Genomic DNA, 57671 nt, shown 5'->3' on the forward strand with positions numbered 1-57671 from the left:
TCAAACTCTCCAAAAAACCATCTCGCGATGACTCTTTCGAGTTTGTCGCGCTCTTATCTTCTCTAGTCGCCCGCAATTTCAAACTCTTGCTATCGACTTCAGGCTCCACGCTGTTTGGTTTTCAAGGAACATCCGCCGGCCCAATGCCGCCCCGCGCGGCTTGACCTCGTTTGCAGCCGGCAAGTATTTAATATACCACTGAACACATCCGGAGGCAAGCAGGGGACTCACAATAAAACTCGACCTATCTCTCCTATTCGCGATGACGCCGTCCTCTCTCCGGGATTGCGCCATAAAGCTCGATTAATCTCGATAGTTCTCTCTTTGTTACGTACTTGTGTCAGGCCGTCGCTCAATAGCAGGTCTCCTCGCCTTTTCCCTGTACAGCCTCGCATCGGCAAACCCTAGGAGCCCATCGGCATCCGATGCATCATCCGGGAATGTGGCCACCCCAACAGAGAGTGTCACGCCTGTCCCGGACAGTGCGCCTGACTCAGCTGAAAACCGCAATCGTGCGGCCAGCCCCGTTGCTTCCTCCTTTGTGGCTAAGGGCAGAAGTATTACGAACTCATCGCCACCGAACCTCACGACAGTATCGGACTGCCTCACGCCCGCCGCAAGCGAATTGGCGACTGCCGTGAGGGCCCTGTCTCCCTCTAGGTGCCCGCAGGAGTCGTTGTAGCCCTTGAAATCATCAACATCCATGAATATCACGGATAGGCGCTGCCCACGCTTCTCTGCCAGCGCAAGCTGGTTGCTCAACTCTTCGCGCAAACGGTTCCTATTGAATGCTCCAGTGAGAGGGTCCTTCACCGCCAGGTCCTTGGCGGAGCGATATCTCATCACCTGGGCCATTACCTCCGCAAGCGCCAAACCCGCCATGCCGATGGGGCTGAGTTCCCCAGCGCTCCCGCCCGCGCGGTAGCACCAAACATCGTGAATGACGACTGCTAGTATGAGAGGCGCCACGGCCAAGAGGTAAGCTGCTCGCTCACGCTTTCGAACGGCTGCAAGAACCACTACGTACACAAGGTAGACCGTTGCTGCTATCAGCGTAGCCTGGAAACCTGCTAGCGCCCGGGAGTAGACGCGGGCAGGAGTCACAGCCACCAGCATTGAGAACCCCACGCCGATGGTCTCAATCGCCACCACCAGCGGCCGCCATGTGTCAGCGCCGTACAAGTTCTCGACAAACATGCCTGAGAAGGTAACCGCCAGGCACATGGTCCAGTATTCCATCTTAAGCTGTACTTCCCAGTTGAAGCCAGGGGCGAAGCTCGTGAGGGCCACATCTCGTCCCAAGAGGGCTCTGATCGCCATGAGTAGGCTGAACAGCCCAAAATACAGGGCCGCCTTATCCTCGCGGTTGAATGCGTACGTCCAAATATACATCACTGCAGTTGCGAGGATGCAGCCGAAGATGAACATAGAGCGTGCCAGCCCACTCTCCCTCATCCGAACTACGTCCTGCACAGTCCCGATGTACATCCGCTGCCATGCGCCTCCGCGCCTATGATGGAAATTCGACACCTGCATCACAATGTCGATCACGCTATCATCAGCGAAAAGCTGCGCCACAGTGGGAAGGTATTGGGGCGATGACTCGGCTCTGCTGGCTCCCACAGTGCCGTTCTCGGCGATCAGGGCGCCGTTGGCCCACATCTTGTAAGCAGTCGATGCATATGGGATCAGAATGCCGACCCGCTCACGACCGTCTGCCACGGTGATCCGAAGCCGATAGGTTGCATATCCATCACCAGGAAGCAATCCCTGATTGTCCTCCAGTTTGATGCGATTCCACGGCGCGGGCAGGCTGGCGAAACAGTCAATAGCGTCAGCTCCTGCCGCCGACTCGCGCATCTTCCCGTCGCTGGCAGCGGCGAAACCAGAAGGTTCAATCAACTGCTTCCAGTGAAACTCCCACTCCCCATCCAGTGAGGCGACGCCATTTGTGTCGAAGTCCCAGCCTGATAGGTCCAGACAGCCACTCATCGCGGTCGGCCATTGCAGCCCTCTCGTCGCAGCAGAGTCTATGTTCGCGCTCCATCGGATAGTCGCCCATGCGATCAACATGGCGCCGCACAGGATCACCGCCTCAACCGGTCTGACTCCAGAGAGAATGCTCTTCCGCCTAGCTGCCAGCAATGCCACCCCCCGGTCACAGTCCCAACTGGGTGATCAGATCCATAGCAGCCCAGCTCGGCAGCTTGACCGGACACCAGTGGGTTCATGCGTGTCTCGTGGTAGTTCAACTATTGTCTCGGATGTCCTTCACAGGGGCCCAAATTGACACGGCCCATCTCGTCATGTGATGATGTCTGTAACATCATCACGAACTCGGCCTCCGCGGTGTGATGTGAGTGAGCTTCTATGCTGCTAGAGAAGCTAGGGCAGGCTCCACCCGGAGAGCACACCCAATTGGGGGGCGCGTGGAATGGAAATGCCCACAGATGGGCGCAGGATCGCAGCAGCGATGAGCGGAGGCGTCGACTCTGCTGTTGCCGCTGGGTTGCTTGTGTCGCAAGGTTGCAGTGTCATAGGGGTGACCATGCGGCTGTGGCATGCTCCAATGGTGGAGGATTGTGAGAATCTGTGCTGTTCCGCTGAGTCGGTTGATGCAGCGCGACGGGCTGCTCGAGTTCTCGGCATCGACCACATTGTCCTCAACGTGGCCGACGTCTTCCGGGATATCGTTGTAGCCGATTTCATTTCGGAGTACGCCGCCGGACGCACGCCGAATCCGTGCGTGGTGTGCAATGCACGCATTAAGTTCGGGGAATTGCACAGGCGCCTGATGATGTTAGGCGTCGACTTGGTGGCGACCGGGCATTACGCCCGCCGAACGGCAGATCCGATTTCCGGTAGATGGCTGCTTTCCAGAGCCGCCGACCGCGCCAAGGATCAGACCTATGTGCTCTACAGGCTCACCCAAGATCAGCTTGCGAGGTCTCTGTTCCCTCTCGGCGGAATGACCAAGCCCGAGGTGCGTGCAATCGCAAGGTCGATGGGACTGGATGTAGCGGAGCGCCACGACAGCCAGGAGATCTGCTTCGTTCCTCCGGGGATGTACCGGGACTTCCTGGCAGCCCAGGATTCGGCGCTCACAACGCCCGGGCCTATCATGGATCCGGACGGTCGCGTGATCGGCGAGCATACAGGTGTCGCCATGTACACAGTCGGCCAGCGTAAGGGCCTCGGCGCCCTGACCACACACCGAGGCCCACTGTATGTGCTCGAGATACGCCCAGATGAGAACGGGATCGTCGTGGGCCCTGAAGAACTGCTATACCGACGGTCGTTCGATGCCTGCGACGTTGCCTTCATTCCGTTTGATAGCCTTGAGGACGAAATCGATGTGACCGCGCAGGTCAGGTACAAGTCGCCCGCCGCCCCTGCGAGGATCTCCCCCCTGGGCAGGCAGTCGGTCCACGTTGAGTTCAGCACTGCACAGCGTGCCGTCACACCGGGCCAGTCAGTGGTGTTCTACTCAGGTGACCTCGTAGTAGGCGGGGGCGTCATACGCGGCAGAGCCAACAGATCCCGCTAGTCGTGCGCCCCGGGATGGCTCGCATCCCACAGCTCGCCGGACACCTTGGCCCAGTGCTGTGTGTAGCGCTCCTGCAAGTCCTCAGCCAACGCCTGTGGCGCACATCCCCCATCGCCAAGCTGAGTCGAATGCGCACCGGACTGGTTCAGTATCTCCACGAGCTTCTCAGGGTTGTCGATGAGCGGACACGGCCTCAGCATGTTGTCATTGAACGGCTGCAGGCTCTGATAGGACTTCATCAGTGGCGATGTGAGAACTTCCTTTAGACTTTTCTCATTGATGTTGTCCATGGCATAGTGGATGAACGCACAGGGCTCCACGTCGCCCGCGGCATTGATATGAAGATATCGCCTGCCGCCTGCGATGCACCCACCTGAGTACTCGCCATCATTCCAGAAGTCCACTAGGAAGATGGGTTTAGTCTCACGGAATCGCCGCACTGCGTGGTACATCATAGCGCGCTGTTCCGGTGTGGCCATCAGATCGAGATCCGGCCCTGCGCCAACAGGCACGTAAGTGAACAGCCATCCGAAGGAACACCCTTTTTGAACCATGTCATCAATGAAAGCATCGCTTCCGACGATCTCGGCATTCGACCGCAAGTAGCACGCAGAGAATCCGAACACGCACCCGGCCTCACGCATCATCTTCATGGCATGCGTGATCTTATCGAATACCCCAGGGCCTCTCCTTGCGTCGGTTTGCTCTGCTAGGCCCTCCACCGAAATCGCGGGGACTATGTTCCCGACCCTCACCATGTCGGCGACGAATTTCTCATCAATGAGAGTCCCATTGGTAAACGGGTGAAAAACCTGGTTCGGATGGGCTTCCGCGAGCCTCACTAGCTTGTCCTTTGCCACAGTGGGCTCTCCGCCGGACACCACTATGACGTAAATCCCAAGTTCCTCTGCTTCCCGGCAGACCCTGTCCATCACTTTGTAGTCAAGTTCGCGAGCACGCTGATAATCCCCAGCCCAACAGCCAGTGCATTTCAGGTTGCACTTCTCGGTGGGGTCCATGAGTATCGCCCACGGAACCGACGCTCCAAGCTTATCAGAGATCTCGCGCTGTTTCGGAACTCCCAGTAGCGATGCATTCACGAAGAAATTGACGACTACCTTCTTCAATATGTTCGGGCTAGTCTCTGTGAGCACGCGGACAGCCAGCGCCCGCCAGTTGCTTTCGGGGTCCTGAACCACCTTGGCCACGGCGCGCACCTGCTGCTTGTGGTTTTCCTGTCGCGCAAGTTTCTCGGCGAGCGCCAGCACTTTGGGCATGTTCTCAACAGGATTGCGGCTCAGGTAGCCTACTGCCTGGTTCACGATTGGCTTGATTAAATCAGTACTCGAAATCACGACAATCGCCTCCGTTCTAGGTCTACTGCATAGTACCACTCCTTAATGACACCGTTCTCCCCACGCATACGCCTCCATCAACCAACACTCGAAAGCCTTCGACGTTTTTCTTAATTGTATCATTCATTACATTTCAGCGCCAGAGCCGTTTTGCAGCGACAATGCTAAACCCCTGCCGTTGATATTGTCGCTATCCATCGGAACTCCGTAAGGCGCCCGCCCGACGCGTACGGAAAACAAAACGGGGCGCCGCCGTGCGCCCCGCCATTCCGATATTCGACCAACACTACACTCGTGATCCCAAGCCGATCGGCGCCTGCGGACAGGGGTAAGCCGGCCCGGGCGAGACTACTGGAGCACCCGGCCCCATCACGGGCACATACGGCATCGTACACCCTGGCATCGGTGTTGGCGCTGGCACTTGCGCTGGCGCCTCCCCGGAGTAGAGAGCCCTCGCGATCTCGTGCACTAGGTAGTAGATCTCATCGATCTTGTGCGCCTCGTCCTCCTCGTTCTTCAGCAGTCGGTGGAGGATCCGATACGACTCCTTTGCCATGTGCTTCTCTTCCCATTCATCATCGCCCCGCCAGGCCTCTCGGCCGCGCCAAGCCTGCCCGTACCCCCAGTATTCGGCGGGCCAACCCCATGGCCTCCCGTTCACTGCTCACACCTCTTCCTTCGTCTTCGCTACGCATGTGCGGCCAATAGTGGCCATCCACGCCATACTATGATGACGAGCAGGACAAGGTTCATCTCACAGCAGCACAAGGGCCTAGAGACTGGCAGTCGGCGCCAATGAACAAGATCATTCTCTTCCAGCCATGATCGATTGGATGCTCCCCACGGCAAGCCTGCGAGAGATGAGATGACCCAGGACGACAATCACGGCAAACAGCCCGTACCCCAGGGAAGCAGCGACTGCAGAGCTCATTCCGGCGAATAGACGGATCCTGGTGTAGTAGTGGGGGAACGCGAAAATCGCTCCTATGGCTGCAGTCCCGAGCTGCCCGATTCCCACAAGGATGAGAGCTTTCCCGGCGTCTCCCCGCTTCTGTGCGCCTGCAGAGCCGCTCACTCTGATCGCGAAGTTGGGCCTTAACGCATCCAACATCACCTGGAATGCCGCCAGCAATGAGACAGCGGCGTACGCCACGGGCAATGAGATATACAGCGGATACTGGGGAACCGATCTCACGAAGGCCGCACCGATCATGAGGATCGATACGATGAAGGCCGATGGGACGGCGCCCGCCATCAGCTTCGCACTGTAGTAAAGCCCTGGTCGGACAGGCGCGGACTTCAGAAGCCACAGCCCCTCCCCGTCCATGCTAATGCCCATGCTTGCAACCTGGCCGGTGGACACCGCCGCTAGCATTATGGTCATGAACAGGATCAGATCCCGGAACATGATCTCGGCCTCGGGGCCGGACTGGCGCGCGCCGAACGACATGTTGTACATCAGAAATGCTGCAGCGACGAGCGACACGAGCACGCCATACCACATGGTCGGAAGCCGCAGGTTCACAGTGATGTCTTTCGCCACAACACCCCAGACCTGCCCTGGATATCTTCCAATTAGTGTTGACGGCATGCTTGCCCCATTCGCAAGCGATTCACGGCGCCTCCCACTCTTGGCGCTATCCACCTCACGGCTGGACGACCAACCTCCGAGGAATGCGGTCGTGGCGAGGCGCGCAGCCATCGCGAACGAGCCCAAAGAGACTGCTGCAAGAGGCAGTATCGATTCCCACACAGAGAAGCGGAATCCAGGAGTGCCTAGGAGAGCGGTCTTGACCACCCACACGTGGGGCATCCACGCGATCTTGTCCAGCCCCCACTTCCCTGCCGACTGAGCCATGGCGACGAAGTCGATCCCGTTCGACCGGCTCATGTAGGCGCTGAAAACCTGCGACACCAGCACGAAGGCAAAGCCCATCACTAATGATCCAACAAGGATGAGTTGCTTCATCTTCTGAGAAGGTATGTATCTCATTATGAGCATCACTATCATCGCGACGACCGCGGTGAATAGCACTGCAGCCATGACCATGGAAAGAAGAGACGCGAAGTAGAACAGCGCCGGCGCTCCCATCCCGGCGCCGTACCCAGCCCAGATCGGGTAAACGAACGGGATGATCGCCATGAGGTTCGTGACAAGCGCGATCACCAGCTTGGCGCTTACTACTGATCCCACTGGAACCGGGGCCGCGAGCAGGAATTTCAGGTCGCCAGCTTCATACAGCGCACTGTGAACAACGGAAACGCCAGTCATGAACAGCATGATGAAGACTGTCATCGACATTGCTGCCAGGAGGTTCACTCCGATCACACGAGCGAGATCCGGGTAACCAGTAAGCCCTCTTGAGATGGCCGAGCTCAGCTTGTGAGAACCGACTCCAAGGCCGACCATTACGGCCAGGATCACCGCATATCCGAAGATAGCCTTGATGAGCCTGTTGGAACGTTTCTTGCGCGCGTCTCCGTGAACCGTTGCATTCCAGATCTGCCGCAGCTCTGCGCCTAGTATTATGAGGGTTCTGTTCATGCTCACTCCTCCAGATAGCGGGAGACTTCCGCGTAGTCGGATCCGCCAGTGAGCTCGATAAAGAGGTCCTCCAGTGTGGACGCCTCGGGGCGCTCAACACCGGAACTCTTAGCGGCTGCCTGCCTCAGATCATCCATCGTGCCCACTGCCAGCAGCCTGCCCTTTTGGATGATGCCCACCCTATCACACATGCGTTCGGCTATCTCGAGGACATGGGTGGACATGAATACGGTCACACCCTGCCCCGCCAGCTCCTTCAGGATATCTTTGACCATCCTTGCGCTCCTAGGGTCGAGGCCCACCGTGGGCTCGTCCATAAAAAGCGCCTTCGGATCGTGAAGCAGCGCACTGGCTATTACTACCTTCTGCTTCATTCCATGAGAGAACCCGCCCGTCTGCTCGAAAGCCCTGTCGGCAAGCCCGAACATCTCCAGCATGTTGCGGGCTTTTCTCTCCGCACGCTTTCGCTCCATCCCGTACAGGTTTCCCACGAACATGAGGAACTCCCACGCAGTCAGCTTCTCGTAAACGTTGGGCTGATCTGGAACGTACCCGATGAGCGCCTTCGCCTTGATGGGGTCTTTCTGCACATCGATTCCGTCGATCTCAACCCGTCCAGATGTAGGCGTCATTATCCCGATCATCATGCTTATCGTAGTGGTCTTGCCTGCACCGTTAGGTCCGAGAAATCCGAATATCTCGCCGGACCGCACCTGCAAGTCGAGGTTGTCAACTGCCGCCGTGTCTCCAAATCGCTTGCTAAGTCCAACAGCGGAAATCATAGGGCTTCCCTCCAGTTCATCACGCAGTCCAGCGGAGCAGTACTTTTCACAGACATGCCTATTGCTAAGCATAACGCGATTGAGTGGCGAGCGTCAACTCAACAACTCAACGACGTTGTACTCAGGGAAACGACAGTACAATACTTCAGATACTGTGGTAATATTGGGCGGAGGAACATGTTTCTCATATCACACCACGCCCATCGGGCTACATCGGCGATTCAGCGCGCCGAGAGGAGGCAGCACATGCAGATTGTGAGCGACCGTGGGATGGATGCATCAACCACACAGCTTGAGGGGCTCGATGTGCATCTGGCCCCACTCACCTTCACCCTTGATGGCAAGTCATACCGAAGCGGAGTGGATATCTCATCTGAGGACTTCTACACACTCCTTGACGAGAGCAAGAGCTACCCCATTACATCCCAGCCGTCTCCCGGCGATTTCGCTGATATCTACCGGGGCGTGGCAGCCGTTGACCCCGAAATCCTGTCAATCCACATATCATCCGGCCTCAGCGGAACCATAAACGCCGCCCGCATGGGCGCGGCCATGGTCCCAGAGGCGAACGTGACTTTCTACGACACCAAGACACTCTCCGGAGCTGAGGGGTGGCACGTGGAGGCGGCGGCGAAGGCCGCGAAGGCAGGCTGGGCTAAGGACGCGATCCTGAGGATGCTCGAGCAGGTTACGTCGCTCACCGAAACGCTTTACACTATAGCCACCCTGAAGTACCTGATACACGGAGGGCGCATAAGCCATCTGAAGGGCCTGCTCGCATCGGTGCTCAACGTCAAACCCATCATAGGCGTTGAGAAGGCGCGAGGGACCTACGTGAATGTGGGGCAAGCCCGGACTCTTGACCGAGCCATCTCAATGCTCGCGGATATGGTGGCGCAGAGGCTGCCAGCCGGGTCGGGCATACGCGTACAGGTCATGCACGGCAACAATCTCTCAGGCGCTGAGAACCTCTGCGCGCGACTTCAGTCCATGTTCAGCTGCACCTGGCTGCCTACAATGTCGATAGCGCCTGTGCTAGGCGCGCACACCGGCAGTGGACTTGTAGGAGTCGTGTTTGCTCCGGACGCGGCATTTCCACAGATTCCATAGGCAGGGGTTTTGCAGTGACGGTCTGCGCGACAAGCGGCCGGGAGGTGGCTCGGGGCCATGAGGGACTACTACGCGATCCTGGGCGTGCCCCCAAATGCTTCGGAAGCGGAGATCAAGGCAGCCTTCCACCAGCTCGTAAAGGTGTGGCACCCTGATGTGCGCCGTCGCCCCGACGCGCACGAGCGATTCATCGAGATCGGCGAGGCCTACGAGATACTGGTGGACCCCGTTAGGCGCAGCGAGTACGATAGAGTGCGCGCAGCGACAGGCCCCGCTTGGACCGCCCGAACCTCTCGCGGCCGAGAGTACGCCTCAAGCGAAACCGTGAACGAGGCCAGGAGGAGAGCGGAGCAGTACTACAACACGTCCATTGATGATCTACTCGACGAATTACTGAAGGCTGTGACCCACGCGGCTGTGGTAGTTGGCCGCGCTACCTGGTTCGGCGAGGACGACCGCTGCCCGATGCCATTCGGCGCCAGGCTCTGGATGGGGTTCAAGGGCATTCTTCTGATCACTATGGTAGTCCTCGCCCTCACTGGGATCCTAGCGCCAGTCTCGATCCCGTTCGGCATTCTGATCTTCAGGTCGCTCAGTCACAAAGGCCGCTTCGTCGGGCTGGAAACCTTCTCTGCCTGCGTCTTTCAGGCCCTGGGGATCATCCTTGCACTCCTTCTCGCTATTCTCGCCCTGCTCTACGCCATGGCCTGACCCCGTGCCTTGACCCCCGGTTCAGCGCGGGGATGATGAGTACTGCGACAATGCCAGCTGTAATGCTGGTGGCCGCGAATGGCGCGGCAGGCCCGTGCCTGCCGGCTAGCACTCCGCCTACCACTCCCGAAACCAGAAATCCAATGCCGCAGAAGTTCTCACAGAGCCCCAGCGCCCATCCGCGGTGCGCCGGGGAGACGCAATCCACCCCGAGCGCCATTGCCACTGGAGCACACGCCCCTGAGCACATTCCCATCATGGCAACTCCTGCGAACATGGCTGCTCCTGCACCCCCGTGCACCACTAGTGCAGATCCCACTGCGCCAAGGGCAAGTGCAGGCGCCATCACCACGCTCCTCCCTACTCTCTCCGATGCGGCGCCCGCAGGCCATGAGACGATAGTGCGCCCAGCCCAGAACAACGCCACGAGAAGTCCAACGGCCTCCACTCCCATGCCGCGCGCTTCCGCGAGAAGTGGAAGATAAGTCCACATCAACGCCACCATGAGGCAGAAAGTGGTGCAGACCGTCAGGGCAACCGCGAACCCTGGCATCGAACCAGGCAGAATCCGGGATGCCAGCCAACCTCGGCGTACCTGGGCGCCTCCCATATTCTGGGGTCCAGTCCCCTGCGGCCACCCGTGCGAACCCGCTCGTCGGACCCGAGTGCTGCTCCTCTCCGTGCGCCGGAACGGACTAGTGGTCAACTTCCCTGTCGCCACCCCCGTCACTGACACGAGCCCGGCGGCAAGGCACGCAGCAAATGACGCCCGGTATCCGAATCGACCGGATATCCACCCGCTGGCCGCGCCTGCAAGGAAGGATGCCACGGGATAGGCCGTATAGATAATGCCCATGGAATGGCCTGCGGCGCCGACTGCCGCAGTAGATGCGGTCTCCATGGCAGGCCAGAACGAAGCGATGACTAACGAATCGAAGGCCTTGCCCAGCGCCACCGCGCCCAGGGCGCCAGAGAACAGATAGGTAAGGCCGGAGAGCGCGACTGCCGAAGCGGCGATGAGAAACATCCACTCCGCCCCATAAACATCGGACAGCCGACCCATCTGCACAGAGAACACGGCGTGCATGATTGATGCGGCGGCGGATATCATCCCGACCTGCCTGAAGGACGCCCCGACCGACTGGGCGTGAAGAGCGAAGACCGGCCCGGATAGCCCCGAACCGAGGCACACGAAGAAGGTCAGAATGGCGTACCCAGCCATCACCCTGTTCGCATCTAGACTTCTCGGCACGGACACTCCGACATGCTGCCCCAGCTCAAACCCCGCCTTTGCTATATATCCCGCGAAGCAATCCACCAAATCACGGCTGCTATCATCTTACCATCCATTAGGTCTCCGTAGAAGGCGTCGGTCCACATCGGCAAATACCCAATTGGCAAGCAGAATTATGCAGGAACACGGCGACCGACGGCGAAATGACAATCACCGATTTTGAGTAAGGAGGATCAGGTACATGAGGAAGCTCGGTCTTGTGCTGGCCACGTTGGCCCTATTGGCCCTGGCATTTCCACTCACCGCGATTCCAGCTGAGGAGCCCATCAAGATTGGCGTATGCGAACCAATGACTGGCTCGATGGCTGCAGGCGGCCAGATGACATGGGAAGGCATCGTCCTCGCACAGGAGATGCTCCCAACCATCCTAGGACGGCCTGTTAAGCTGATCCTCGCGGACAACAAGAGTGACAAAGTCGAATCCGCAAACGCCGTTGCCAAACTCGTTGAGCAGGACAAGGTCGTTGCGATCATAGGCTCGTACGGCTCCTCGAACACGATGGCCGGCGGAGAGGTTGCTGAGAAGGCCGGAGTCCCGATGATCTCCGACTCCGCGACCAACCCCATGGTGACTCAGGGTAAGAAGTTCATCTTCAGGGCCTGCTTCATCGATCCATTCCAGGGAGAAGTGATGGCCAAGTATGCGTTCAACAATCTGAAACTCACCAAGGTGGCCATCCTCAAGGACGTAGCGCAGGACTACTCTGTAGGCCTAGCCGCCTACTTCAAGAAGACCTTCACGGCGCTAACCGGAAACCCCAAGGCCGTCGTAGCCGAGGTAGCGTACCAAACCGGCGATCAGGACTTCAGCGCCCAGCTTACCCAGGTGATAAGCGCAAAGGCTGAGGCTCTATTCGTCCCGGGGTACTTCGGCGACATGGCTCTCGTGGCTAAGCAGCTCCGCGCCCTCGGGAGCAACATCCACCTGATGGGCGGAGACGCCATCGACGCTCCTGAGCTCGTGTCCATCGGCGGAAAGGCTGCAGAGGGCATCGTGTTCAGCACCTTCTACTCCGCAGATGCCCCTGGTTCAGCGGCTGCCAAGAAGTTCGTCGATGCGTTCAAGGCCAAGTACGGCAAGACCCCCAACGCCAATGGCGCTCTGGGCTTCGACACCTTCAACATCCTAGTGGACGCCATCCGCCGTGCCGGCTCAGCCAACTCTAAGGCCATCAGAGATGCGCTTGCCACCACCAAGAACTTCGATGCCGTGACCGGCCTCACTACAATAGATGAGTCTGGCGACGCGGTGAAGGATGCCGTCATCCTCAGGGTGGAGAACGGCAAGTTCAAGTACGTGGCGACAGTAAAGCCATAGTCTCATGATCTGACTACGCGACGCAGCGCGCAGGACAGCCTGCTCAACCGGCTGTCCTGCTTCATTACCCACACATGCCGTTTCCGCGTTGGTGTGCATCGCCTGCTGGGAGGTGTGCTCTTGACCTGGGCAATTTTCGTTCAGAACCTTGTCAACGGTCTGTCGCTGGGGAGTCTATACGCGCTGGTGGCCATCGGATACACCATGGTCTACGGTATCCTACGCCTGATAAACTTCGCCCATAGCGACATCTTCATGCTGGGCGCATATGCCCTGTTCTACTTGAAACTCATATTTGTGCTGCCGTGGTGGGCCGCGTTTCTGCTCGCCATAGTGATCACAGCGACGTTCGGGATCATGGTGGAGCGTGCAGCCTACAGGCCACTTCGAAGCGCGCCTCGAATATCCGCTCTGATCTCGGCCATAGGAGTCTCATTCTTCATAGAGAACCTCGGCATCGTGGTTTTCGGCGGACGTCCGAAACCATTCCAGGTTCCACCCTTCTTCGGCGACAGCTACGCCGTGGGCTCGGTGTACCTTCAGAACATCTCGTGGGTGGTCCCTGTTATGTCTATCGCCCTGCTAATGGGCCTCATGGCAATGGTATACCGCACGAGGGCAGGCCTCGCTATGCGGGCGATCTCCCATGACATGGAGACCTCTGGCCTCATGGCGATAGACGTGAACAAGACCGTATCTTTGACCTTCGGTGTTGGCTCCGCCCTGGCCGCAGCGGGGGGGATCATGTGGGCCCTGAAATACCCTCAGATCAACCCGCTTATGGGCACGATCCCCGGCCTGAAGGCCTTCATCGCGGCGGTCCTCGGAGGAATCGGAAGCATTCCCGGCGCCATGGCCGGCGGATTTCTCCTCGGAATGCTTGAGATCATGCTCGTAGCGTTCCTGCCTGCGCTATCAGGCTTCCGCGATGCCTTCGCCTTCATAATACTGATCGTCATCCTTCTGGCCAAACCCACCGGACTCATGGGCCAGGAGTTCAGGGAGAAGGTGTAGCCCATGGGAAATGGATCGATACCCGCAACGTCGCCAGGAAGAGACGGCAGCAATTCCATTCTCGTTGACCCGAGCGAGCAAAACGGGCAGCGCAATAGGACGAAACTGGTTCTGACCCTTGCAGGCCTGGTCGTCATCTTTGCCCTGCTCTACTGGCTCAATGGCGCGCTATCAGGCTACCAGCTGCGCATTCTCAGCCTCGCTGGCATCAATGCCATCCTGGCGGTGAGCCTCAACCTGATCTTCGGATTCACAGGCCTGTTCTCGCTGGGCCACGCCGGATTCATGGCAGTGGGCGCCTATGTGTGCGCTCTTCTGACCCTGCCGACAGCCACCAAGGAATCGATATTCCTCCTAACTCCGCTTGTTTGGCCATTCAACGCAATCTGCCTGCCGCCTCTGATATCTGTGATCGGCGGCGGCGTTGCGGCCGCGCTTCTCGCCTCCCTGATCGGGCTTCCAGTCCTTCGGCTCCGAGGAGACTATCTCGGCATAGCCACCCTGGGATTCGCCGAGATCATACGGGTGGTCGGGAATAACATACCATCAATAACCAACGGGGCCTTGGGGCTTAAGGGGATCCCGAACTTCGCGAAGAGCCTATGGTGGACATGGGGCTGGGCGATCGTCACCATATGGGTCGTATCCAGGCTCGTGAATTCGATGTATGGAAAGAGCCTGCTCGCAGTTAAGGAGGATGAGGTGGCGGCCGAGATCATGGGCGTGAACCTAACCTACCACAAGACGGTGGCATATGTCGTCGGCTCGTTCTTCGCTGGAATCGGCGGCGCGCTGTTGGGCAGCCTCATCACCACGATCGACCCGAAGACCTTCAACTTCATGCTCACTTTCAACATCCTCATCATCGTCGTCGCGGGCGGGCTCGGGAGCATAACCGGATCCGTCATTGCCTCTGTTCTGTACACGGTGCTTCTTGAGGCCCTGCGTCCAATCGAGGCCAGTTGGCGCCTTGGCCCGTTGGCAGTGCCTGAGATCCCAGGGCTCCGGATGGTAGTCTTCTCACTGGTCCTGCTGGTGATCATCCTCTTCTACCAGAAGGGGCTGTTCGGAGGCAGGGAGTTCTCCTGGGATCCGATCATCCGTCTATTCGAGCGGCGCAGAGGCGGAGGCGCCTCACGCGACAAATCCGCAAACTAGGGCGAGAAGAAGCAGAAGGAGACTGGATCGACCATGTCAGAATTGGCAATAGATCATGTGACGATGCAGTTCGGGGGTTTGACCGCAGTTCACGACTTCTCGCTTGCACTTGACGCGAAGGAGTTGGTCGGCCTCATAGGCCCGAACGGCGCAGGGAAAACCACCGTGTTCAACATGGTCACGGGGGTGTATGCGCCAACCTCAGGACGGGTGCTGCTTGCAGACCGCGACATCACCGGGTGGCGGCCCGACCGGGTGTGCAAGGCGGGCATCGCAAGAACGTTCCAGAACATCCGCCTAATGAAGTCGTTGAGTGTCATCGACAACGTCCTCATCGGCCACAGGGCAAAGCTGCGGTCATCGCTTGCCAGCGCTATCCTGAGGACTCCCGGGTACCAGCGCGAGGAGAGTGCGCTCTACAGGGAGTCGTTCGAGCTTCTCCGCTCACTCGGACTTGCAGGGTACCGGGATGCTGCCGCTGGAAGCCTCCCCTACGGAGAGCAGCGGCGCGTGGAGATCGCCCGCGCGCTGGCCACCAAGCCGCGGGTTCTCCTTCTCGATGAGCCGGCAGCGGGGATGAATCCCCAGGAGAGCCAGGACTTGTGCATTTTCATACAGGACATCCGGAGTAGATTCTCTCTGACTATCCTCCTGATCGAACATGACATGAGCGTCGTAATGGAGATATGCGAACGGATGGCAGTGCTCGACCATGGTGAGACCATAGCCATGGGCAACCCCATGGAGATCCAGACCAACCCACGTGTAATCGAAGCATACTTGGGGGTCGGATATCAACATGCTGGAAGTATCTAATCTCAATGTGTACTACGGCGGGATTCACGCCGTAAAGGACGTGTCGCTGACAGTAGAAGACGGGCAGATTGTGACGCTCGTGGGTGCGAATGGCGCCGGCAAGAGCAGCACACTGCGGGCCGTGGCTGGAATAGTGAAATCGAAGACTGGTACGATCAGGTTCATGGGCCACGACATCACGAGAACGCCCACCCACCAGATCATCAAATCCGGGCTTACTATGTCGCCAGAGGGCAGAAAGATCTTCCCCAACCTCACAGTCGGGGAGAACCTGGCTCTTGGGAGCTATGGACGGAATGACCGAGAAGGCATAGCGAAGGATCTCGAACGCGTGTTCAGGCTGTTCCCCAGGCTCAAAGAGCGACAGACCCAGCGAGGCGGCACTCTGTCAGGCGGAGAGCAGCAGATGCTGGCGGTTGGACGCGCGCTGATGTCGCACCCGAAACTCCTTATGCTGGATGAGCCATCACTCGGACTCGCGCCCGTTCTCACTGATGAGATTTTCCAGGTGATCGCAACGCTCCACGCAGAAGGCACAACGATCCTCCTGATCGAGCAGAATGCTTTCGGGGCGCTCAACATAGCTGATGTTGGCTATGTGCTGGAAAACGGGAAGATCGCACTGTCCGGGCCGGGAAAACAACTGCTTGAGAACGAGTTGATCCAGACCGCCTACCTAGGCAAGCGAAAGGCGGCAAACGCCACATGCTGAACATCAGTCACATTGATCCCGAGCTCTCCGCCGCAATCGACGGGGAGCTCTCCCGTCAGGACAACACGATGCCTCATCGCATCGGAGAACCTCGTTCCGCCCGCGATCCTCGCTGTGCAGGGGTCGATTCTAACGAACAAGTATGCTGAAGGATACCCGGGCAAGAGGCGCCATGGCGGGTGCGAGTTCATGGACACCGTAGAGTCCCTGGCCATCGAGCGAGCGAAGGCCCTCTTCGGGGCGGATCACGTGAATGCTCAGCCACACTCGACGCCGAGTTGAACACAGACGCACATCCCCTGCCCAGAGTGATCATGCCCACGGCGCTGCTTGCAGTTCGCCGCGGGCATTGGATTCTGTGACCTCCCAAAGAAGGGATTTCCCATGAGATGACCAATAGATACCTATCTGTTCCCGTGGAAGGAGGATGTGTGCGTTGCGTGGTCACCAGTCAAGCGTTCCGCGGAGGGCCCTAATCCTCGCCGCTGTCCTTGTCACTGCAATCCTGCAATCGGGGTGCAGTTCAGGCCCTATCATCTCATCCTATTCGGTGTCCGGGCGCGTTACAGACTCCCAGGGCGACGCCGGCCTCAACGGCGTCGTCCTTAGCTTCAGCGGCGGCTTCGGCACTGCCACCACCGATGCAAGTGGGTACTGGACGAAGTCCGGGCTCTCGGGCTCGGTCACCATCACCCCCTCCAAGCAGGGCTGGACCTTTGCGCCGCCCACAAGGTCAGTGTCTGGCGCTGCCAGCGATGTGGACTTCCAGGGCACTGAGATTCCAGTCACATATTCGGTGTCCGGGCGCGTTACAGACTCCCAGGGCGACGTCGGCGAGGTCAATGTCCTCATCTTCCTAGGCGGCGGATTCGGAACAGTGAAGACCAACGCTGCCGGATATTGGAGCTCAGGGCCAATATTGGGCAATGTGACCGCGACGCCAGCCAAATCGGGTCTGGTGTTCACTCCCCAGACCACAATAGTGAGTCAGGCTGCGAGCAACGTGAATTTCACATCTCAGCCGGCGCCGACAACGTACAGCGTGTCGGGTCGAGTTACCCAGAGCCAGGGCGGTGCAGGACTAATCGGAGTATCGTTCACCTTCACCGGTGGGTTCGGCAGGACGCAGACCGACTCTGCCGGATGGTGGTCCAAATCGAGGCTGTACGGGTTCGTGACTGTCACGCCCTCGAAGCTCGGCTGGACCTTCGCGCCCGGATCCATCGCGCTCACCGGCGCCACAACGAATGCGAACTTCAGTGCATCGCCAGTGACTGGCGGGGGTGCAGTCGGTCTCTCTGGGTCCCTGTTTCCAACACCAGGGGGTGATGCACAATGACACGGCATATGTTCAAGGCGTTCGTAGCGTGTGGGGCGGCGATGGTTGCCATTCTGCTGGTGTCTGGCTCTGTTTTGGCGGCGCCAGCGCCTGATATCGTCCACACTCTCAGCCAGCCTAGCGGCATCTCCTTCGAAGCGCGCCAATGGGGCGACGAATGGCTGCACGGCTGGGAGACCGTTGATGGATATACCATCATGCAGGACGAGGCAACTGAGTATTGGCACTACGCCCGCCAATCCTCAACCGGGGCTATTGAGCCATCGGGGCTTAGTGTGGGGATAGAATCTCCCATCGCATCCCTCGAGGTGCATATCCGCCCGGATAGCAGCAAGATCCGCAAAGCTGATGTGCGCGATCCGAACGCCGATGCGAGCGTTGTCCGGCCAAGCGGCACTGCGAATGTGCCGGTGATCCTCATTGAGTTCAAGGATCGCGCGCACACGCACCAAGCATCCGATTTTGAGGACCTTCTGTTCGGAGACCATCCGAGCATAGCTACAGGCCCGGGAAGCTTCAAGGACTACTACAGGGAAGTGTCGTACGGTCGTTTCACCGTGTCAAGCGGTCCAGCGGGCGTGCAAGGCTGGTTCACATCGTCTCAGAACCATGATTACTATGGGCGCAACATCGGTATGGAACGAGGAGCGGCGCTGGTCAGGGAAGCTATCCTTGCAGCTGATCCCTACATTGATTTCTCCGATTACGCCACGAGTGGGGTAGTCCCCACTGTGATGATAGTCCACCAAGGCCAAGGAGCTGAGGAGAGCGGCAATCGGAGCGACATTTGGTCCCATCAATGGTCTCTATTAGGCGCTGGGGTTGGCGTTGTGTACGCAGATGGTGTTTGGATAGACAGCTATGCGATCCAGCCTGAGCGCACCGCGACTGGCATGACAACCATGGGCGTATTCGCCCACGAGTTCGGCCATGCGCTCGGACTGCCAGATCTGTACGACACAGACTCGAGTTCGGAAGGTGTAGGAGACTGGTGCCTAATGGCGGGTGGGAACTGGAACCGCACATCTCAACCGGGGGACACGCCGGCCCACATGTCTGCTTGGTGCAAGTGGCGGCTCGGCTGGGTGAACCCAGTCCTGCTTAACCGGGGGCAGCGAGATTGGCATTTCGGTGCGGCCGCCTACTCCGACAATGTGGCGCTCCTGCTTCCAAACCCTGGCGGCCCCGCTGATTGGACCTGGGGGAACGGAGGATCTGGAGAGTACTTCCTGGTGGAAAACCGATTCAGAACCGGTTTCGATGCCGGCCTTCCCGGTTCAGGCCTCGCCATATGGCATGTGGACGAAAGCAAGACCGACAATAACGATGAGCAGCATAAGCTCGTCGATCTCGAGGAAGCGGACGGTCGCAACGACCTCGACCACAAGAAAAACCGGGGTGATGCTGGAGATTTGTACCCAGGATCCACCAACAATCGCTCTTTCTCGTTCTTCGACTACCCCGACAGCCGGTGGTATGACGAAAGGTCAACAGGCGTCTCGGTGTCCAACATAGGCGATGCGGGAAGTGACATGGCTGCAGACCTCCTCTGCCGCTACGCCGTCACAGGGGCGTCCTACGACGACATGGGTCTCGTGCTGCGTGCGCAGGGCAGTGACTACTTCGACATCCGCAAGGACTATAACAAGCTCGAGGATCCCAACCTCCTAAGCGTGTTCGGCACGGTGCTGATCAACTGCACCGACGATCTCACCGTCACCGCCCGGATGGCAAGCACACTGCGCAGCTTCGTCAGCAATGGCGGCGAGCTGTACGTTTCGGACTGGGCTTACCCAGTGATAACCTCGGCGTTTCCAGGGCAGATCGAGTTCCTCGGCGCCGACCCACGAATCGGAGTAGCAGGTCAGACAGTCGCGGCCAACCCACAAGATCCGGCCCTCGCCCGCTACATGGGCTCGGACCCCATTACCCTGCAGCTGGACCTCGGCTACTGGGCGGTCATGAAGAGTGCAGCGCAGGAGGGCGGTGTCATGCTGCGCGGAGATGTGCAGGTGGATGCGACGAATCCGCCGCGGTTCAGCGGAGCATCACACGCGTCTGTCGTCCAAGCGACGCCCAGGAGCGTCGAGGTCCTTCAGAATAGGCCCCTCGTGGCGAGTTTCACGTACGGGAATGGCGCCGTGGTCTATAGCTCCATCCACTACAGCGCCCAGCTGGTCGCAAACGCTCCCACGAATTCCGGCGAGGCGCTGGGGCTCTCGCACAGCACCGCGGCGAATTCTGCCATGGAGCGTCTGGAATTGTGGAACCTCTTGGCCACGACCACCGGCAGAGAGGCAAACGACGCCAAGGGCGCTATCGAGGCCAGGAAATTCGCGGTAGTGGACAAGATCATCGATTCCGCCGCTTCAGGCAACGAAATGGAATATGAGATCAGGCATGCGACCGGAGGAGCGCTCGTGCTCACTGCAGCGTCGGAATCTGGTCCGATCATGATCTCCCTCTGCCGCCCCGACGGCGTCATCGCCTCATCGGGCCGAGCGCGAGGAGATGGCCAGGAGACGCTGGTGCTTGAGGTCCCCGATGCTGCCTGCGGAACCTGGACAGTGAGGGTCCGCCCTGTGAACAGCGGCGAGACGAGCGCCGCATTCGTGATCTGCATCGGCGCCAAGGCTGGAGATCCGCCCGACCCATCTGTGAGTGAAGTCCGATTCGGACCTAACCCCGCCGGGTCGGCCTTGAACGTGTACTACTCACTGACCTGCGATTCCACGCTGACCGTGTACGACATCACTGGACGATCGGTGTTCACATGCGCCTTACCTGCGATAGGCAATCACGTGGCATGGGATCTCACCTCCTCAGGAGGTTCTCCCCTGGCCAACGGGCTGTATCTGTGCATCGTATCGAACAGCGGGGGTTTCGTGGGGCAGGTGTTCAGGCTGTTGGTGCAACGGTAGGCGAGCACAACACGACATATGCGCAGGACTGGGCGGGAGCATCGTACGTTTCACTCAGGGGGCTGGGACTTCCGTCCTCCTGCTTCCCATTTGAAGGAGATCGGAGGTATCCGCATTCGCGAGTAGAACCATCCTGTCAGTCACCCATGTGGGAGGAATCAGCTGAGTATGGATTCCGCAGATCAAGGCCTTTCGCGTTTGCTCAGGATGCTCACCGACAACGACTGCGAGGAACGGCGGAACGCCGTTCGGATGCTCGGTCGCCTGCGGGGACCTATGGCGATCAGCACACTCGTGCAGGTGTTGGAGAACGAGGAATCTGCCGGCGTGCTAGAGGCGGCAGCCAAGGCCTTGAGCGATATCGGTGAGGCTTCTGTCCCTGGCTTGGTGCGGGCTCTCGCGAGATCCCACGGCCAGTCCAGGGAGTTCATTACGCGCACTTTGGCCGAAATCGGCGCTCCCGCTGTACCAGAGCTCTCCCGCGGTCTGAGAGAAGCTAGGGCGGAAGACCGGATGGCAATAGTGGAAGCGCTCGCTGCGGTGGGGCCGTCCGCCAGTCACTGCTTGACGCAGCTGCTGGGTGATGGGGATCACGCTGTGCAGTCTTCCGCGACTGGCGCCCTTGGGAGGATGGGATACTCCGCAGTCCCACGTTTGAGCACTGCACTAGAGAGCAGGAATGAGACCGTTCGGCTCAATGCAGTTGCCGCGCTGGGCCTCATCGGTCCTGCTCAGGATGAACGGCTCACCGACTTACAGCCACACGACGGCTCATCCCCTCCAGCGCTGATCGCTCTTGCACAGGCAGCACAGGATGCAAGCCCACGCGTCCGTGCCGCTGCCGCGCACGCGCTCAGATGCTTCGGCGCCCAAGCATCTACGCTGCTCTGTCTGCTGAGCCAGGACCGAGACGAAGATGTGCGCCGTGCCACGCAGGGTATAATCGACGGAGGCGGGGCCCGCGCCAGTGACCCGCTGCCAACTCTGGTGAACGCTTTGAGAGACACTGAAGCCGCAAGGAAGAACGCGCTTGATGCTCTGGAACGGTTAGGCCGGGCAGCCGTCCCGGCCCTGTCCGACGCGATGAACAGCCCAGATGCTCATGTTAGGAGCGCCGTAGCCTGGACCCTCGGGCGCATGGGCACAAAAGCGGGCACGGCCTGGGAATCATTGGCCAGAGCGCTCGAAGACCCCGACGCCGATGTGAGGCGCGCGTCTGCGTGGGCATTGGGAAGGATTGGCGCAGAGGCAAGGAAGGCCGCGCCTGCCCTGGTCCGAGCCCTTGAAGACCCCAGCGCCGATGTGCGATCAGCGGTATCGACGGCCCTGCGAACAGTCTGCAAATGACGCATATCGGCTTACCTTTCTTGGGCTTGGCTGTAGCCTATCCCGAAGCTTACACCGGGATCACCCGTGAACACAATCATCCCGCCCGTCGCTCATCTGCTCGTCGCTTATAGACGCGGAAACGAGTCTGCGGTTCATGAGATTCCGGTCTCGCAGGCGGTCAATGCCGACCAAACCGGCATCGTCGCGCGCTCAATGCCACTCAATTCGACATTGACCACGGGGTCAGTGTCCATTTCGTCGACATTGACGGTCCGGTTCCCGCAGTCGAGGCACACGTGAACCGCATCGCGAGCCGGCCCGAGCGCGTTTCCGTGAGGTTTTCCGCGAAGGTGTAAGGATCTGACCCAGGCTATTCCGCAAGGTGGTCGAAACCGGATCAGCTCGGCTCATGTTCGTGGTGAATCGCGCGGAACGGGGGGTATATGCCGGCTTGAGTTGGCTCAAATTGGCCAAAGTAGGCGCGGCTATGCCACAAATTCGGCGAAGAGAGGTCGCCGGGAGCGCTTCTGGGGCGTCGCAGGGTCCGAAATCCCCCGTAGGCATGCGTTGTGGCGGTCAACCTGGGTCAGAAGCGCCCATCTCCCGCGAAAACCTGGTCGCTCCGCGTTCAGCTTGCACCTGGATACCGTGTTGGGTATGCGGCGCGTGCGAATCCGGGAGAAAGCTCGGACTCTGTGTTCGAGTGGAAGAACTTTCGTCCCTATCCCGTCAAGGGCGCCGAAGATGGGCGTCCGAGTGCTGAATGTGGGATGCAATATGCATTCCAGCGGGCAAAACGCGGATATGGGCAGCACTCGGACACTACCAAGTGCTGCCCATATCTATCGGCCCAGCTCAGGGGCCCAATTCATCATTCATGGTGCCGAAGGCGGGATTTGAACCCGCACGTCCTTGCGGACACTAGACCCTGAATCTAGCGCGTCTGCCAATTCCACCACTTCGGCACAACCTCAAACCCTATGCGGCTGCAGCGCCCGATGCCAGTCGGCCCCGCAGGCCTTACTGTGCAAGTATACCACGGCATTCTCCCGATGCGCAAGCAGAAAATGCCTCGAGCTTTCACTGAATGCGCTCCAGATGCTCTCCCGCGCTATGTGCTCGGAAACGCGAGGCACACGCTCACGCATGGCGCCCAGAGGCGCGAGGCGCACAGCCCTGCTTGATGGCGCGACCGGAGAGATGGTCCGAACTGATCCAGCGGGTGGTCAATGTCACTCCGCCAAAGAACAGAAGCTGGACCGAAAGTATCCACCCAGCGTCGCTCACCCGTCGGCGACCTCCATATCGCGAAGAGACTGCTGCCAGAACGGGGGAGTCGGGGCTCAGGATGGCTCGACACGCCATCAAAACACGTCCTAATGACGTAGTTGGTCAACTGCAGTCCAGCAAAACGCGAAGGCCGCAAGAAGAGTGACCAGGGGGTGGATCAAGACGGTCCACCCTTGGATCGGCGTGGCGTTTCGACAGGGAGAGAGCGGTGCGTTATCCGCCCGGCCCAACGCCGCTAGCGCTCGGGCAGCTAGGCCCCTGGCGAACGGGTGTGGCTCGTCGCTCGTCAGATGCGGTTTGAGAACACTCAGGGCTTCACCAAATCCTCCCCGGGGCTACGCAGCGTGCACCCTGTCGGAGTAGCTTCCCAGACGGTTCCGGCATTGCTGTCACTCCATCCTTACCACACGGCACAGCACTCTACCGAATCATGTTGCCGCAGTGTCAGTGGATTATGCCTGTCGCCGGATTACCCACGAAGCCCGCCCTATCTCAAAGATCACCTTCCGGAGGCTCTGGAGAGCTCATACGCCACATCGATAATCGTGTCTTCCTGCCCTCCGACTATCTTGCGCCGTCCGAGTTCCGCAAGGATATCCCGGGGGTCGACCCCGAATCTCTTAGCCGCCCGATGGGTGTGGAGCAGGAAGCTCGAGTACACTCCGGCGTACCCCAGCATCAGGCTGGCGTTGGATACCTGCTGAGGGCGCTGCATGAGCGGTTCCACAACTTGCTCTGCTGCGTCCATTGCCTTATAGAAATCTACTCCAGTGTCGTACCCGGCTCTGTCGAGCACTCCCGCCAGCACTTCGGTTGGAGCGTTGCCCGCCCCTCCGCCCAGCCCGCGCAGGGTAGCATCAACGTATGTGGCTCCGGATTCGATCGCAGCCAGCGTATTTCCGATCGCCAGCATGAGATTGTTGTGTGCGTGGAACCCGACGTCCACGCCGAGATTCTCCTTCACCAATCCCACTCGCGCCCGCACGTCATCTGGCATCATGGCGCCGGCGGAATCCGCGATATAGACGATCTCGGCCCCGTAGCTCTCCATCAGCTTCGCCTGCTCCAGCAGCTTCTCAGGCGAGACCATGTGGCTCATCATCAGGAAACCGACCGACCGCATGCCCAGGTCCCGTGCGAGCTTGATGTGCTGCTCGCTTATGTCTGCCTCGGTCGCGTGCGTAGCTACTCTCACCGCAACGGCCCCATGATCCCTGGCCATCTTGAGGTCTTCCTGAGTACCTATGCCGGGCAGCAAAAGCACCGCAAGTTGGGAATTGCTGATGACTCCGGCAACAGCCTTCAGGTATTCCTCGTCTGACGCCGCAGCAAACCCGTACTGCACCGATGACCCTCCGAGCCCGTCTCCGTGGCTCACCTCGATCATCTCCACCTTCGCGGCGTCGAGCGCGGTCGCTACGCGCCGGGCCTGGTCCGGCGTGAACTGGTGGCTCACGGCGTGCATCCCGTCTCGCAGAGTTGTGTCGACTATATGAATTCGCTTGCGCATCGTCATGCCTTGCAGTCTCCCTTCTTCAGGAGGTTCGCTGCCAGCCTCTCTCCCACAGCGCAGGCCGCAGCGGTCATTATGTCGAGGTTCCCGGAGTATTTGGGGAGATAGTCCCCCGCCCCGACCACCTCGACCATAACGGTGACCCTGTCCTCCTCAACTAGAGGATCGAACTTGAGACGGTATCCCGGGACATAAGACTGCACCGTCTTGACCATCTCGCGCACTGAAGCGACGATCCGCTCACCGTCAGGTTCATCCACAATAGCATAGACCGTGTCTCGCATTATGATGGGCGGCTCGGCCGGGTTCAGGATGATTATGGCCTTGCCCTTTTCGGCTCCGCCAACAGCGCAAAGCGCCCTGGCGGTGGTTTCAGTGAACTCATCGATGTTCTGCCTGGTGCCTGGGCCAGCGCTCTTGCTTGCTATTGTTGCGACTATCTCGGCATACTTCACCCGGGAGGCCCGGTTTATCGCCGCCACAATCGGAACCGTAGCCTGGCCTCCGCAGGTGACCATGTTCATGTTGTGAGTGTTCAGATGCGCTTCCGCGTTAACCGCCGGGACCACGTATGGACCGACGGATGCGGGCGTAAGATCCACAGCGAGCTTGCCCGCGCGTTCTAGCAGCGGAGCGTGAGCCAGATGCACCTTTGCGCTCGTAGCGTCAAACACGATCGCGATTTCGGGGTCCTCCAGAATAGGTCCAATCCCATCCGACGTAGTCTTGATGCCGAGCTGCCCAGCGCGCCTGAGACCCTCTGACGTGGGGATAATCCCCGACATCATGCGCAACTCCATGCGTTTGCTTCGAAGAATCTTATACATGAGATCGGTCCCGATGTTGCCGGGGCCGACAATAGCGACTCCTACTCTGTCCAAAACCTTAGCCTCCCAAAGACATCTCGGCTAACGGAAGCGCGCCGTTACGGTTCCCAAATGACCAAACTCGGCGCACACGGCGTCTCCAGGCGACACAGGCACTGCAGCGGTGATGGCCCCTGAGAGCACCACCTCGCCAGCCTTGAGGCCCACGCCGAACTGGCCCAGCTGGTTGGCGAGCCAGGCTACTGCCGATGCCGGATGGCCGAGCACAGCAGCGCCGGCGCCCGTCGACATGATCTCGCCGTTCTTGCGCAGCACCATCCCCGTCAGTCGTAAGTCGAGATCTCGAACACTGACTAGCCTGCCGCCCAGCACCAGGCGGGCGCTGGATGCGTTGTCGGCCACAGTGTCCTGAATGCGTATCTTCCAGTTCTCTATCCTCGAATCGACAATCTCGATGCAGGCTATCACAGCGTCCGTCGCCCGCAGAACATCGTACGCCGTGACGCCAGGGCCATGAAGATCCGTCTGAAGGACGAATGCTATCTCACCCTCGGCCTTGGGCTGTATCAGCTCGGATGAGTCGACGGATTCGAACTCGTCTACTACCATGGAACTCAGCAGGATGCCGTAGTCAGGCTGGCAGACGCCAAGAAGCGCCTGCATCGGCTTGCTCGTCAACCCGATTTTCTTGCCCACTATCCTGTCTCCCGACTGTGTCTTCCTGTGAATCGTCTCTGTTTGAACCGCATATGCGTCATCAATAGTCATTTCAGGCAAGCCCACAGTAATCTGCGCAATCGGCCGGCGCTGCAGTTCAGCCTCGATCAGCCGTGTTGACAGATCCCGGATCATCTCCTGACCCAGTCCTGCACAGCAGGAAATGCCCTCATGATCCAGACCATCCATTCCGGACTTCCTCCTCGTTCCTTTCATACTGCCCGCCGCTTGCTGCCTGCTGCCTTCACAGGCCAGGTCAACCGCGACCGCCCAGTTGTCTCGAGAGTCGTTCCGCCGCCTCTTTGACTGCGAGAGCCATCTCTCGCATCCTTGCCTCATCCATGCGCGACGAAGGCCCGGAAATGCTGATAGCTGCGACGGGACGCCCGGTATGATTCGTGACTACAGCTGACACACACATCACGCTCTCATCGAACTCCCCGTAGTCCTCCGCGTAGCCCTGTTTCCGGATCTTCCGCAGCTCCTCCCTGAGGAGCCCCATGTCGGTCATGGTGCTGCTAGTGAATGCCTTCAGCTGCTTCCCTTTGTACAACTCTTCGACTTCATCATCCGTCATCTCGGCGAGAAGCGCCTTGCCAACCCCTGTGCAGTAACATGGGAGCCTGGTTCCCACTTTCGAGGCTATCCGCACCGACCGGGCCGACTCTCTCTTCTCTACATACACCACATCGGGTCCGTTTCGCACCACGAGGTGGCAGGTTTCCTGGTACTTCTCCACGAGGGATTCCATAATGGGGGCGGCCAGGGACTGGAAGTCCATTTCTTCTATGATTCGGTGGCCCATTTCGAACAGACGAATGCCCAACCGGTATTTCCCGGTAGAAGTGACCTGCTCGACCAGACCACGCTGTGCAAGTGTATTCAGAATCCCGTACACAGTGCTCTTGTGCAGGCCGAGTTCTCGTGACAGATCACTCACTCCAAACTCGCCCTTGCTGCGTTCCAGTGCCTCAAGTATATCCACAGCGCGCATGACTGATTGGACAATGTTGTCTTGTTTTCCCCGACCGCCCACTGCTGTACCCTCCGTGACGCCAGTCCGGAAGAGGAATCAGTTCGTCTCCCGGTTGCTGATAATCCATGAAAGCCAGGCTCCGCTCAGGTTTCTCACATCGGCGAAGCCGCGTTGGGTTAGAATACGCGACGCGATATACGACCTAATGCCCGTCCTACAGTACACGACCGTTGGCCGCGCAGGGTCAAGTTCTCCGAGCCTGCGCCGGAGCTCATGCAGAGGCATATGCACCGCCCCCGGTATCATCCCTCGGCGGGCCTCCTCATCGGTCCTTACATCCACCAGCTGCAGAGCTGGGTCGTGAAGAATCTCCGCAAGACGAGATGAAGTGATGTTGCGCACTTCGTCTCTTACGATATTGCTTGCCGCCATCCCTGCCATGATCTCAGGGCCTTTGGCGGACGAAAACTGAGGCGCGTAGGCAAGGTCCAACTGCTCCAGGTCAAACACTGTCAGGCCAGCATATATCGCCGTCGCGAACACGTCTATCCGCTTGTCCACCCCAGCCTCTCCGGCTACCTGCGCTCCTAGCAGACGGCCTGTGTTCGACTCGACCGTCAGCTTTATGTGAAGCTCCGTACTGCCCGGGTAGTATCCGGCATGGTCGCGCGCGTAGTTATCCGACACGAAATGCGGAATGCTCGCTATTTCTGCGTCGTGCTCGGAAAGGCCTGTCTTTGCCACTACCGTCCGCCCGACGCGCACTATGCACGTTCCCAGAACCCCGCGGAAGACGTAATCAGCGCCAGCCGCGTTGGCGCCGGCCACCCTTCCCTGCTTGTTAGCGGGACCGGCGAGCATGCTCAGAACGCGCCTGCCGGTGAGCAGTTCCTCGCTCTCAACACAGTCTCCGGCTGCGTATATGTCAGAGTCGCTGGTCTGCATTCTATCGTTTACTGCGATTCCGCCAGCCCTGCCCATTTCAAGGCCTGCTCCGACAGCCAGTCTCGCATCAGGCCTCATGCCCGTCGCTGCCAGCACAAGCGAGCACGGCACCCTAACACCGCTTCCCAGCGCAGCGCCGGTTACGCGGTCGCCGTCCAAATCCAGTCCGACCACGGTGTCGCCCAATATCACTCTGACTCCCAGCCTGTCGAGTTCTTCTATCAACCTGTTGGAGAACTCAGCATCGACAACTGGCATCACCTGAGGGAGCCGCTCTACCAGTGTCACCGCGATGCCTCGCGCCGTAAGAGCTTCTGCGACTTCGAGCCCGATGAATCCTCCGCCAATGACCAGAGCCTGCTGCGGTTCGTCTTCTCGCAGGCATGCGCACGCCGCATCTACGTCTGGCACGGTTGAGAGAGTGAAGACGTTGCGCAAGCCGTCATGCAGTCCCTCGATATTCGGCACTACAGGCCGGCTTCCGGTAGCTAAGACAAGACGGTCGTAGTTCTCCGTGAATACTTGCCCGCTCTGAACGTCGCGTACAGTGAGCGTCCGCTTCTTCCTGTCGATTCCCTCAATGCTATGCAGTGGGCGGGCATCGATGTTGAACCAACCGTCGAAACGTGAGAATGGAACGACAAACAGATCCTCACGCTTCTCTATCTCGCCTCCTAGAAAGAATGGGAGCCCGCAGTTGGCGTAGGAAAGGTGCGGTCCCCTGTCGTATATCACGACTTCCGCGTCTTCGCTTATCCTTCGCGCCTTCACAGCGGCGCTGGCCCCTCCGGCGCCTCCGCCTATAACCACTATTCTCATAGCAAACCTTCCCTTTGTGGACCTTCGCCTTTTCGCAGTGAGACTTCGCACTGTAGACACTAGCCTCTGGATGGAGCGTGTCTCCTGGCGGCGGGGACCTTCCCTCGACAGGCAGGTTCCCCGCTCGCCCAGAACGGCCCCGGCATGAATATCGCCGGCCTGAATCTGACTAGCCGTGCAGCGCTTTCATCTGCTCTAGAGTCCTCGGGTTATCCAGTATATCCAGTATATACCCTACAGTCCAGCTCGCTGCTAGAGCAATAGTGCATCTATCCTTGCACAGGCATCCCCTGGCCTTTTCCTCTTTGGCGAATTCGGCCTTGGCAACCGGGTTCCACGAGTCCCACCACTTGCCCCACCGATTCCATGTCACGTCGCGGCACCGCAGTCCGCCATACTCATGCATGAACTGTTTGCCGATGGTCTCCGCAACGTTGTCGAACGCGATCCAACGGTTCATCTTGTCCTCCAGCTGCTCCTGACGACCTATCCCGGAAGCAAGGCTGATCGCGAAAGCCGTACCGGCCAGGGCGCCGCATGTGCCCCCGCCCAGGTTTCCGGTTCCGCCGGATAATCCGATAAGCCCCTTGAATATCTCGTCCTGCTCTTCTTTAGAGACCAGCTCTACGCCCTCTTCCCTGAGGGCGTCCAATGTGGCGCTGAAGCTGGATTGTGCGCAACCCCAGTACTTGGTAGTGTACTGCGCTGCGAGTTCCCTTGCGCGCCGCATGCATCTCTCTTTATCAGCCACGTCGATCTCCCTCTCTCTCGGCTTGCTCGGCGATTCTTGGTGTGCGACTTCTACTTCTCGTGCTCATCTATGACCCAGGTGAGATCCTGAGGATTGTGCACCATGTCCCATATGCGCTCGGTGGCCCATCCGGCTCCGTTGGCGATAGTGCACGCCCCGGGCGTCTGGCAATTGTGCTTGCTCGCGCATCCAAAAAGCTCCTTGTTCCTGCCAGGAACTCGAGAATCGAACGCCATGCCGAATATCTTGAGCTGCATGTCGCGACAGACAATCGAGCCGTACTTCTCGATGAATCTGTTGGCCACACCATCGGCCACGTTGTAGTAAGCGATCCATCGCAGCCCCTTGCCCTGCTGTTCGGTTACTTCTCTAGTGATGTTGCATGCCAAGCTAACTGCGAACGATGCTCCGGTGACAGCGCCGCAGGTTCCAGTATTCATATTCCCGACTCCCGCGGTCAATCCGACGAGCCCTCTGAACATGGTGTCTTCCAGTTCCGGAGTTGCGAGTTCCATGCCGAACTCGCGCAGCGCATCAACTGCAGCTGCAAAGGAGCAATGCGCACAGCCGACCAGGGTGGTCTGGTACTCCACGGCAAGCTCTCTTGCCCTCTGGATGCATTTCTCCCTGTTACCGTTGGTGTCCATGATTGTCCACTTCCCCTCAGTACTAGTTCTGTCCTCGAAACACCGCCCCGGTGCTAGCGGATGTAGCTAGTCTTGAATACACGCTCAGGTAGCCTTTCTTCACCTTGGGCGCAGGAGGTCTCCAGGCATCCAGTCTGTCGCGAAGTTCCTCATCCGGCACGAGCACATTGAGCTTCTTCTCCGGAATGTCGATCTCGATGATGTCGCCCTCCTGCACTACCGCTATTGGGCCGCCCGCCATGGCCTCAGGCGATATATGGCCGATGGCGATGCCTCTGGTGGCGCCGGAAAACCGACCGTCCGTAATCAAGGCCACGTCCCGGCCCAGGCCCAGTCCTACCAGCGCGGCCGTCGCCATCTGCATCTCCCGCATTCCAGGCCCTCCCATTGGCCCCTCGTAGCGGATCACAACAACGTCTCCTTTGTTGATCTTGTGTCCGAAGATGGCCTCCTCAGCCGCCTCTTCCGAGTCGAACACCCTGGCTGGCCCTTTGTGATGCCACGCTTCGCGCGCCACTGCACTCCGCTTGACCACGGCGCACTCGGGAGCCAGATTCCCTCTGAGCACAGCGATTCCGCCCTGGGCATGATAGGGATTATCCACTGGCCTGATCACGTCGGGCCGCCGAACCTGAGCGTTCCCCAGGATGCCTCCGATGCTCACCCCGAGCACGGTCTGCGCGTCCTCATGTATGAGGCCTAGTTGAGAGAGCTCCTTCATGACCGCCGGCACGCCCCCGGCTTCATACAGGTCCTGAAGGTGATGCGATCCAGCAGGGCTCATGTTGCACAGGTGTGGAGTCTTCTCGCTGAGTTCGTCGAACAGGTCGAGGTCGACGTGCAAGCCCAGTTCGTGAGCGATAGCCGGAAGATGCAAGACCGTATTGGTGGAACCGCCAAGAGCCATGTCCACGGCGATGGCGTTCTCAAACGCATCTCGGGTCATTATGGACGAAGGCTTCACACCCGTGCGCAGCAGGTCCATTATTCTCATGCCTGCGGTTTTGGCAAGACGGATCCTCTCTGCATACACAGCCGGAATGGTCCCATTGCCCGGCAGGCCCATTCCCAGCGCCTCGGTGACGCAGTTCATGGTGTTAGCGGTGAACATCCCAGCGCACGATCCAACAGTCGGACAGCCTCTGTTCTCGTATTCTCGAAGCCCCTCGTCGTCAATTCGCCCGGCTGCATACATTCCTTGAGCTTCGCCCACTCTGCTCACGTCGATATCCTCACCGCACAGCCTGCCCGCAAGCATCGGGCCCCCGCTGATCATTATCGACGGGATGTCGAGCCTGGCCGCAGCCATCAGCATTCCGGGCACAACCTTGTCGCAGTTGGGTATGAGCACGAGGGCGTCTAGCTGGTGAGCACAGGCCATGATCTCAACGGAATCGGCGATGTGCTCCCTGCTGGGCAGAGGATACCTCATGCCGCCATGTCCCATGGCCAGACCGTCGCAGACGGCGATCACCGGAAACTCCACCGGGGTTCCGCCAGCCATCCGTATCCCTGACTTGACGGCCTCCGCGATCTGATCCAGATGCTGGTGGCCTGGCACTATCTCGTTCTGCGAGTTGGCAACGCCCACTAGCGGGCGCGACAACTCCTCATCAGTGTAGCCGTTCGCCTTGAGCAGCGACCTGTGCCATGCCCTCTGGTAACCTTTCTTGATCTCGTCGCTCTGCATTTCGATACCTCCGTAAGCAGTAAGCGAGCTTAGTTGCCATCCTCGCCTAGCCCGATCCAGCCGAACTCTGACCTACAGGGCCGGGAAGAGAAGCTGGCCGATGACGATAAACACCATTGCCACAACCGCCACTATTGTACAGGTGAGAGTGTAGGTCTTGAGTCCCCCCGAAGTAGTGAATCCGGCTGTTTTGGCAGTGACCCAGAAACCGGAGTCGTTTATGTGGCCCAGGGCGATGCCGCCAGCGGAGGCCGCCATCGCTACCCAAAGCCCGCCGCCTCCCGTCTGTTGGAGCATCGGCGCCAGTAGACCGGCTGTGGTGATCATGGCGACAGTTCCAGACCCCTGTGCAAGCTTGATCAAGACCGCGACGATGAAGGCCAGCACCACCGGCGCAAGCCTCAGCGACTTGCTCGCAGCCACCATCACGCTGCCGATGTCGGTCTTGCCCAGAATCGCACCGAGCGATCCTCCCGCGCCTGTTATGACCAACACAACGCCTGCTGCAGACATTGCCTTGCCGATGGACTTGTCGATCTGGTCATGGCCTATTCGAGTTGAGGCGAGCACGTATGCAGCAATGGTGCCTGCTAGCATGGCCACGGTCCTATCGGACACGAACTTGACGACGGCAGGCACGTCTTTGCCGTAGATCGCCTGGCTTACAGTGCCGATCAGGATGAAGATCACCGGAAGAGCTATCGGAAGCATCGAAGCGAAAAAGCCCGGCAGTTCCTTGGAATCGAGAGTGGCGCTTCCGGCGCCGGCCATTATGTCGATGTCGACATCCTTCGCTGGATTCCAGAATCCGGGTCTGTCAACGAAGAAAGCCTTGTATACCAAGACTGATGCGATGAGTATGGGGATGCCAATCACGATGCCTACCCCTATCATCGTGCCTAGAGGAACACCGAGGATTGCGGCGGAAGCCAAGGGGCCCGGCGTTGGGGGCACGAAGCAGTGCGCTATTCCAGCACCTATCACTAGAGCGCCGACATAGTATTCGAGCTTCATCTTCGTCATCTGCGAAAGGCTAGCTGCAAGTGGAACGAGAATCACGAACACCACGTCGTAGAAAACCGGTATGGACACCAGAAAGCCCGTGAGCGCCAGCGCCCAAATGCTCCCCTTGATCCCGGTGAGCTTAAGGAAGGTTGATGCGATTGACTGAATGCCGCCTGAGATCGCGACTAATTCGCCCAGCATTATTCCGAATGCGATTGTGAGACCGATACCACCCATTGTGCCGCCGAAGCCTTGCGATACGGTCTGAACAGTCACGTCCAGCGGCAGCCCACATGCGATTCCCATGTAAAGCGCACCGATGACCAGAGCTATGCCCGCGTTGAGGCGGAGTTTCATGATCAGGAACAGCACCAGGAGAATAGTGATGACCAGGTGGACAATTACCATGGAATTCATGTGCTTTCCTCCTACTATTGTTGCCACATCGGATCAGTTCTGCGACCCTTGCCAACAAGACGATAGACAGATGCCATGGTAGATGGTTGTATCGCCCCCCTTTAAGCCGACGCACCGCATTTGACAATCCTTTGGCAGAAGGCGCCGCCGAGAGGCTGCACCATCCGTTTGCTATTGCCAAACAGCGTTTCGGTTAATAGGCATCCGCAAAGAACACAAGCACAATACCGGTGATACTGACACGCATGCTGATGGAGTAGTGTACCCGCTCAGTTGGGTATGGCATTGCCAAACGCCGTTCTGATTTCGGCTATATTGTATCGTACCAGTACCGACTGTCAATACGTATCTCGACTTGCGCAGAGCGTCTGTGATATTGTCACCCCGTAACGCGACTGAGATAATGTCACCCATGAACAAGGGGGACGTCATCCTGACGGAAAATGCCTCGAGCTTTCACTGAATGCGCTCCAGATGCTCTCCCGCACGCTATGTGCTCGGAAACGCGAGGCACACGCGCTATCTATATGCGAGGCACACGCTCACGCATGGCGCCCAGAGGCGCGAGGCGCACAGTCTTGCTTGATGGCGCGACCAGAGAGATGGTCCGAACTGATCCAACGGGTGGTCAATATCACTCCACCAAAGAGCAGAAGCTGAACCGCAAGTATCCACCCAGCGTCGCTCACCCGTCGGCGACCTCCATATCACGAAGAGACTGCGGCCAAAGCCGGGGAACCTGGGCTCAGGATGGCTCGACACGCCATCAAAACACGTCCTAATGACGTAGTTGGTCAACTGCAGTCCAGCGAAACGCGAAGGCCGCAAGAAGAGTGACCAGGGGGTGGATCAAGACGGTCCATCCTTGGATGGGCGTGGCATCTCGACAAGGAGAGCGCGGTGCGTGATCCGCCCGGCCCAACGCCGCTAGCACTCGCGCAGCTAGGCCCCTGGCGAACGGGTGTGGCTCGTCGCTCGTCAGATTCGGCTCCAGAATGCTCAGGGCTGCGTCGAACTCCTCCTGGGCCAGACAACCTTCCGCCTGTCGAGATAGCTTAACAGACACCCCCCACACAGTTCCGACATAGACATCACTCCATCCTTGGCATACAGCAGCGTTCAGCATGACACTCCACCGCTCATGTTGCCGCGGAATCGGGGGATTATCCATGTAGCCGGATTACGCAGGAGTCTGTATGGAAAAGGCGAAACCTATTGAATTGGAGATGCTTGACATAGCGACCGTCACAGCAGCTATCGCAAGGATGGTGCATTGACCAATGGTTGAGAACGGACTGAATTGGATCACCAATTTCATCTGGGGAATTGCCGATGATGTCTTGCGCGACGTATATGTGCGCGGCAAGTATCGAGATGTTATCCTTCCCATGACGGTTCTTCGCCGCCTCGACGCGGTGCTGGAGCCTTCCAAGCAAGCTGTTTTGGTCATGAAGGGACACCTAGACGAGGCGGGCATTGTGAACCAGGACGTGGCGCTGAAGAATGCGGCTGGCCACGCTTTCTATAACATGTCTCCCTTCACCCTGCGTGATCTCCAGACCCGATCAAGGGCCCAGCAGCTCAGGTCGGACTTCGAGGCATATCTGGACGGATTCTCGTCCAACGTGCAGGAGATCCTGGACAAGCTCAAGTTCCGAAACCAGATCCCCACGCTCGTTGAGGCCGACATCCTGGGCAGCTTGATCGAGAAGTTCCTCGATACGTCTATCAACTTGAGTCCGAACCCCGTATTGAACGGCGATGGCTCGGAGAGACGCCCCGGGCTGGACAACCATGCCATGGGCACGATCTTCGAAGAGCTGATTAGGCGGTTCAACGAGGAGAACAACGAGGAAGCCGGCGAACACTTCACACCGCGCGATGTGGTAAGGCTCATGGCCGACCTGGTTCTTCTACCCATCGCCCATCAGATTGAGTCCGGCACATACCTCGTGTACGACGGTGCGTGCGGCACCGGCGGCATGCTCACTCTTGCAGAATCCCGCCTCGTCGAACTCGCTCGCGAGCATGGAAAGGAAGTTTCAATCCACCTGTACGGACAGGAGGTCAACCCTGAGATCTACGCTATCACAAAGGCGGACTTGCTGCTGATGGGCAAGGGAGACGACGCGGACGGGATCCACTTGGGCTCCACGCTCTCGCAGGACGGCTTCCCCGCGCATGATTTCGACTTCATGCTCTCCAACCCGCCCTACGGCAAGAACTGGAAAGCCGACCTGGACCGCATGGGCGGGAAAGACAGCATCAAGGACCCCCGGTTCATCGTGGAACATGCCGGCGATCCAGAGTTCAGCCTGATAACCCGCTCCAGCGATGGTCAGCTAATGTTCCTCGTAAACAAGCTCTCCAAGATGAAATCAAACACTTCGCTCGGCCTCGGCAGCCGCATCGCCGAAGTCCACAACGGGTCGTCGCTTTTCACAGGCGACGCCGGCCAAGGGGAGAGCAACATCCGTCGGTGGATCATCGAGAACGACTGGCTCGAGGCCATCATCGCCCTTCCGTTGAACATGTTCTACAACACGGGCATCGCGACGTACATATGGGTGCTTACAAACCGCAAACCGGAACACCGCAAGGGCAAAGTTCAGCTCATCGACGCCGCCCAGTGGTTCAGCCCCCTGCGCAAGAACCTGGGCAGGAAGAACTGCGAGCTGTCGGAAGAAGACATCAACCGCATCGTTCAGGTCTTCCTCGCATTCGAGGAGACTGAGCAGTCCAGAATCTTCCGCAACGAGGCCTTCGGCTATCACAAGATAACAGCCGAACGGCCCCTCAGGTTGAAGGTTGACCTGTCGGAGTCCAGGCGCGCCCGGTTCCGCCTCGCCTGCAAGACCGCAGGCGAGGAGCCCCTAGCCGACCTGGTCGACTGCCTGTCGCAAACCCTTGGCCCCGGGCCGCACATGGACTTCAACGTCTTCATGGCCCACGCGCAGGATGACGCTGACCGATGCGGCGCCAAGCTCACAGCCAGGCGCCAGAAGCTGCTCCAGTCTGATCTGTCGGAGAAAGACGAGGCCGCGGCGCCGGTCTTCAAAAGGATACACAGGTCAGGCAGAACAGTGCCTGATCCGCTGCATGGCCTATTCCCTGCTTTGGTGGACGGCAAGCACTGCGCAGTTGAGTATGAGCCCGACACCGAGCTCCGCGACACCGAGCAGGTTCCGCTCCTGGAGGAGGGCGGCATTGAGGCGTTCTTCAGCCGCGAGGTGCTGCCATATGTCCCAGACGCCTGGATAGACGAGAAGGCCACCAAGACCGGATACGAGATCTCGTTCACCCGATACTTCTACAAACCCCAGCCACTGCGCACCTTGGACGAAATCCGCGCCGACATCGAGGCCTTGGAGCGCGAGACCGATGGGCTGCTTCAGCAGATCATGGTGGAGACGGAGGCAGGCCGATGACCGTGAGGCTAGGGTTTCCGAATGAAGCAGAATATTCTCGTTACGTCGTCAGAGCAAGCGTCAACAGCCAGGCGTGGGCGCTCGCATGTCCCCCGAGGTGGCGACATAAGCGTCTTCGGATGCTATGCAGGATCAACCCAGCGAGAAGCACATGTCCTAGCGGTAACGGTAGTGCCCTAGTGTCATTTCTTCCGATGGAGCTGGCCAAAGCGAATGATCCCCACTTCAGGACGAGAGCAGTGTCGCTAGCGGACGTGTCAAATGGATTCACGCCCTTTCTGGACGGCGATCTACTGATAGCCAAGATCACACCGTGCTTTGAGAATGGGAAAGGCGGAATCGCATGCAACCTACATGGCGGTTTGGGTTTTGGGTCAACGGAATTCCACGTACTAAGACCTGGTTCCGAGATAGATGCACGATTCTTGTACTATGCAACGCTATCTCGACCGTTCCGTGACGTCGGCGCAAAGATGATGAAGGGTTCCGCAGGCCAGAAGCGCGTCCCCGCTGAGTTCTTGGCCGATTTTGTGATGCCGCTTCCGGATATTGAAGAGCAAAGGCTTGCAGCCAGGTTTCTAGGTGGAAACGGTCAGCTGGTAAGCCACCTCATCCGCGCCAAGCGCCGGCAGATCGACCTTCTCAACGAGCAGAAGCAGGTCATCATCCACCGGGCCGTGACCAGAGGGCTCGATCCTGACGTTCGGCTCAGACCATCGGGCATCGACTGGCTATCAGGCATTCCTGAACACTGGAAATCGGTTCGTGCAGGAACCCTGGCGTCCTCGCTCCAGACCGGGCCTTTCGGCAGCCAGCTTCACGCACAGGAGTATCGGTCAAATGGCATACCAGTCATCAACCCATCTCACATGGCAAATGGGAAGATCTGTCCTGACCCAGAGTGTGCCATTGGTCCAGAAAAAGCCGCACAGCTGTCTCGACACCGCTTGCGAGTTGGGGACATTGTGTTTGCACGGCGCGGGGAGCTTGGAAGATGCGCGCTTGTCGGCGATCAGGAGGCAGGTTGGTTCTGCGGCACAGGTAGCCTTCGCATGAGACTAACAGATCAAGTAGCTCACCCCGAGTACATGCTCCAGCTGTTCCTTTCGAAGGGCGTTGCCGAATGGCTGTCTCTACAGTCTGTTGGAGCGACAATGGATAACCTCAATACGGGTATTCTTGCGCGACTACCACTACCACTGCCCCCGAAGGATGAACAACGGGCTATTATCGACTACCTCAGCACGCAGCGAGCGATGATCGATGGAGTCATTGGGCGTGTCCAACGCCAAATCTCCCTCCTCCAGGAATACCGCACTCGCCTCATCGCCGACGTGGTCACTGGCAAGCTGGACGTTCGCAACGCAGAACTGGCTGGTTTCGACGGGCTCGAAACGCCGGACGACATAGAAGCGTCAGAGGAATCCTATGACAAATGCGACAACAACGCGGACGATGGCGATACTGCTGACGCCGCCCGCTCGACGGACATAACCGACCACGAGGAGGTTGACGCGTATGTCGACGACTGATACCAGCGAGAAGGGCCTGGAAAGCTTGATCGTCGCGTCGCTGACTGGACAAGCACAGCTCGTGGATGCGGCTACGGCTGCATCGGCGATGGAGGATAGAGCTTCGGGCGCGTACCCAGACGGTGTACGGGAGTCAGCTGCTTCGTACGCGGGGGGTGGCTACGTGCTGGGCCGCTCAGCGGATTACGACCGCGATCACGCTGTGGACTTGGCCAAGCTCCTTGCATTCCTGCGCGCAACCCAGCCTCGTGTCGTCGATCAACTCGGTCTGGATGAGGAGGGGCCCAGGCGACTGGCTTTCCTCGCCCGCCTTCAGGGCGAGATCGCCAAACGGGGCATTGTGGACATCCTGCGCCGGGGCATCAAGCACGGCCCGGCATCGGTGGACCTCTTCTACGACACCCCCTCTCCCGGCAACGCCAAAGCCGCTGAGCAGTTTGGGGCCAATGTCTTCAGCGTCACCCGTCAACTGCGGTACAGCAAGGACGAGACCCCGCTGGCCCTGGATCTCTGCCTATTCGTCAATGGACTACCGACAGCCACCTTCGAACTGAAGAACAGCCTGACAAAACAGACGGTCGAAGATGCCGTTCAGCAGTACATGAGGGACCGCGACCCGCGGGAACCGCTGTTTGAGCTAGGCCGCTGCCTGGCGCATTTCGCCGTGGACGATCAAGAAGTGCGCTTCTGCACCCACCTGAAGGGCAAGGCCTCATGGTTCCTGCCGTTCAACAAGGGCTACAACAACGGCGCCGGCAACCCGCCCAACTCGAGCGGCATCAAAACAGACTACCTGTGGCGGCAGATTCTGACCCGCGAGAGCCTGACTGGCATCATCGAAAACTACGCACAGCTAGTTGAGAACAAGGACCCCCACACTGGCAAACGCAAGCGTACACAGGTATTCCCCCGCTTTCACCAGCTCGATGTGGTGCGTAAGCTTCTGGAGCATGTGGGTCAGCACGGCGTCGGCCACCGATACCTCATCCAGCATTCAGCCGGCAGCGGTAAGAGCAACTCCATCGCATGGCTGGCCCATCAGCTCGTGGGGCTAGAGCGCGACGCCAGGCCCGTCTTCGATTCAGTCATCGTCGTAACTGACCGCAAAGTCCTCGATTCTCAGATCAAGGGCATAGTCAAGCAGTTCGCCCAGGTGTCGGCCACAGTCGGGCATGCTGAACACTCTGGGGATCTCCGGCGATTCCTGGCCGCCGGCAAGAAGATCATCATCACCACTGTGCAGAAGTTCCCGTTCATCCTCGACGAAATCGGTGATGAACACAGAGTGCGCTCCTTCGCCATCCTGATCGACGAGGCCCACTCCAGCCAGGGCGGGCGCACCGCAGCCCAGATGAACATCGCGCTCTCCAGTCACGGCGAAGCACCCGATGAAGAGACTGTGGAAGACGCTATCAACCGCATCATGGAAGCGCGGAAGATGCTCACTAATGCCAGCTATTTCGCCTTCACCGCGACGCCCAAGAACAAGACGCTCGAGATCTTCGGCGAGGCTTTCCCAGACGGCGACAAGGTCCGGCGCCTGCCATTCCACACGTACACGATGAAGCAAGCCATCCAGGAAGGCTTCATCCTGGACGTGCTGCAGAACTACACGCCGGTCGAGAGTTACTACCGGCTGATGAAAAAGGTAGAGGACGACCCCGAGTTCGACACCAAGAAGGCTCAGAAGAAGCTCAGGCGGTTCGTTGAGTCGAACGACCATGCCGTCCGCACAAAGGCGGAGATCATGGTGGACCACTTCCACGACCAAGTTGCCGCCAAGCAGAAGATCGGCGGCGAGGCCCGCGCCATGGTAGTCACCGGCAGCATCGAGCGGGCAATCCAGTACTATTGCGCCGTCAGCGACTACCTCCGGGAACGCAAGAGCCCGTACGGGGCCATAGTTGCATTCTCGGGCGAACACGAGCACGGGGGCATAATGGTTACGGAGGCGTCGTTGAACGGCTTCCCGAGCAACCAGATCCCGGACCGCTTTCGCGAGGATCCATACCGCTTTCTGATATGCGCCGACAAGTTTCAGACAGGCTACGATGAGCCTCTGCTTCACACGATGTACGTGGACAAAGCTCTCTCCGGGATCAAGGCGGTGCAGACCCTGTCGCGGCTAAATCGGGCTCACCCCAGGAAGTACGACACTTTCGTGCTGGATTTCCAAAACGACGTCGATACGATTCGTAAGTCTTTCCAGGACTACTACCAGACCACGATCCTGAGCGAGGAGACCGACCCTAACAAGCTGCACGACCTCAAGACGGACCTCGACAACTACCAGGTGTACAACGGCGGCCAGATCGGCCGTCTAGTCCAACTCTACCTAGGCGGCGCCCAGCGTGACAAGCTCGACCCCATCCTCGACAGCTGCGTAGATGTGTACGTCCGCGACCTGGATGAAGACGAGCAGGTGGACTTCAAGGGCAAGGCAAAGGCCTTCGCGCGGACATATGGATTCCTGGCCTCGATCCTGCCGTATTCTAGTGCCGACTGGGAGAAGCTCGCTGTCTTCCTCAACTTTCTCATCCCCAGGCTGCCGGCGCCGATGGAAGACGATCTGTCCAAAGGCATTTTGGAGGCCATCGACATGGACAGCTACCGGGTGGAGGTCCGCTCAAACATGAACATCCGGCTAGACAACGTCGACGCTGAGATCGACCCAGTCCCAACAAGCGGCGGCGGGCACATGCCCGAGCCCGAACTCGACCGCCTAAGCAGCATTCTTAGGGACTTCAATGACATGTTCGGCAATGTCGACTGGAAAGACAAAGACAAGATAGGCCGGGTCATCGCCCAGGAGATCCCGGTGAAAGTAGCGGCCGACAAGGCATATCAGAATGCCATGAAAAACTCCGACAAGCAGAACGCCAAGATCGAGCATGACAAAGTGCTTCAGCAGGTGATACTGGAGATGTTGTCGGACCACGCTGAACTCTACAAGCGGTACAGCGATGACCCGGATTTCCGGAAATGGCTCAGCGACGCGATATTCGCTGCAACATACAAGGCGGCTGTGTAGGCGGCTGTGGGAACGGTTGGGCGACTGGAGCCGACATTCCCCCGTCAGAGCCCTCTGCTGCTGACGGAAGTACTCCTTATTGGTACGCCTTCATGGCTCGCGTGTGAGTCCTGCCACGATGAACACAGAAGCAGATCACAGTCCTGCCCGTCCTAGTGCTATGCCCTCCCGTGCAGTGCAACCGGCCCGTGGTTTCCGCATGACTACTGCCCCTTGCCTCCATCCAGCATCATCTCGAGTTCGATCTCGTCCCGAATCGGTATTCCTTCCTCTCCAATCAAGGGTATCTCCGGCTTCAATCGCCGCCCCTCAGTCACGGAATCCCGATGAACCGCAGCTATGCGGAAACCCGCCTTCTGGTAGAACCTAAGGGCGCGGGTGTTGTCATTCGTTGTGATCAGCCACACCCTGGAGGCCTCTGCTTCTCTGGCACGCTCAAGTACCCCGCGGATCAGCTGCTGCCCAATTCCGACCCCGCGTCGCAGGGCATCAAGCGAGACAATTTCGTATTGCCCATCGCGTACCTCATAGGTCAGCAACCCAAGGCGCCTGCCATCAACCGACACTGCAATGAGAGCTGGAAGCCGTGCCGCATCAACTAGCCTTCCACGTGTTACGATCCTCGTGGAACCCCATCTGTCTTTCAGCAGTCTCTCAGCCCACTCCTGTTCATCATCAAGCAACGGGCGCACAATTGTCCAGCTTCTACCCACAACTGACAGAGAGTCGGCGAGTGCTCTCAAGGGATCGGCCGGATCCCATATCTGCAGCATGAACAGTCCACGCCAGTCGGCGTCCCTCAGCACCGCCAGGAGAGCATCCCAGTCCACAATGCCTCTTCCCAGCGCAAGGTGCTCATCCCACTGGCCACCGTTGTCGTGGGCGTGCACCGCGCCAAGCCTCGGCATCCACAGACGTGCACACTCTGCAGCGTCGAACCCCTGGAGGACCGCATTTCCAGCGTTAAGTGCAAGCGATGTTGCTGGAGAGCACGCATCGAGGAGATCGAACGCATCCTCCGGGGAACCAAGTAGGCTGGTGGTCCCCGAGGCGGTGTTCTCAATCGTTAGCCTAATGCCAAGCGCCACGGCCCTCTCGCTGATCACGCGGAGTCCGCTCTTGGCAAGCGCGACTGCCTCAGCGCACGACATGCTCGGATCGGACTTGTGGCCACAGTGAACCGCCACCGTCATCGCATCGACCCGAGCCGCAAGCGTGAGTGTGCTCAAATATGCCTCGACGGAGCGCAGCCTATCGGCTGGATCGTTCGAAGCGATATTGATCCCTTTGGATGGAGGATGTAGAGAGAACATGAGGTCATGCCTGTTTCTGAGCTCGCACAGGCGCCCAACCTCGGCCTGATCAGGCAGAAATGGGTTCAGCTGTGGCGCATCGCACGTAAGCTCGACGACGCGCAGTCCCTGCCTTACCAGGGCCTCAACAGCAGACACAGCATCCAGGTTCCCGTAGAGCCGTGTCGATACTCCCAAGCGCATTCCGCAGTCGTACGCCCTTTCACGGTATCATTACACGGCATGGAATTCATCACTGACTTGAAACCACCTGCGTGTGCCACAAATTGGCACACTACGAGTAAGCAAGAAGTGCGCATATAATCTCCGAAGCAGGAATCTCAATGGCTAACCTATTCCCCTGCTGTGCGCAGATGACGCGCCCGCACTCTCCATCGATGCTGTGGCGTGATGAAGCCCGGCTGCCCGATCATCCCTAACGAGATCGAGGCGAGGATTTACCATGTTCACCTGCGTGTACTCTGAGAGAGTGGACTTGAACAGCTCAAAGAACTCATCTGTCGTTTCCAGAATCCTGTCACTCATAGAAAACAACCAGACAAGCGTCACGGCTGCCCCTTCATTATCCGGACAACAGCTCTCGGCAGGCCGCCTCGTGCTGGAGCCTCTCCAGTGTGCCATGGGCCAATGGGCCGGGCGATGCCGCCATTTCCATAGCCCGGAGAATTGCGCCAAAGGCCGGGGAGAACTTCGGGCGCACGACACTGCACGAGCCATCCACCTCTGCGATGGACTGTGCAAAAGCGGCATGCAGAACAGGATGAGCCCTGGACACGCCGCCTGCGAGTGCCACCGGGCAGCCTTCTCCACGCATCTCAAGGTGAGTGAGCACGTGACCCGCAAGGGATCCAAGTTCCCTTCCTGCCTGCGCAAGTATGCGGATGGCCACCGCGTCGCCCCGGCCCGCGGCCTCCGACACTAGCCTTGCGAGGCCGGCCACTCGGTCGCGGCTTCCAGAGGCGCCCACCAGTTCCCGCTCGGATTCAAGGCTCCACTCATCGAGGATGGCCTTTCCCAGAATGGTCGGCTCTTCCCGCCCCTCGGATGCTCGGGTGGCTGCCTTCAGCGCATTCAGACCTATCTGGTATGCGCTTCCCTCATCACCTAGGAGTGGACCCCACCCGCCCATGGTGGCATTCTCGCCTGCACGGTTGAACCCAGTGGCGAACGACCCCGTTCCTGCCAGCGCCACGACTCCATACCTCTCTCCCATGGCCCCGATGAACGTGCTCAGCTCATCTCCGGCAGCCTCCACAGCAGCCGACTCCACAATGCCATCCAGGGCGGATGTTACAATGGCCTCACCCGCGCCCGGTGCGCTCGCATAGAGCGCATCCACCCGCACCCTCTCAAGGCCCGCCTCAGCGAGAGCAGCCATGGCCGCATGTCGGATGGAACCCCGAGCGACCTCCACCGGCACGAACAGAGCGTTCAGCGGCCCGCCGCACCCTACTCCCAGAACTGATCCATCCGTCCTGGCAAGCGCGAATACTGTCTTGGTGCCGCCCCCGTCGATGGCAGCTATGAGGTGATCCACGAGTTACAGGCCCCCTTTTCGCAGGCAATCACATAGAGCAGCAGGGACACGCTCACCGATGGCTCGGATGGAAGCGGCCAGGGCTTTAGCGGGTTCACTGCACTCACCCACCTCGATCATGAACACTCCGTCCCAATCCGCTGTTCGCAGAAGCGCAAGGAGCGCGCTCCAGTCAATCACACCGGCCCCAACCGCGAGGTGCTCATCGGATTGGCCCCGGTTATCATGTGCGTGAATCTGAACAAGACGAGACATCCACGCCACAGCGCACGCAGCCGGGTCGAATCCTTGAAGAACTGCGTGACCTGTGTCGAGAAGGAGTCCAGTGTCGGGTGGGCACGCTTCGGCCAGAGTCATGAGATCGTCAGGGGTGCGAAGGAACCTCAATTCGCTCCATCCAGTGTTCTCGAGCATGAGACGAACGCCCAGATCATTGGCTGTGTCGCTCACCGCTCTCATGGTCTCGCACGAGAAGGCAAATGCCTGCGCATCACCGACATCCGGAGATGACTTGTGGCCGGAGTGGACGACCATGTCTTTGGCCCCCAGCCTCGCGGCCAGTTGCAGGCTGCCACGGTAGTCGGCCACGGTCTGGCGCCGCAACTGCGGATCGGAAGATGCAGGGTTGTTGTGCGCGCAGGGCGGATGAATGGAGTAGATCAGGCCATGCTTGGATGCAAGGCCCTGAAGCCTGTCGATGGTTGCAGGCAAGATGCTTTCCGGATGGAACCCGTCGAGTTCGCAGAAGAGCTCAATCCTTGTGAATCCATAACCTGCGATTACCTCAGTCGCCGTCACGATGTCAGCTGTCTCGTGGAGGAGTGTCGATACGCCAATGTTCAAATGTGGTTACCCCCGATCTGCACCGCCGCTCCAATAATCGCCATGCGCACATTCGACCAACGACGTCGGAACTCCTGTCTCGATGTGCGGTGAGTCATCTCCGTTTCGCACAGCTCCTCACGCATGCGCATGCCGCGATGTCACACGCTGTGATGCCGCAGGGCTCATGAAGGAAATGGGGTCAACGGGAAAAACGGAGGCAACGGGGAAACTGGGGCGCTCAGCTGACGGCACGCCGAGAGGAAGCAGGCGGTCCGTACGCTCTAGTGGCATTCGCCACTGCGATCAGGGTGACGCCAACGTCCGCGAACACCGCGCTCCACATCGTCGCGATCCCTGCCGCTCCGAGAGCGAGCACCAGAGCCTTCACAGAGAGGGCGAGAGTAATATTCTCAATGACAACCCGCCTGGTCGCATGCGCTACGTCTATCGCGTCTACGATACGGGCAGGGTTATCATCCATTATGACCACATCGGCCGCCTCTATCGCAGCATCGGATCCGAGGCCGCCCATGGCCACACCCACGTCTGCCCGGGTAAGCGCCGGGGCATCGTTGATTCCATCGCCAACGAACACTACCTTGCCCCTGCCGCAACCCTTGCCGAAACCCCTGCCCTTGCCCTTGCCGAAACCTTTGCCTCTACCGAAACCCTTGCCCCCACGCCGGCCACTCTCCCGCTCCGCCATGATTGCCTCCAGAGCTGCAACCTTCTCAGCGGGGAGCAGGTTCGCGCTGTATTCGTCGATCCCCACCTGCCCCGCAACCTCCTCGGCCACCTGCGCAACATCGCCGGTAAGCATGATTACCCTGCTCACCCCGGCATCATGAAGACGCCGGATAGCGTTAGGAGCCGCAGGCTTCACCTCGTCGGCCAAACGAATCCTCCCTGCCAGAATTCCGTCAGCGGCCACATTGACCACGGTTCCATCCGTGATGCACGTATCGTGCTGCACATTCTCCCTATGAAGCAGCCTGTCGTTCCCGGCGAGCACCCGTTCACCCCTGTAGATCGCACGGACTCCGCATCCGCCCACCTCATCGGATTCACTGACCAATGAGCGGTCAACTTCAGCGAGGTTTTCATACTTCTCCCGAATTGAAACCGACACCGGGTGCGTGGAATGGGCGCCTGCATGCGCTGCGATGCGTAGCACCTGTTCCTCGTTGTACCCATTCTCTCCAGTCACCTCCACCACTCTGAAAGACCCACGGGTGAGAGTGCCGGTCTTGTCGAAAATCACGGTATCCACCTGATTCAGAGCCTCGAGGAAGTTCGCTCCTTTGACCAGCACCCCTCGGCGAGAGGCGCCGCCGATGCCGGCGAAGTAGCTGAGTGGTATGGAGATGACCAGCGCGCAGGGGCACGAGATGACCAACAGGACAAGCGCCCGATGAAGCCACATGGAAAAGAGCTGCCCCGGAACGAGCAGCGGAGGAACAAGGGCGACGGTCGCGGCGACGCCTACAACGGCAGGCGTATAGTACCGAGAGAAGGTGGTTATGAATCGCTCCGTCTGAGCCTTTCGGCCCGCTGCCTGTTCCACCAAAGACAAGACCCGCGCCACTGCCGACTCTGCGTAGGGCCTTTCTACTGAAAGCGTGATGACACCACTGGTGTTGACCATGCCCGCGAGGACCTCATCGCCCAGTCCCACGGGACGGGGCATCGACTCGCCGGTCAGCGCCGACGTGTCCACAGACGATTCACCCTCGACGACCCTTCCGTCCAGGGGTGCTCTCTCGCCAGGCCTCACAACGATCCGGTCGCCAGGAGACAAGGATTCCGGCGCTGCCTGCACCACCTGTCCATCCCTGATCACCCTCGCCGAATCAGGACGAATGTCCATTAGCGAGGAGATCGCCCCGCGGGACCGCTCCACCGCAATGTCCTGCAGTATCTCTCCTATGGAGAAGAACACCATAACCCCTACCGCTTCAGGGATCTCGCCGACAGCGATCGCTCCAACCGAGGCCACAGCCATCAGGAAGTTCTCATCGAATAACCGGCCGCGCACGATATTGAGCCCGGCGGAAGCCAAAACCCTCCACCCAGCCAGCACGTACGCCGCGAGCAACAGAACCAGCCAGGCCTTTCCTGCCCCCGGCACAGCGCCGAACCAGGCGCGAACAGCCATTCCCGCCGCAAACATCACCAGAGCCCCGCCTGTTTCGGCAGCGTGAAGCCTCTCGCTGCCAGGATCTCCGTGATCTCCGTGCGCGTGGTCGTGACGATGGCCTCGACCGAGGCTATGGTCGTGATCGTTACAGTGGTCGCAGGCGTGGACGGGGCCGGAATCGTTCCCGGGTTTGCCAGCGTGATTCGGCTCGTTCCCGTGCCTTCCGACCGCACCGCACTTGTTGCTAGCTTTCATCCCCATCGCCGCTACCGCTCCTCATCATAATGCTCCTGGGCAAGGTTGATCAGGCCGACTATGTGGTGATCCGCGAGCGCGTAGAAGACATGCTTTCCCTGTGGACGGGTTTTCACGAGGCGCAGGGCCCTCAGAAGCCTGAGATGATGAGAGACAGCAGGCATAGTGATCCCCAGTGCTTCTGCAAGTTCGCACGTGCAAAGCTCCTCTACCGAAAGCATGTGGACTATCCGGCATCTGGTTTCGTCGCCAAGCACACGGAATATCTCAGATACCCCGGCCACAACAGGTACTCCAGCCACGCGGGACCCCCCGGGCGCCCCGGTAAACCCAGCCAGCGCAGCCACCCCGGCAACGCCGGCCACCTCAGTAAACCCAGAGGGTTCCGGAGTTCCCAGGGTGTCTTGAGTCTCCGTGAATCCATGGGCATCCGCAACAGCAGGGACAGCAGGAATGTCCGGGGCACGCCGGACAGCCGGGATAGCCCGGGCCCCAGTGCCGCAATCGAGGCAGGTTCGGCGACTCAGGTGAACGGGAGGCGACCCCGCTGCTGCTTTACGTTTCTCCATATCCACGCCCCCTCGCAGATCAGATAGACGATTAAGCAATCATCTAATCGTTACCCATACGATATTCCACGTTCTCGCGAAAGTCAACTCCACAGACCTGTGGGGTTGTAGGGTTGAGGTCGACTCCATCCACAATATGGGAAGTCCGCGCCGTGACGCTAGGACTCACGTTTCGCACGTGACATATGGCAAGCAGGCATCTCGGAGATGACCAGCTAGGCTCATTTTCCGCAGTAGGAATCTACTCCCTCGCCAGACCGCTCGTCTGGCGCCGCCCAAAATGCCGCGACTGAAGCATCTACGTGCGGAACGTGAGTCATGGAGCGACCTGTACGGAGATCTCCGAAAAACTCGGTGTTTCTCAGAGACCTGTACGGAATTCGTACTGCCAACACCGGATACCAGTACGGATTCCGTACAGCGCTGAAGGCAAGACCGGCGAACGATCCTCAAAAGCTGCTCCAAACTCCCGAAATATGACATATATGCACGCATTGCGGGCATATATTACCATTATCTAGGTGTTTTGGGCCCTCGCAGACCCATCTTTCATCGAATGAGTCCTGGGGCCGTACGCATTCCGTACTGGTTGCACGGCAAACCTGTACGAATTCCGTACTACGCGCACGGGATTGACTGTGAGAATCATGAGATGACTTCGGATGCTCAGGACTCAGGGCGCCGGATCGACAGTTTTGCTGAAAATCGGACGCATGGGCAGGAACTTCGAATTGGAACGGACCGTCAGCAGATGATGCTCGCAAGAGGCCCAGCAGCACGCGCAGCATCACATCACAGCAGCACAACGCAGCAGCACAACGCAGAGTCGCAGAGCAACACGCAATAGAACACTCTTCTAGGCCGATGCACCTCCGCGCCCGCGCTCCACCACAGCTCGGACGAGTGGGACGGCCTCGTCGCAGGAATCAGCTCTGCCGAATGCTGTTTTCCCTGCATGCCTGCTACAACTGCTACGCTTGTCCATGCTCGCGCGGCGGGCTTCCACGCACAGCGGTGCTGATGAGCCCGTGGCGCCAGGACATCTGGCAACGGACGGAGTTGGAAGCCCAGAGGCTGGGCACTTGGGCCATCGGTATGCCGATGATCCGGGCGCTATGGCGCTTCCGATGGCGCGGGCTAACCCTGGGAAACTGCGGACTAGCCCCTGGTAACCGCGGGCTAACCCTGGGCTACCGCGGGCTAACCCCGGCAGTCCCGCCGACCCGCCAGTCCCGCCCGACCCGCCGACCCGCCCGACCCGCCCGACCCGCCAGCCCTGTCTGACCCTGATAGCCCCAGCTAGCTCTGGCCCGCCTCAGCCCTGGGCATGCTCCTGCTTGCGATGATGCTGACCCCTGTTCCTGCAACACTCTCCACGATCACCTGGTGAATCGCAACTGGCGCATCGACCCGTGTACTGGCTATCTGCCGAAGTGCCTCCATGATCTTCTCCTTCGGGATCGGGGACGAGGTTCTCACGGGCACGAGTGGGAGGAAACCGCCCCTCACCCTCACAGTCGATGTTACTGTCCTCTTAGGGGCGCAGAGCTCGTCAAGGGCGTACTGTGCACCTCGCTTGCAGCTATTGCCCTCAACCGACGTCACCTGGCCGCCCTCAAGCTTCACCCGGAGCCTGCACCCGACAGGGCACACAATGCAGGTAAGCTCGCGTTCTTCCTCTATCATGCCTTCTCGCCCCCGTCTCTGTGCCTCGGAGTGATTCTGACGAGCAGCTCAGGTTGGCCGTTCCCTGTTCCGTCTACTACCTTTCCCCGATTCACCTTGCCGAGGGGTATGGTCAGAGCGACCATCTCAGCAGGCCTTACCACTCTCTCATACTTGCTGTGCACAACTCGTTCCCCAATGACCGCTTCTACGTTCACGTTCTCAGCAGGCCGCGCGACTCGCATGAACAAGCGGATATCCCGTTTCTCCAGACTCTCCACATGCAACACCTGCGGAACCACGTACCTAACTCCATCTCCCGCCCGGGTCCGCACTGTGGGCCCAGTCGGCTGCTGTCCGTTTACCAGCCGACCTGCGCCCTCGCCTGCCACCCACGCCTCGCGAGTCACATTGTCCACCAGGTCGTGCACCTGCACCACATTTCCACAGGCAAACACGCCTGGAATAGATGTCTCCATTTCGTCAGTGACAACCGGGCCCTGAGTGATCGGATCTATCACTGCCCCTGCTGCCCTGGTAAGCTCGTTCTCTGGAATGAGCCCGATGGAAAGAAGCAGGGTGTCGCAGGGGATTTTCCACTCAGTGCCCGGTATTGGCCGGAGCTTCTCATCCACCTTCGCCACAGTCACGGCAGTCACACGCTCATCGCCGTGCACATCCACTACAGTGTGGCCGAGGTATAGAGGTATGCCCTGATCATCCAGGCATTGCACTATGTTCCGGGTGAGCCCTGATGGAAAAGGCAATATCTCAAGAACGGCTTCCACCTTCGCGCCTTCCCAGGTGAGCCGGCGGGCCATTATCAGCCCTACATCTCCGGATCCGAGTATCACTACCCTTTTCCCGGGCATGTACCCTTCCATGTTCACAAACCGCTGGGCAGCGCCTGCAGTGAACACACCCGCCGGACGCGAGCCGGGAATGGTGATCGCACCTCGATTCCTCTCCCTGCACCCCATGGCCAGGACGACGGCTTTTGCGGATATCTCCATCATGCCTTGGGCACGATTCACCGCATATATCCGCCGGTCTGGTGCGAGTTCCAGGACCATTGTATCGAGGAGGACCTCAACTCCGGCCTCTCTGGCCTCGTCGATGTAGTGTTCTGCGTACTCAGGCCCCGTGAGCTCTTGGGATAGGGTCTGGAGCCCGAATCCGTTGTGGATGCACTGCTGAAGGATGCCCCCGAGTTCGCGATCACGATCCATCAGGATCACCCGGCCCGAACAGGACTTCTTCGCACTTGCTGCGGCCCCAAGGCCTGCGGGGCCCCCGCCGATCACTGCTGCATCGCACTCGACTCTATGCATTGCCGAGCGCCCCCTCTCCGCCATCTGCCTCCACATCCTGCTCCACATCTTGCTCCACATCCTGCTCTACATCAGGCAGCGGCTGTTTGGTGCGCCCATCGAGTATCCTCGACAACCCGCCCTTTTTCGTAACCTCCTCCATGGGAATGCCCAGCTCCCTGCTTATTATGGCTGTGACACGAGGCCCGCAGAATCCGCCCTGGCATCTTCCAGCGCCCGCCCGAGTTCTTCGTTTTATGCCATCCAAGGTCGTGCACGGAACTGGCCTGTGGATCGCTTCCACGATTTCCGCCTCGGTTACACTCTCGCACCGGCAGATGATATGTCCCCACAGCGGGTTCTTCTCCATAAGCTCCGCTTGGACCTCACGAGGCATCTCAGCGAACTGGAGGGGTCGCTTTCTTATGGGGTTGAAATCGGGCCTCTCCACCAAATCCAGACCCGCATCGGAAAGCAGGTCACGGATCGCGACAGCGATAGCAGGCGCAGCAGTGAGCCCTGGCGACTGGATTCCGGCGGCGTTGATGAAGTTGGGCACTCCTGGCGCGGGGCCAATCACAAAGTCGCCGGCTGGTTTCGCGACTGCACGTAGGCCTGTGAAATTCGTTATCGATTCCCGCGTCGGAAGACTGGGCATGAGCTTCAACGCGCCGGATAGCACCTCCGCAAGGCCGGCCGCCGTCGTGGCGCGGTCATGTTTGTCATCTACCTGCTGGGAGTTGGGGCCGGCGAGCATGTTCCCATCCACAGTGGGCGCCACCACGATTCCCTTGGAGAACGGAGTCGGAACCGGGAACAGCGGCCTTCTCACATACCCGCCAACCCTCTTGTCGTACAGATAGTACTCGCCTTTCCGCGGCGATATGGTGTAGTCTGTCTGACCCACCATGTGGGACATTTCATCAGCATCGATTCCTGCGGCGTTGACCACGAAACGAGTGTGAACCAAGCAGTTCGGGCATTTCACAACCGAAGCGCGCCCATTCTCCACATCTATTCCAATTACCGGAGAGCTGAGCAGCACTCTCACACCGTTCACTGCGGCGTTCTCAGCGCACGCGATGGCAAGCTCCCACGGGTTCGTGATTCCCGCCGACGGCGCCCACAGAGCTCCAACTGCTGCAGGCGATATGTTGGGCTCCAGGTCAACGACTTTCCCATGTGGGATGATCTCAAGGCCGGGCACACCATTCCTGATTCCCCTGTCTCTCAGAAAACGGAGCCCTTCCACCTGGTCCTTCTCCAGGGCCACAACCAGTGAACCAGTGTTCCTGTACGCGACCCCAAGCTCCGCAGTTATCCTTGGATACATCGCGCATCCCATCACGTTCAGCTTAGCCTTCCAGCTGCCTGGATCAGCATCGTATCCAGCATGCACCAGCGCAGTGTTGGCCTTTGTTGTTCCGCAAGCCACGTCTGCCTGTCGTTCCAGCAAGACCACGTTGAGCTGGAATCGAGATAGCTCACGGGCTATCGCGGATCCCACGACCCCTGCCCCGATGACTACAACATCTGCCGACATCATCTCTAGCTGCACTGAAGCCTTACCCCCTTGTTCCGCCCGGCCCGCGATCACCCTCGCCCTCCGCCTTGCCATGATTCAGAGCGTCACCTCGCTCACATGTTCCTCTGTCCTGCTCCCATCCGCGGGATCTGTCCACCGCACGCATCCAACCTGAGTAGAGCCTCTCCCTCTCATCCGGCGTCATTCCAGGGCGAAACTCCCGCTCCTGACGCCATCTCGCCGCGACATCATCCCTGCTGCTCCACATTCCAACGCCCAGGCCTGCCAGATACGCCGCCCCCAAGGCTGTGGTCTCTATGGTCTCCGGTCGCCTGACCGGCACTCCAAGGATATCTGACTGGAATTGCATGAGGAAGTTGTTGCGCACGGCTCCTCCGTCGACTTTCAGGTAGGCCAGGCCAATTCCGGAGTCCCTCGCCATCGCCTCGAGCACGTCCCTGGTCTGATAGCAGATTGCTTCGAGCGCCGCCCGGACCATGTGTTCACGGCCTGTGCCCCGGGTGATTCCCACTATAGTGCCCCGAGCGTACGGATCCCAGTGAGGTGCCCCGAGCCCTACGAAAGCAGGTACGATGTACACCCCGCCGGTATCCGGCGCCTGCATGGCCATCTCCTCTGACTCTGCCGCAGATTCGATGATCCTGAGGCCATCCCTGAGCCACTGCACCACGGCGCCGGCTATGAAAACGCTGCCTTCCAGAGCGTACTCCACCTTTCCGTCGATTCCCCATGCGATTGTGGTGAGAAGGTTGTTGCTTGATTCCACGGCGCTCGCGCCGGTATTCATCAGCATGAAGCACCCGGTTCCGTATGTGTTTTTCGCGGCGCCGGGCGCGAAACACGCCTGCCCGAAAAGGGCGGCCTGCTGGTCTCCGGCAACTCCGGTGATCGGCGCCTCCGAGCCAAGCATCTGTGGAGCGCAGTGGCCAAATCGGCCGCTCGAAGGCCTCACCTCCGGCAGCATCGAGCGGGGTATATCAAGCAGCCTCAAGATCTCCTCGTCCCATTCGAGCGTATGGATGTTGAACAGCATCGTGCGGGATGCGTTCGAGTAGTCGGTGGCATGCACCCTGCCGCCTGTAAGGTTCCAGATCAGCCATGTATCAATGGTGCCGAAAAGCAAGTCCCCTCGGTCTGCCATGGCCCTGGCGCCTGCGACGTTGTCAAGAATCCACTTGACCTTGGTGCCCGAGAAATAGGCGTCAACCACCAGGCCAGTCTTGGATCTGATTGCACTCGCTTCACCAGCGGCAATCAGGTCATCACAGCACGGGGCTGTTCGCCTGCACTGCCAGACGATCGCATTTGCAATGGGGCGGCCAGTGGTCCGATCCCACACCACAGTGGTCTCTCTCTGATTGGCGATGCCCACTGCTGCGAGATCACACGCAGAGACGCCAGAGCGGGAAAGCGCCTCCCTGGCCGCTTCCAGCTGACTCTCCCATATCTCAGCCGGGTCGTGCTCAACCCAACCCGGTCTCGGATAGATCTGCCTGAACTCACGGCTCGACATCCCGATGTTCCTGCCGTTTTCATCGAACAGGATGGCCCTGGAACTCGTCGTGCCTTGATCAAATGCCAAGACGTATCTCCCCATGTGTTCAACCTCCATAGCTGCCACACAGGCAGCCTGCGTGATTCCACAAATAGAAAAGCCCTCCCAGGGGCCGGCCAATGGCTCCGCCCGTGGTAGGACTATCTCCAACTCTCCGTCCTAGTTATGCAGTTCGATGAGATGCCTTAGTAGTCACTGCCCCATGCCATTGGAGAGATGCCAGCACGGACATTCCCCTCTGCCGCTATTGTAGCACAACACGCAGTGAAACGTCCGCGGTTTGAGCGCACCTTGTGTAGAGCGCATCTCGCCGTACGTTATCCGACCCGTTCCCAGAGAAGCCTTCCGCCATCTATCATCGTCCGGACCGCGCCCTTTCCGAACAGATGGCTCAGGCAGGCGAGGACCCCTGCGTGGTACAGGTAGTAGACCCCGGGGTTCGGAATCCGAGCGTTCCCGCCTGCCGCCCTGCACAGCCTGTCCACAATCTCCTGTGAACCAGCAGGGCCTTCCACAAGGGCGGCAAGCACGCTCTCTATGGTTGCCTCTGCGATTCCCAGGTTCTTATCCGCCAGGTCCGTCCCACCGGGCACCCCGTGGCCTGGCACAACTATATCGAACGCGAGTTCCTTGAGCCTAGCATGGGATGCCATCAGTGCAGTCATGTTAGTGTTGTAGGGCACAATGAACTTGCCCAACACCTCGGGCGCGAACACTGCATCGCCGGCAAACAGCACGGCGCCAGCGGCGATCCCAACCGATCCGGGGCTGTGACCTGGCAACGAGTAGACTGCGAACTCGACGCCGCCCACCGACATCGGCCCATCCACAAATCTGCCTGCAACAGGCGCCGGCTGGGCCATGAGAAACTTGCCCTGCATCTCAGTCCATGGCGCCGCCCCCGAAAGGAGCATGCACGTCTCAAGCGTGGTGTGTTCCACGAAAGCGGACTCCACCGCTGACACATACACCGGTGCGCCCGTCTCCTTCACGATCGCGGCGCATCCCCCAATGTGATCTGCATGGGAATGCGTCAGCAGAATCCCAACAAGCTCGTGCCCAGATTCGCGAACAGCGCGCGCGAGCGCCTTCCCTCGATCCCGGTCACCGCCCGCATCCACCAGAAGTGCAGACCCATCGGACACTATCACTCCGCTGTTCGGATTCCCAGGCACGTAGAATACGCCATCTCCAAGAGGAACTAGCTCAGCCGAACGGCTCAAACCGATCACGCTCCCTGTTCAAGTGGACTCACCTACCCGATCAAGGCCTGCGTCCCAGCCTGCCCGAGGGATCTGCCTGCGCATGCCCTCGCATGCCCTCGCATGCCCATGTCACTTCGCTTCCGTCAGCGCGTTCTCCACTGCTTTGAGATATGCCTTAGTCGTGATGGTTGCACCACTGACAGTGTCCACCTGAAGCGATTGGGCTTCCATGATTGACCTCACTACATCCTCGGCGAATTTGGGCGTAGCGAATCGGATACCCCGAAGGATACGGATGTCGGTTACCCTTCCTGATGACACGGTGACCTTGACCTCATTCGACCATCGGCCCGCCTGATGGCGCCCTGTGTATACCCCGTCCTTGAGTTTGGAGAAGTCCAAGACGCCGATGGGAAGGTTCCTGCCGGCTTCGAGCCCCGACTTAAGGAATATGGCGCCTCCCAAACGCAGGGCAACTAGTACAATGGCAACTCCCAACACCACCTTGAGCACTACCTTGATCACCTTATCCTCTCCCTCCGATCATTGGATAGTATCCACGCGCACGCCCTCGGCGGCGAGAAAGCGATCCTTGAGTCCCTTGGTAACGCAAACTGACGACCCGGCATCAATGAAAATCGCCTCGGCGCCGTCAAACCCCCTGATAAGCTCGAGCCCTCTTCTCAGCCCGGCTACGAACAGCATGGTCGACAGCGCGTCAGCTATCATGGAGCTGTCCGCAACCACCGTGACGCCTACCAGCCCAGCCTTTGCCGGGTATCCGGTAGACGGATCGAGGATATGATGCCATCTGTTTCCGCAGCCGTCTATGAAGTATCGCTGATAGTCGCCGGATGTCACCACTGCCTTGTCTTCCACAGATACAAGTCCGATCAGTCCGTTATCCTGCCTGGGGTGCTGTATGCCGATGCGCCACGGCGAACCGTCAGGTTTGGTCCCCAATGCCACCACATTGCCTCCTAAGTTTACGAAAGCTGACGAAACGCCGTGACCCCTGAACACCTCGGCTAACCTATCGCCCGCATAGCCCTTGCCTATGCCGCCGAGGTCGATGGACTGCCCAGGCCTGCGAAGCCCGGCGGTTCTTTCCTCGGGATCAAGCGCCAGATCGGTGTAGTTCACCAGAGAGAGAACCCGCCTTATTCTTGAGTCCTCTGGCGGACCTGATGCACCCGCACCGATGCCCCACAGGTCGACAAGGGGCCCAATAGTGACGTCAAACAGACCATGGCAGACCCCTGAAAACTCGGCAGCACGCGATAGCACTTCGAATGTCTCAGGGCTGAGTTCTTCGCATGACCTTCCTGCAGACCTGTTTATCGCGCTTATCTCGCTTCCGGGAACAAAGCGGCTGAACATGCTCTCTAGCCGCGCAGCCTCGCGCTCGACGGCCTTAAGAGATTCCTCCGCATGTTTGCCGAAGGCTCTGTGCGTAATCACCGTGCCCATCCCAAAGCTAGTGGATTCCACCGCGAAGGACCTAGCCAATGGCAACGCCTGCTTCCCATCTGCCCCATGCTTCTGCGTTCTATTCGGGATTTCTGGGTCAACACCTTTCGGCGGGTGATCAGGGCCTATCACAGTCCCTATGGGCGCCAAGGCGCGCCGTCTGGCATGTGAGAACAGAAAGGAGGAAGGACAGCAGCCCTCGAGCCCCACATGTGATTCCCGGCTGCGACCCGCGCCTTACCCCAGAGCGCGAATCAGCATAGACTACCCATGGACTCTGCAAGGAGGCGCCTCAATGCTCACACCAAGCCTGGAAGATTATCTGGAGGAATCATACAGGCACCTCGAAGCGCATGGCATCGTGCGGCCCAAGGATCTAGCCACCAGGCTGCACGTATCCATGCCGTCTGTCACCAAGGCGCTCCAGAAGCTGAGTGAACAGGGTTTTGTGGTGTATCGATCACGCAAGGACGTGACGCTAACCGGGAAAGGCATAGACGTAGGACGCTACCTGGTGAGCCGAAACCGGGTTCTCCAGGATTTCCTGAGGGTTATCGGAAGCACTCTGAACATAGAGTCCGAGGTGGAGGCGATGGAGCACTACCTGAGCCCTGAGACAATCGATAGGATCGCGTTTCTCACCCAGTTCCTTATGCAGCCAGGCCAGGCGCAGGAATTTCGGCGATTGTGGGAAACCGCGCGCCAAACCGAAATGTGCACCCGGCCGTGAAGCCTGACGCGGCGC

The 57671-nt window shown here is 59.2% G+C and carries 42 protein-coding genes, 1 tRNA gene and 2 pseudogenes; 16 read left to right on the plus strand and 29 right to left on the minus strand.

Going from position 1 to position 57671, the window contains the following annotated elements:
• Positions 1-327: 327 nt before the first annotated feature.
• Positions 328-2145: a diguanylate cyclase gene (locus tag VB144_02070; protein MEA4882444.1), complete on the minus strand. Its 1818-nt coding sequence runs from the start codon at positions 2143-2145 to the stop codon at positions 328-330.
• Between the two features lie 289 nt (positions 2146-2434).
• On the opposite strand from VB144_02070, the gene mnmA reads away from it, so the two are divergent.
• Positions 2435-3547, plus strand: coding sequence for a tRNA 2-thiouridine(34) synthase MnmA (gene mnmA / locus VB144_02075; GenBank protein ID MEA4882445.1), 1113 nt, complete (start codon positions 2435-2437; stop codon positions 3545-3547).
• Here mnmA and VB144_02080 read toward each other — a convergent pair.
• The 4 genes from VB144_02080 to VB144_02095 all read right to left on the minus strand — a co-directional run bounded on the left by VB144_02080 (position 3544) and on the right by VB144_02095 (position 8229).
• Positions 3544-4902 (minus strand): radical SAM protein, encoded by a 1359-nt coding sequence (locus tag VB144_02080; protein ID MEA4882446.1) that lies wholly within the window; start codon positions 4900-4902, stop codon positions 3544-3546. The two genes, mnmA and VB144_02080, sit on opposite strands and share 4 nt — an antisense overlap.
• A 286-nt stretch (positions 4903-5188) precedes the next feature.
• Complete coding sequence (locus VB144_02085; protein ID MEA4882447.1) at positions 5189-5563, minus strand: hypothetical protein; 375 nt, start codon at positions 5561-5563, stop codon at positions 5189-5191.
• Positions 5564-5707: 144 nt separating this feature from the next.
• Entirely contained in the window at positions 5708-7447 is a 1740-nt protein-coding gene (locus VB144_02090; protein MEA4882448.1) for a hypothetical protein, read from the minus strand.
• 2 nt (positions 7448-7449) lie between these two features.
• Positions 7450-8229: an ABC transporter ATP-binding protein gene (locus VB144_02095; GenBank protein ID MEA4882449.1), complete on the minus strand. Its 780-nt coding sequence runs from the start codon at positions 8227-8229 to the stop codon at positions 7450-7452.
• A 246-nt stretch (positions 8230-8475) separates the two neighbouring features.
• Here VB144_02095 and VB144_02100 point away from each other — a divergent pair, with 246 nt between their 5' ends.
• Together VB144_02100 and VB144_02105 are read left to right on the plus strand one after the other, a co-directional pair.
• Positions 8476-9339 (plus strand): DegV family protein, encoded by an 864-nt coding sequence (locus VB144_02100; protein ID MEA4882450.1) that lies wholly within the window; start codon positions 8476-8478, stop codon positions 9337-9339.
• 57 nt (positions 9340-9396) lie between these two features.
• On the plus strand, positions 9397-10050 hold the full coding sequence (locus VB144_02105; protein ID MEA4882451.1) for a J domain-containing protein: 654 nt from the start codon (positions 9397-9399) through the stop codon (positions 10048-10050).
• Here the strand turns inward: VB144_02105 and VB144_02110 are convergent.
• On the minus strand, positions 10019-11368 hold the full coding sequence (locus VB144_02110) for an MFS transporter (protein MEA4882452.1): 1350 nt from the start codon (positions 11366-11368) through the stop codon (positions 10019-10021). The two genes, VB144_02105 and VB144_02110, sit on opposite strands and share 32 nt — an antisense overlap.
• Positions 11369-11525: 157 nt before the next feature.
• On the opposite strand from VB144_02110, the gene VB144_02115 reads away from it, so the two are divergent.
• The 9 genes and pseudogenes from VB144_02115 to VB144_02155 all read left to right on the plus strand — a co-directional run bounded on the left by VB144_02115 (position 11526) and on the right by VB144_02155 (position 21969).
• On the plus strand, positions 11526-12662 hold the full coding sequence (locus VB144_02115; protein MEA4882453.1) for an ABC transporter substrate-binding protein: 1137 nt from the start codon (positions 11526-11528) through the stop codon (positions 12660-12662).
• 120 nt (positions 12663-12782) lie between these two features.
• Complete coding sequence (locus VB144_02120) at positions 12783-13676, plus strand: branched-chain amino acid ABC transporter permease (GenBank protein MEA4882454.1); 894 nt, start codon at positions 12783-12785, stop codon at positions 13674-13676.
• Positions 13677-13679: 3 nt separating this feature from the next.
• Positions 13680-14834 (plus strand): branched-chain amino acid ABC transporter permease, encoded by a 1155-nt coding sequence (locus VB144_02125; GenBank protein MEA4882455.1) that lies wholly within the window; start codon positions 13680-13682, stop codon positions 14832-14834.
• 33 nt (positions 14835-14867) lie between these two features.
• On the plus strand, positions 14868-15650 hold the full coding sequence (locus VB144_02130) for an ABC transporter ATP-binding protein (protein MEA4882456.1): 783 nt from the start codon (positions 14868-14870) through the stop codon (positions 15648-15650).
• A complete protein-coding gene (locus VB144_02135; GenBank protein MEA4882457.1) occupies positions 15634-16362 on the plus strand; it encodes an ABC transporter ATP-binding protein in 729 nt (242 codons plus the stop codon). Before VB144_02130 ends, VB144_02135 begins: the two co-directional genes overlap by 17 nt.
• Positions 16356-16632, plus strand: a pseudogene (glyA, locus tag VB144_02140) (serine hydroxymethyltransferase). The gene VB144_02135 and the pseudogene glyA overlap by 7 nt, the downstream one beginning before the upstream one ends.
• Positions 16633-16798: 166 nt before the next feature.
• A complete protein-coding gene (locus VB144_02145) occupies positions 16799-17701 on the plus strand; it encodes a hypothetical protein (GenBank protein MEA4882458.1) in 903 nt (300 codons plus the stop codon).
• Positions 17698-20622 (plus strand): M6 family metalloprotease domain-containing protein, encoded by a 2925-nt coding sequence (locus tag VB144_02150; GenBank protein MEA4882459.1) that lies wholly within the window; start codon positions 17698-17700, stop codon positions 20620-20622. The genes VB144_02145 and VB144_02150 overlap by 4 nt, the downstream gene beginning before the upstream one ends.
• 168 nt (positions 20623-20790) lie before the next feature.
• Positions 20791-21969: a HEAT repeat domain-containing protein gene (locus VB144_02155; GenBank protein ID MEA4882460.1), complete on the plus strand. Its 1179-nt coding sequence runs from the start codon at positions 20791-20793 to the stop codon at positions 21967-21969.
• A gap of 860 nt (positions 21970-22829) precedes the next feature.
• On the opposite strand, the gene VB144_02160 is transcribed toward VB144_02155, so the two are convergent.
• The 10 genes from VB144_02160 to VB144_02205 all read right to left on the minus strand — a co-directional run bounded on the left by VB144_02160 (position 22830) and on the right by VB144_02205 (position 33548).
• Positions 22830-22916: transfer RNA gene (locus VB144_02160), tRNA-Leu, on the minus strand.
• Positions 22917-23740: 824 nt separating this feature from the next.
• Complete coding sequence (gene dmpG / locus VB144_02165; protein ID MEA4882461.1) at positions 23741-24757, minus strand: 4-hydroxy-2-oxovalerate aldolase; 1017 nt, start codon at positions 24755-24757, stop codon at positions 23741-23743.
• Positions 24754-25635, minus strand: coding sequence for an acetaldehyde dehydrogenase (acetylating) (locus VB144_02170; protein ID MEA4882462.1), 882 nt, complete (start codon positions 25633-25635; stop codon positions 24754-24756). The genes dmpG and VB144_02170 overlap by 4 nt, the downstream gene beginning before the upstream one ends.
• Before the next feature lie 27 nt (positions 25636-25662).
• On the minus strand, positions 25663-26433 hold the full coding sequence (locus tag VB144_02175; GenBank protein ID MEA4882463.1) for a fumarylacetoacetate hydrolase family protein: 771 nt from the start codon (positions 26431-26433) through the stop codon (positions 25663-25665).
• A 121-nt stretch (positions 26434-26554) separates the two neighbouring features.
• Positions 26555-27334, minus strand: a complete 780-nt coding sequence (locus VB144_02180; GenBank protein ID MEA4882464.1) for an IclR family transcriptional regulator — start codon at positions 27332-27334, stop codon at positions 26555-26557.
• A gap of 36 nt (positions 27335-27370) precedes the next feature.
• The gene (locus VB144_02185; protein MEA4882465.1) at positions 27371-29038 is read right to left on the minus strand and encodes an FAD-dependent oxidoreductase; all 1668 of its coding nucleotides are present in this window, start codon (positions 29036-29038) and stop codon (positions 27371-27373) included.
• 169 nt (positions 29039-29207) lie between these two features.
• Positions 29208-29789 (minus strand): C-GCAxxG-C-C family (seleno)protein, encoded by a 582-nt coding sequence (locus VB144_02190; GenBank protein MEA4882466.1) that lies wholly within the window; start codon positions 29787-29789, stop codon positions 29208-29210.
• A 50-nt stretch (positions 29790-29839) separates the two neighbouring features.
• Entirely contained in the window at positions 29840-30436 is a 597-nt protein-coding gene (locus VB144_02195) for a C-GCAxxG-C-C family protein (protein MEA4882467.1), read from the minus strand.
• A 22-nt stretch (positions 30437-30458) separates the two neighbouring features.
• On the minus strand, positions 30459-32126 hold the full coding sequence (gene ilvD / locus VB144_02200) for a dihydroxy-acid dehydratase (protein ID MEA4882468.1): 1668 nt from the start codon (positions 32124-32126) through the stop codon (positions 30459-30461).
• 72 nt (positions 32127-32198) lie between these two features.
• Positions 32199-33548, minus strand: coding sequence for an SLC13 family permease (locus tag VB144_02205; GenBank protein ID MEA4882469.1), 1350 nt, complete (start codon positions 33546-33548; stop codon positions 32199-32201).
• A gap of 1280 nt (positions 33549-34828) precedes the next feature.
• Here VB144_02205 and VB144_02210 point away from each other — a divergent pair.
• From VB144_02210 to VB144_02220, 3 genes are all read left to right on the plus strand, one after another.
• Positions 34829-36976: a class I SAM-dependent DNA methyltransferase gene (locus VB144_02210; protein MEA4882470.1), complete on the plus strand. Its 2148-nt coding sequence runs from the start codon at positions 34829-34831 to the stop codon at positions 36974-36976.
• Between the two features lie 239 nt (positions 36977-37215).
• A complete protein-coding gene (locus tag VB144_02215; protein MEA4882471.1) occupies positions 37216-38508 on the plus strand; it encodes a restriction endonuclease subunit S in 1293 nt (430 codons plus the stop codon).
• Positions 38495-41539 carry a type I restriction endonuclease subunit R gene (locus VB144_02220; GenBank protein ID MEA4882472.1) on the plus strand — a complete coding sequence of 1015 codons (3045 nt, stop codon included), beginning with the start codon at positions 38495-38497 and terminating at the stop codon, positions 41537-41539. The genes VB144_02215 and VB144_02220 overlap by 14 nt, the downstream gene beginning before the upstream one ends.
• 203 nt (positions 41540-41742) lie before the next feature.
• Here the strand turns inward: VB144_02220 and VB144_02225 are convergent, their stop codons facing one another.
• The 13 genes and pseudogenes from VB144_02225 to VB144_02285 form a co-directional block, all read right to left on the minus strand.
• Positions 41743-43029, minus strand: a complete 1287-nt coding sequence (locus tag VB144_02225) for a GNAT family N-acetyltransferase (GenBank protein MEA4882473.1) — start codon at positions 43027-43029, stop codon at positions 41743-41745.
• A gap of 150 nt (positions 43030-43179) precedes the next feature.
• Positions 43180-43377: a hypothetical protein gene (locus VB144_02230; GenBank protein MEA4882474.1), complete on the minus strand. Its 198-nt coding sequence runs from the start codon at positions 43375-43377 to the stop codon at positions 43180-43182.
• Between the two features lie 37 nt (positions 43378-43414).
• The gene (locus tag VB144_02235) at positions 43415-44389 is read right to left on the minus strand and encodes a BadF/BadG/BcrA/BcrD ATPase family protein (GenBank protein MEA4882475.1); all 975 of its coding nucleotides are present in this window, start codon (positions 44387-44389) and stop codon (positions 43415-43417) included.
• A 3-nt stretch (positions 44390-44392) separates the two neighbouring features.
• Positions 44393-45232 (minus strand): sugar phosphate isomerase/epimerase family protein, encoded by an 840-nt coding sequence (locus VB144_02240; GenBank protein ID MEA4882476.1) that lies wholly within the window; start codon positions 45230-45232, stop codon positions 44393-44395.
• A gap of 220 nt (positions 45233-45452) precedes the next feature.
• Positions 45453-47612, minus strand: coding sequence for a heavy metal translocating P-type ATPase (locus VB144_02245; protein ID MEA4882477.1), 2160 nt, complete (start codon positions 47610-47612; stop codon positions 45453-45455).
• Positions 47613-47617: 5 nt separating this feature from the next.
• Positions 47618-48175 carry a metalloregulator ArsR/SmtB family transcription factor gene (locus VB144_02250; protein ID MEA4882478.1) on the minus strand — a complete coding sequence of 186 codons (558 nt, stop codon included), beginning with the start codon at positions 48173-48175 and terminating at the stop codon, positions 47618-47620.
• Positions 48176-49474: 1299 nt separating this feature from the next.
• Positions 49475-49861 carry a DUF1667 domain-containing protein gene (locus tag VB144_02255; protein ID MEA4882479.1) on the minus strand — a complete coding sequence of 129 codons (387 nt, stop codon included), beginning with the start codon at positions 49859-49861 and terminating at the stop codon, positions 49475-49477.
• Positions 49858-51171 carry an FAD-dependent oxidoreductase gene (locus VB144_02260; GenBank protein ID MEA4882480.1) on the minus strand — a complete coding sequence of 438 codons (1314 nt, stop codon included), beginning with the start codon at positions 51169-51171 and terminating at the stop codon, positions 49858-49860. The genes VB144_02255 and VB144_02260 overlap by 4 nt, the downstream gene beginning before the upstream one ends.
• On the minus strand, positions 51164-52708 hold the full coding sequence (locus VB144_02265) for an NAD(P)/FAD-dependent oxidoreductase (GenBank protein MEA4882481.1): 1545 nt from the start codon (positions 52706-52708) through the stop codon (positions 51164-51166). The genes VB144_02260 and VB144_02265 overlap by 8 nt, the downstream gene beginning before the upstream one ends.
• 94 nt (positions 52709-52802) lie before the next feature.
• Positions 52803-54293 (minus strand): annotated as a pseudogene (gene glpK, locus VB144_02270) (glycerol kinase GlpK).
• Between the two features lie 275 nt (positions 54294-54568).
• Complete coding sequence (locus tag VB144_02275; protein ID MEA4882482.1) at positions 54569-55474, minus strand: MBL fold metallo-hydrolase; 906 nt, start codon at positions 55472-55474, stop codon at positions 54569-54571.
• A 111-nt stretch (positions 55475-55585) separates the two neighbouring features.
• On the minus strand, positions 55586-55981 hold the full coding sequence (locus VB144_02280) for an FMN-binding protein (GenBank protein ID MEA4882483.1): 396 nt from the start codon (positions 55979-55981) through the stop codon (positions 55586-55588).
• Between the two features lie 18 nt (positions 55982-55999).
• Positions 56000-56965 carry an FAD:protein FMN transferase gene (locus tag VB144_02285; GenBank protein MEA4882484.1) on the minus strand — a complete coding sequence of 322 codons (966 nt, stop codon included), beginning with the start codon at positions 56963-56965 and terminating at the stop codon, positions 56000-56002.
• Between the two features lie 256 nt (positions 56966-57221).
• Here VB144_02285 and VB144_02290 point away from each other — a divergent pair, with 256 nt between their 5' ends.
• Entirely contained in the window at positions 57222-57656 is a 435-nt protein-coding gene (locus VB144_02290; protein MEA4882485.1) for an iron dependent repressor, metal binding and dimerization domain protein, read from the plus strand.
• The last annotated feature ends 15 nt before the right edge of the window (positions 57657-57671 follow it).

Source organism: Clostridia bacterium, assembly GCA_034926675.1.
Classification (GTDB): Bacteria; Bacillota; DTU025; order DTU025; family DTU025; genus JAYFQW01.

Bases quoted from the DNA above. Each gene is read 5' to 3' on its own strand.
- mnmA (MEA4882445.1), top strand. From the start codon at position 2,435: ATGGAAATGCCCACAGATGGGCGCAGGATCGCAGCAGCGATGAGCGGA.
- VB144_02090 (MEA4882448.1), bottom strand. From the start codon at position 7,447: ATGAACAGAACCCTCATAATACTAGGCGCAGAGCTGCGGCAGATCTGG.
- VB144_02095 (MEA4882449.1), bottom strand. From the start codon at position 8,229: ATGATTTCCGCTGTTGGACTTAGCAAGCGATTTGGAGACACGGCGGCA.
- VB144_02100 (MEA4882450.1), top strand. From the start codon at position 8,476: ATGCAGATTGTGAGCGACCGTGGGATGGATGCATCAACCACACAGCTT.
- VB144_02105 (MEA4882451.1), top strand. From the start codon at position 9,397: ATGAGGGACTACTACGCGATCCTGGGCGTGCCCCCAAATGCTTCGGAA.
- VB144_02115 (MEA4882453.1), top strand. From the start codon at position 11,526: ATGAGGAAGCTCGGTCTTGTGCTGGCCACGTTGGCCCTATTGGCCCTG.
- VB144_02125 (MEA4882455.1), top strand. From the start codon at position 13,680: ATGGGAAATGGATCGATACCCGCAACGTCGCCAGGAAGAGACGGCAGC.
- VB144_02130 (MEA4882456.1), top strand. From the start codon at position 14,868: ATGTCAGAATTGGCAATAGATCATGTGACGATGCAGTTCGGGGGTTTG.
- VB144_02135 (MEA4882457.1), top strand. From the start codon at position 15,634: ATGCTGGAAGTATCTAATCTCAATGTGTACTACGGCGGGATTCACGCC.
- VB144_02150 (MEA4882459.1), top strand. From the start codon at position 17,698: ATGACACGGCATATGTTCAAGGCGTTCGTAGCGTGTGGGGCGGCGATG.
- VB144_02155 (MEA4882460.1), top strand. From the start codon at position 20,791: ATGGATTCCGCAGATCAAGGCCTTTCGCGTTTGCTCAGGATGCTCACC.
- dmpG (MEA4882461.1), bottom strand. From the start codon at position 24,757: ATGACGATGCGCAAGCGAATTCATATAGTCGACACAACTCTGCGAGAC.
- VB144_02175 (MEA4882463.1), bottom strand. From the start codon at position 26,433: ATGATCCGGGATCTGTCAACACGGCTGATCGAGGCTGAACTGCAGCGC.
- VB144_02185 (MEA4882465.1), bottom strand. From the start codon at position 29,038: ATGAGAATAGTGGTTATAGGCGGAGGCGCCGGAGGGGCCAGCGCCGCT.
- VB144_02195 (MEA4882467.1), bottom strand. From the start codon at position 30,436: ATGGACACCAACGGTAACAGGGAGAAATGCATCCAGAGGGCAAGAGAG.
- ilvD (MEA4882468.1), bottom strand. From the start codon at position 32,126: ATGCAGAGCGACGAGATCAAGAAAGGTTACCAGAGGGCATGGCACAGG.
- VB144_02205 (MEA4882469.1), bottom strand. From the start codon at position 33,548: ATGAATTCCATGGTAATTGTCCACCTGGTCATCACTATTCTCCTGGTG.
- VB144_02210 (MEA4882470.1), top strand. From the start codon at position 34,829: ATGGTTGAGAACGGACTGAATTGGATCACCAATTTCATCTGGGGAATT.
- VB144_02220 (MEA4882472.1), top strand. From the start codon at position 38,495: ATGTCGACGACTGATACCAGCGAGAAGGGCCTGGAAAGCTTGATCGTC.
- VB144_02230 (MEA4882474.1), bottom strand. From the start codon at position 43,377: ATGAGTGACAGGATTCTGGAAACGACAGATGAGTTCTTTGAGCTGTTC.
- VB144_02245 (MEA4882477.1), bottom strand. From the start codon at position 47,612: ATGGGGATGAAAGCTAGCAACAAGTGCGGTGCGGTCGGAAGGCACGGG.
- VB144_02250 (MEA4882478.1), bottom strand. From the start codon at position 48,175: ATGGAGAAACGTAAAGCAGCAGCGGGGTCGCCTCCCGTTCACCTGAGT.
- VB144_02255 (MEA4882479.1), bottom strand. From the start codon at position 49,861: ATGATAGAGGAAGAACGCGAGCTTACCTGCATTGTGTGCCCTGTCGGG.
- VB144_02260 (MEA4882480.1), bottom strand. From the start codon at position 51,171: ATGCATAGAGTCGAGTGCGATGCAGCAGTGATCGGCGGGGGCCCCGCA.
- VB144_02290 (MEA4882485.1), top strand. From the start codon at position 57,222: ATGCTCACACCAAGCCTGGAAGATTATCTGGAGGAATCATACAGGCAC.